Below are 53,094 nucleotides of genomic sequence, written 5' to 3'. Positions count from 1 at the left end.
GCGCCGTCGCGGCCGAGTCCGGGTGGTCCAGCGGGTCGCTGCGCCACTACTTCCCGACACAGGACGCCTTGCTGGGGTTCGCGATGGAGCTCGCGTACCGGCGGTTCATCGCGCGGCTGGAGAAGATCGACACCTCGGCCGGGAACCGGGAGGTGCTGCGGTCCTTCGCGCACGAGATGCTGGCGATGGACGACGATCGCCGGGTCGAGGCGGCGGTGCTGTTGTCGTTCCTGCCGCGGGCGATGGTGGAGCCGTCGTTGCACGAGCTGGAACGCCTCGGCACGCGCGAGTTGTACGCCGGGATCGCGCGCGTTCTCGTTGCCTCGCAGGAAGCCGGTGAGCTGCGGGACGGCGTCGTGCCGATGAAGGCCGCGCGGCGGTTCATCGTGCTGATCGACGGGCTCAACATCCACCACGGGCTCGGGCCCGACGAGCTCACGGTCGAGGACATGATCGAGGCCGTCGACGAGCAGCTGGACCGGCTGTTCGTTTAGCTTGGGGCATGTCCTGTTTGTTCTGCCGGATCGTCGCCGGTGAGATTCCCGCGACGATCGTGCACGAGACCAAGACGACGCTGGCGTTCCGCGACATCCAGCCCAAGGCGCCTGTGCACGTGCTGCTGATTCCGCGCGAGCACGTGCCGAACGCCGTCGACCTGGACGGCGAGCAGCTCGGCGACCTCTTCGCCGCGGCGCGAGAGGTCGCCGACGCCGAGGGCGTGGCCGAGAGCGGGTACCGGCTGCTGTTCAACACCGGGCCGGACAGCGGGCAGGAGGTCTTCCACGCCCATCTGCACTTGTTGGGCGGCAAGCGTCTTTAGCCGAGGGCCTGCAGCAGCGGCGCGTGGTAGCGGGTGCGGTCGCCGGGCAGGGTTTCGGCTCCCCGGACCATCCAGGCGGCCTCGCCCCACGACTCCATGCCGTGGTCACGGACGTACGCGATCACGTCCGGGTCGTGCACGTCCACGCGGACACGGCCGTTTGCGACGGCCGAGTCGGCGATGAGCGCGCAAGCGTCGGTGGGGGAGTCCGCGATGACCGGGCCGATCAGGAGCAGGTCGTCGCGCACGCGCCACGACCCGGCGATGCCGTGGTCGGAGACCCTGACGGATCCCCTGGTGAGCAACGACTCCCACAGGAACGGCCGCGTGAGACCGGTGACCTTGATGTCGAGTGCGACGAGGTCGTCGAGGTCAGCGTGCGTGGCGATATGCGATATATCAGCTGCCGGGCCCGTGAACTGGCCTGTGTGGATGTCGGTGAAACCCACGGCGTGGAAGCCGAGCTGTTCGTAGAGCGGGAGGCCCATCGCCGTCGCGAACAACGTCGAGACACCGGTATCCAACACATGGGACACCAGTCGGCGGGCGTGGCCCTGGCGCGCGGCGCGTTCGGCCACCAGCACCATGCTGATCGACGCCAGTTCCGGATAGCGCGTCACGATCGTCGTGCCGACGAGGCCGTGCTCGTCGAACAGGCCCCAGCCCTCGCCGTGCGTGAGCAGGAACTCCCACTTGGTCTCGTCGCGCGACCACGACCGGCTCTCGGCCAGGTCGGAGCACGCGGGGAGGTCGTTCAGTTCGAGTCGTCGCAGTTCCACGGATTCCTCAGTCATCCCAGCGCGAGTGACGCGGGCGCGAAGTAGCGCGCACGATCGCCGCCGACGTCGTCCACGCCGTGCACCATCAGCGCACAGCTCCCGCGCACCTCGTAACCCTTGCTCAGCAGGAACGCCGCCACGTCCGGGTCGCTGACGTCGACGCGGGACGGCCCGGCGCCGGCGACCACGTCAACGATGATCTCGCACGCCGCCGCCGCGTTCGGTGCCACCAACGGCCCGATGACCAACGTCTCACCCATGCGCCGCGTGCAGACGAAGCCGTCCCGCGCGATGTGGGGCGTGTACACCGACGACGGACCGAACACGTGCGTCCAGAACGCCTCGCGCGTGAATCCACTTGCCGCCTGGTCGAGCGCCACCACCGCGGGCAGATCGGCGTGCGTCGCCTTTCGCGTCACACCGGTCGCGGCGCCACCGAGTTCGCCGTGGTGCGCCGCGGCTTGCCCGACCGAGTGAAAGCCGAGCCGCCGGTACAGCGGCTCACCCATCGCCGTCGCGTGCAGAACGGAAGGTCCCGCATCCAACACATTGGACATCAGTGCGCCCGCGATGCCCCTGCGTTCGGCCCACGAGCCGACCAGCACGCCGCTGATCGCCTGCATCTCGGGATACGGCGTGACCACGGTCGTGCCGAGCAGCCCCGTCTCGTCGAAGGCGCCGAAGCCCGGACCGAGCGACAGCAACATCTCCCACTGCGCGGGCGTCCACGCCCAACCCCGGTCCGTGATCAGCTTCATGCACTCGGGTATGTCGTCGACGCCAAGCCTGCGGATCTCCACAGCTCCCGAGCACACACCGTGAGCAATGCGCTAGCCACCCATTTTCGGCCGGACTAGCATCGACGGCACCAGATCCGAGCGACAGGAAGCAGGCCGGGGCCACGTGGCCGACGAAACACAGCAGAGCAACAAGGAAGGTCAGTCCCGGTTCGCCGTGCCGGAAGGTGCGGTGCTCACGCTGCTCGGGTCGCGCGACGAGAACCTCCGGCTCGCGGAGGAACTGCTCGACGCCGACGTGCACGTGCGCGGGAACGAGATCACCTTGTCCGGCGATCCCGCCGACGTGGCCTTCGCCGAGCGCGTCTTCTCCGAGCTCATCACCCTCGCGGGCCGTGGCCAGCCCATCGACCAGAACGCCGTCCGCCGCATCGTCGCGATGCTCAGCGCGAACGACGTCGAGTCGCCCGCCGAGGTGCTGAGCCTCGACATCGTGAGCCGCCGCGGCCGCACGATCAGGCCGAAGACGCTGAACCAGAAGCACTACGTCGACGCGATCGACAAGAACACCATCGTGTTCGGCATCGGCCCCGCCGGCACCGGCAAGACCTACCTCGCCATGGCCAAGGCCGTGCAGGCGCTGCAGGCCAAGCAGGTCAACCGGATCATCCTCACCCGCCCGGCCGTCGAGGCGGGCGAGCGCCTGGGCTACCTGCCCGGCACGCTCTACGAGAAGATCGATCCGTACCTGCGCCCGCTCTACGACGCGCTGCACGACATGGTCGACCCGGAGTCGATCCCGCGCCTCACGCAGGCCGGCACGATCGAGGTCGCACCGCTCGCGTTCATGCGCGGCCGGTCGCTGAACGACGCGTTCATCATCCTGGACGAGGCGCAGAACACGACGCCCGAGCAGATGAAGATGTTCCTCACCCGCCTGGGCTTCGGCTCGAAGGTGGTCGTCACGGGTGACATCACCCAGGTCGACCTCCCCGGCGGCCAGCGCAGCGGCCTGCGGGTCGTCAAGGACATCCTCGAAGGCGTCGACGACGTGCACTTCTCGACGTTGACCAGCCAGGACGTGGTGCGCCACCGCCTGGTCGGCGACATCGTGGACGCGTACGACAAGTGGCAGGTCCAGCAGGACCTCGTCGACCAGAACGGGCAACACCACGGACCCGGTGCACGCCGGGGGAACCAGCGCCGGGGACGATAGGCGCCGTGAGCATCGAGATCGCCAACGAGTCGGGTGTCGGAGTCGACGAAGGGTCCATCGTCTCCGCCGCCCGCTTCGCGCTGGACCGCATGGGCGTGAGCCCGCTGGCCGAGTTGTCCGTCCTGCTCGTGGAGCTGGACGTGATGGCAGACCTGCACGAGCGCTGGATGGACCTGCCGGGTCCGACGGACGTCATGGCCTTCCCCATGGACGAGCTGGACTCCGCGCGCCGCCCCGACGCCGCGGGCCTCGGCCCCGCGCTGCTCGGGGACATCGTGCTGTGCCCCGCGTTCGCCAAGGACCAGGCCAAGAAGGCGGGCCACGGCCTGCTGGACGAGCTGCACCTGCTGACCGTGCACGGCGTGCTGCACCTGCTCGGCTACGACCACGCCGAGCCCGCGGAGGAACGTGAGATGTTCACGTTGCAGAACCGCATCCTCGGCGACTTCCGCACCGCGCGGGACGAGGCAGAGCGGGCCGCTCACCAGCGCAGCACCGACGACAAGGTGCTCGGCGCGGTCGGCCTGGACGAGAAGAACGAAGAAGCCTGACGCGATGACCGCGAACCCTGCCAGTGTGATCGTGCTGGCCGTTCTGCTCGTGCTCGCCGCCGGACTGTTCGCGTGTGTGGATGCCGCTCTCGGCACCGTGTCACGCGCACGAGTGGAGGCCCTGCAACGGCAGGGTCGCTGGGGCACCGGGCAGTTGCTGCACGTCCTCAACGACCGGCCGCGGCACGTCAACCTCTTGTTGCTGCTGCGCCTGGCCTGCGAGATGTCGGCGGCCGTGCTGACCACGACGGTGTTCCTCGACTTCGTGGAACAGGACGGGCTCGCTGTCCTGTACGCCTGCCTGAGCATGCTCATCGTGTCGTACGTGCTCGTCGGCGTCGGACCGCGCACCCTCGGCCGTCAACACCCGTACGCCGTGAGCCTGCTCGCCGCCGGCACCGTCCGGCAGCTCGGGCGCGTGCTCGGGCCGCTGTCCAAGCTCCTGATCCTCATCGGTAACGCCATCACTCCCGGCAAGGGCTTCCGCGAGGGTCCGTTCAGCTCCGAGGTCGAGCTGCGCGAGCTGGTCGACATGGCGCAGGAACGCGGCGTCGTGGACGAGGGCGAGCGCGAGATGATCCACTCGGTGTTCGAGCTGGGCGACACCATCACGCGCGAGATCATGGTGCCGCGCACCGAGATCGTGTGGATCGAGCAGTCCAAGTCGCTGCGGCAGGCGCTCGCGCTGTCGTTGCGCACCGGCTACACCCGCGTCCCGGTGATCGGCGAGAGCGTCGACGACGTGCTCGGCGTGGTGAACCTCAAGGACCTGATGCGGGCCACGCTCGCCGAGGGCGAGGACCCGAAGTGCGTGTCCGAGCTGATGCGCCCGATGAGCTTCATCCCGGACTCGAAGCCCATCGCCGACCTGCTGCGCGAGATGCAGGTGTCGCGCAGGCACATGGCGATCGTCGTGGACGAGTACGGCGGCACCGCGGGCCTGCTGACCATCGAGGACATCCTCGAGGAGATCGTCGGCGAGATCACCGACGAGTCCGACACCGACGACCGCCCGCCGATCGAGCACCTGGAGGACGGCGCGGTGCGGGTCAGCGCGCGCCTGCCGGTGGACGACCTGGACGCGTTGTTCGGCACCGAGCTCGACGACCACGAGGTCGAGACCGTCGGCGGTCTGCTCGCGCAACGGCTCGGGCGCGTGCCGCTGCCCGGCACCGAGGCGGAGATCGCCGGCCTGCGCATGCGGGCCGAGGGCGGCAAGGACGAACGCGGCCGCATCCGGGTCACGACGGTGCTCGTACGCCCCGCGCAGAAGGAGAACGAAGATGACTGACGTAGATCCGGAGAACGCCAAGCTCGTGACGCTCGCGCGGTCCGTCCGCGCACGCAACGGCGCCGCGGAAGGCGCGGCGGTGCGGGACCTCGACGGCCGCACCTACAACGCCTCCACGGTCTCGTTGCCGTCGCTGAAGCTGACCGCGCTGCAGGCGGCCGTCTCGGCAGCCGTGTCGAGTGGCGCGCAGGGGCTGGAGGCGGCGGCGGTCGTCACCGAGGCGTCCCAGGTGGACGAGGCGTCGCTGGCGGCGGTGCGCGACCTCACCCAGTCCGGGCCGGTGCTCCTCGCGAGCGTTTCCGGTGAGGTGCGCGACCAGTTCTAGGTGGCCGGAAGGCCCCGCGAACGGCCATAACCAGCAAGAGGGACAATGGACGGATGGATGGTTACCGCTCCGGGTTCGCGTGCTTCGTCGGCCGCCCGAACGCAGGGAAGTCGACGCTGACGAACGCGCTGGTGGGCACGAAGGTCGCCATCACGTCCAGCAAGCCGCAGACCACCCGCCACACGATCCGCGGCATCGTGCACCGCGAGGACGGCCAGCTCGTGCTGGTCGACACCCCCGGTCTGCACCGGCCGCGCACACTGCTCGGCCAGCGGCTCAACGACCTGGTGCGCGAGACGTGGTCGGAGGTCGACGTCGTCGGCTTCTGCGTGCCCGCGGACCAGAAGGTCGGCCCCGGTGACAAGTTCATCGCCGCCGAACTGGAGAAGGTCGCCAAGCGCACGCCCGTGCTGGGCATCGTCACCAAGACGGACCTGGTGTCGCAGCAGCAGGTGATGGAGCAGCTGCTCGCGCTGCAGAAGATCATGGAGTTCGCTGAGATCATCCCGGTGTCCGCGGTGGACGGCTTCCAGGTCGACACGCTGAGCGACCTGCTGCTGAAGAAGCTGCCCGAGGGCCCGCAGCTGTTCCCGGACGGCGATCTGACCGACGAGCCCGAGCAGACCCTCGTCGCCGAGCTGATCCGCGAGGCCGCACTGGAGGGCGTGCGCGACGAGCTGCCGCACTCCATCGCCGTCGTGGTGGAGGAGATGGAGCCGCGCGAGGGTCGCAACGACCTGATCGACATCCACGCGTTCGTGTTCGTGGAGCGGTCGTCGCAGAAGGCGATCATCCTGGGTCACCGGGGTGAGCGGCTCAAGCAGGTCGGCATGGAGGCTCGCAAGCAGATCGAGCGTCTGCTGGGCAGCCGGGTGTACCTGAACCTGCACATCAAGATCGCCAAGGACTGGCAGCGGGACCCGAAGCAGTTGCGCCGCCTGGGGTTCTGATGGCACATCTGTACGGCGACACCGGGATCGTGCTGCGCGTGCAGAAGCTCGGTGAAGCGGACCGGATCATCACGTTCCTGACCCAGAAGCACGGCAAGCTCCGCGCCGTGGCCAAGGGCGTGCGCCGCACGTCGTCGAAGTTCGGCGCGCGGCTGGAGCCGTTCTGCCACGTCGACGTGCAGTTCCACCCCGGCCGGACGCTCGACATCATCACGCAGGTGCAGACGCTGGACGCGTTCGGCGTCGGCATCGTCACGGACTACCAGCGCTACACGGCCGCGTGCGCGATCCTCGAGACCGCTGATCGCCTCACTGCCGAAGAGGGCGAACCGGTCCTGCGGCTCTACATGCTCGTGGCCGGGGCGTTGAGGGCGTTGTCGAACGGGGAGCGCGATCCGTCGCTGCTGCTGGACGCGTTCCTCATGCGTGCGATGGCGTTCGCGGGATGGGCGCCCGCGGTGAACGAGTGCGCGAAGTGCGGCAATCCCGGTCCGCACCGGGCGTTCAGCATCCAGGCGGGCGGCTCGTGCTGCCCGAACTGCCGCCCGGCCGGCTCCTCGTCGCCCTCCCAGGACACGCTGGCGCTGCTCTCGGCGCTGCTGCACGGCCAGTGGAACGTGGTCGACGAGATCCCGCACCTGGCCCGCCGCGACGCGAGTGGCCTGGTCGCGGCGCACCTGCAGTGGCACCTCGAACGGCAGTTGCGGTCGTTGCCTCTGGTCGAGCGAAAGGCGCAGCCGGCGGACGGCTAATGTGGCTGCTACCGACAACGGTTTTCGCTCGAAAGGTATCTGGTTCATGCTGCGTCGCCGCCGCTCTGAGCGTGAGAAGCGCGTTCCGCGCCCGCCGGAGCCGCACGAGTCCGGTGCGACGCCTCCGGACATCCCGGCCGATCTGGTGCCCAAGCACATCGCGATCGTGATGGATGGCAACGGCCGTTGGGCGAACCAGCGCGGACTGTCGCGGGTGGAGGGGCACAAGCGCGGTGAGCAGGTCGTGCTCGACGTCGCGAAGGGCTCCATCGAGCTGGGCGTGAAGTGGCTTTCGCTGTACGCCTTCTCCACCGAGAACTGGAAGCGCAGCCCCGAAGAGGTCCGCTTCCTGATGAACTTCAACCGCGACGTGATCGCGCGCCGCACCGACGAGCTGGACGAGATGGGTGTCCGCATCCACTGGGCCGGCCGCTCGCCGAAGCTGTGGGGCAGCGTCATCAAGCAGCTGCAGGAGGCCGAGGTCCGCACGGCCGAGAACACCGTGCTGAACCTCGTCATGTGCGTGAACTACGGCGGCCGCGCGGAGATCGGCGACGCCGCCCGCGAGGTCGCGCGCCTGGTCGCCGCCGGGAAGATCAACCCGGACAAGGTCGACGAGCGCACCCTCGCGAAGTACCTGTACAAGCCGGAGATGCCGGACGTCGACCTGTTCATCAGGCCGTCCGGTGAGCAGCGCATCTCGAACTTCCTGCTGTGGCAGTCCGCGTACGCCGAGATGGTCTACCAGGACATCCTCTGGCCCGATTTCGACCGCCGCGACCTGTGGCGCGCCTGCGAGAAGTTCGCGGACCGCGACCGTCGCTTCGGCGGTGCCGTCGACAAGCCCGGTGAGGAGGTGGCGTCGTCGTGAACGCGAGCGGTGAGGCCCTGGAGGCCGCACGCAAGGCGTTGGAGCTGTTCCACGACGTCTCCGTGGACGACGACGGCGCGCTGAGTTTCCGTCACGGCGACGTGCCGTGCGCGGTGCAGGGCATGGAACTGGCCGAAGGGCTGACTGTTCTCTCGCTGACGGTCGTCGTCGCGTGGGACCTGCCGGCCGAGGCGGCCGGGTGGGTCGCTGAACGCGCTGGTCAAGGCCTGTTCGGCACGCTCGGCGTGATTCATTCCGAACGCGGCACGGACGTGATGCTGCGCTACGCGTTCCCGGCGGACGGCCTCAAGCCGGAACCTCTGAGCACGCTCCTCATGTTGGTCGTCTCGACCGCGTCGCAGGTGCGCGGCGAGCTCCTCTCCCGCTTTTCTTGAGAAAGGACCCTTCGATGGGTGGCGTGATCATTTACGAGCCGGAAGAGGACTCGGACGTCAACGAGTTCCCGTGGACCGTCACGTTCGAGCCCTCGGGCGGCGACGACTGGGACTCGTTCATCTGCGGCCCGTACGAGCGTGACCACGCCGTCGCGCTGGCCGAGGCGGTGGCGCTCGACGACGCCGAGGGCGGCGTGCTGGCCATCGTGAAGCCGATGCTGCCCGCGCTGTCGGCAGGGGACGTCTCCGCCACGATCGACGAACTCCGCGAGGCCGCTCTCGAAGAAGAGGCCGACGCCGAGGAGACCGTCAACGGCACGCCCGTCGACTTCGACGACGACGATCTCGAAGAGGAGGAGGCGGAGTTCGACGAGCCGCCCTCGCCCGAGGAGATCCGCGAGGGCATGGCGCGCCAGTACCGCCGCCTGCTCGACCTGGACGCGGACGCGGAATGACGATCACCGGCGAGATCCGCTCGTCGAAGCGGCGCTCAGGGCCGCCTCGGCTGAAGATCACGTCGTTGGAGGTGCTGTGCGGGATCCTCGTTCTCGCACTGCTCTTCCAGTCCAGGCTCGTCGATCTGCTCGACGTGCCGAAGCTGCGCACGGCCTCGACCGTGTTCGTGGCGATCTGCGTGCAGGCGATGCCGTTCCTCGTGCTGGGCGTGCTGATCTCGGGCGCCATCGCGGCGTTCGTGCCGGCTTCGGCGTTGCGTCGGTTGCTGCCTTCGAAGACGGCGCTGGCCGTGCCCGTGGCCGGTGTCGCGGGCATCGCCCTGCCGGGCTGTGAGTGCGCTTCGGTGCCGGTCGCCAAGAGGCTCATGCAGCAGGGGGTCGCCCCGGCAGTGGCGCTGACGTTCCTGCTGGCCGCGCCCGCGGTGAACCCGATCGTGCTGGTGTCGACCGCCGTGGCGTTCAACGACACCCCGATGATGGTCGTGGCTCGGTTCGTCGGCTCGTTGCTGACCGCGATGGTCATGGGCTGGCTGTGGGTGCGCTTCGGCAAGATGGAGTGGATCGCCGAACGCGCGCTGGCGCGGCTGGGGGACCACTCGGGGCAGAACAAGTGGGCCGTCTTCGCCGAGAGCGCGCGGCACGACCTCGTGGACGCCGGCGGATTCCTGGTCCTGGGCGGACTGTTCGCTGCCGCGTTCAAGACGTTCGTGCCGGTCGCGTGGATGCAGACGCTGGGCGGCCAGATCGTGCTCGGCGTGATCGTGATGGCCTTCCTGGCCGTCATCCTGGCGCTGTGCTCGGAGGCCGACGCGTTCGTGGCCGTCGCGTTCTCCGCGCTGCCGCTGCTGCCGCGCCTGGTGTTCCTCGTCGTCGGCCCGGCCGTCGACGTGAAGCTGATCGCGCTGCAGGCAGGTGCGTTCGGCAAGTCCTTCGCCTTCCGCTTCGCACCCGCCACGTTCGTGGTGGCGGTCTTTTGCGCCGTCGTGACAGGAGTGGTGCTGCTGTGAGGCGGGAAACCCAGAACATCCTGCTGGTCCTGCTCGGCGGCGCGCTGCTGAAGATCAGCTTCTCCGGGCTCTACCTCAGGTACGTGCAGAAGAGCCTGCTGCCGCTGCTGATCGCGGCCGGCGTGACCATGATCGGTCTCGCGCTGTTCGCGATCATCCGGGACATCCGCCGCGGCAAGGCCGTCGACGACGGCCACGAGCACTCGCACTCGTCGCGCTCGACGTGGCTGATGCTGCTGCCGGTGCTGGCGGTGTTCCTGATCTCGCCCCCGGCCCTGGGCGGCGACGTCGTCAACTCGGCCGCCGACACGAACCAGACGCAGCGCTCCCGCAACCTGCTCGGCGAGCTGCCGTCCGGCGACGTGATCCCGTTGTCCATGACGGAGTTCGTCACGCGCACGGCGTGGGACGAGTCCGGCACCCTGGACGGCCGCCGGGTGAAGCTGACCGGGTTCCTGCTGCGCGCGGACGGCGCCACCTACGTCGCGCGGCTCGCGATCTCGTGCTGCGCCGCCGACGCCCGCCCGTTGAAGGTGCGCGTGACCGGGGACGTGCCCGCGCTGCCGGACGAGCAGTGGGTCGAGGTGACCGGGCAGGTCGTGCCGAAGTCGGCGAACGAGAAGAACTCCTGGGTGCCCAGCTTCACCGTCGAGTCGTTCACGGCCGTGGCCGAGCCGGTCGAGCCCTACGAGTCCTAGGCCGGCGACTCGCTCGTCACCGATATATCAGTTGCGGGGATCCCTGCTTGCCCGGCCTTTGCAACGAGTCTTTTGCGGACGAAGTCCAAAGACCTGTTGCAAAGGTGCGGGTGCGGGTTGCGTGCGGGTCGTCGCGTTGCAGCGGGGTTGGTCGCGTTCCTGACGTTCGGTCGCCTTGCGAGGGTGGTCCATCAGGTCGTGACGAAGTGCGGGGTTGCGATTGGGGCTTGACCTTGAGCCTCTGGCGGGATGCTTGACGGCCGGAAAAGGCCGGGCTGAAAAGCGCCCGGCCGTGCCCATGAGGGGAGCATCCCGCCCACTCAAGGTCAAGCCCCAATCGCCATGAGCGGGGTGCACCGCTACCCGGCGCTCTAGGTTCAGACGGCTCGCTTCGCATCGCCACGCCAGGCTTCGTACGTGGTTGCTTTTGCGTGGGCCGCGCCTGATGGCACCGCGCGGGGCGGGGTGCGTTGGCGGGCGCCGGTTGGCATTGCGCGGGGCGGGGTGCGTTGGCTGGTGCCGGTTCCAGCGACCCCATGTCGCCGCGCCGCTCCCGCGTCAGGGTCCTACTTGAGGCCCTTCGCCGTGCACTCCGCGCACGTGCCGAAGATCTCGACGGTGTGGCTGACCTCGGAGAAGCCGTTCTCGGCCGCCACCCGGTCCGCCCACTTCTCCACGGCGGGGCCCTCCACCTCGACCGTGCGGCCGCAGTGGCGGCACACGAGGTGATGGTGGTGGTGCGCCGAGCAACGGCGGTAGATCGCCTCGCCGGAGTCGGTGCGCAGGACGTCGACCTGGCCTGCGTCCGCGAGGGACTGGAGTGTGCGGTAGACCGTCGTCAGGCCGATGCCCTCGCCGCGGCGGCGCAGTTCCTCGTGCAGTTCCTGGGCGCTGCGGAAGTCGTCGAGCTGGTCGAGCAGGTTCGACACCGCGGTGCGCTGCTTGGTGGACCTCAGTCCGGTCACAACTTCTCCTCGACGTGCGTCACAGCGTCCACCACGATGTGCGCCAGGTGTTCGTCCACCAGTCGGTACACGACCTCGCGGCCGTGTCTTTCGCCGTGCACCACGCCCGCCGACTTCAGCACGCGCAGGTGCTGGCTGATCAGCGGCTGGGCCACTCCCAGTGCCTCGACCAGTTCGTGCACGCAGCGGTCGTGTTCCCGCAGTTGCAGCACGATGGCGATGCGGACCGGGGCGGCCAGCGCGCGCAGCAGGTCGCCGGCCTCGGCGAGGGTGTGCGCGGAACGGGGTGGCGCGGGCGCGGGGGCCGCGCGTTCGGGGGAGTGCTCGCCGTGCAACTGGACGGTCATGGCGGCGCACCTCACCTGGTAGGGATTTTCACAACCAATTCTACGGTGATGATGAGCAGTACGAGCAGGACCACCACGCGCAATGTGCGCTGAGCTGGGGAAAGAACCTTCCAGGTGGCTGCCAGCAGTGCGCCGGCGCCCACGATCAGCACACCGAGCAGCACCGCGCCGAGGGTGCCGCCCACCAGCACGCCGGTGAGGAACAGACCGAGCACGAGCACGAACGCCACGACGGGGCGGACGCGCGCGAGTGGGCCGTCGCCGGGCAGGAGAGGGCGCTTGGAGGTCACCGTGCCATCCTTGCACCGTGCTGCTGGTGTGCCGCTTTCGCGTATCCGATCCCGAGTCGTTCACCTCGCGCGTCGAGCAGGCGTTGAAGCTGCTGACGGCTCAGCCGGGGTGCCGCAGGGGCACGCTGGCGCGGTCGACCGACGAGGACGACCGCTGGGTGCTGACGGTCGAGTTCGAGTCCGTGGTGGCCTACCGGCGCGCGATGTCGCCGTTCCCCGTGCGCGAACACGTCATCCCGCTGCTGTCCGAGGCGCTGACCGACGAGCCCGCCATGTACGAGCCGAAGCTGACCAGTACCGGCGGTGAGGTCGAGACGCACACGAGCGTGCTCGCCGAGGACGCGTTCACGGTGCGGCTCGGCGAGGCGGCGGGCCCGGCTACTCCTCGCTAGCGATCTTCGTCATCTCCGCGAGGAACTCCTCGTCGGAGCCGTCCGGCAGCAGCTCCAGCGCCCTGCGCGCGGCCTGCGCGGCTTCGGCGGTGCGACCGAGGATGTGCAGCGTCTTGGCCTTGCCGTACGCCGCGTACGGAGCGGGGGTCTGGTCGAACGCCGTCAGGGCGTCCTCGTAGCGCTCGTGCTCGAAGTAGTACCAGCCGAGGTTGTTGTGGAGCGGTCCGAGCCAGTGCGTCAGGTTCGGGTGCTCCGCGATCACGTCGAGCCCGACCTGCGTCCACTTCTCCGGGTCGTCGACCAGGGCCACCATGTGCGCGGCGTCCGCGGCGAACCACAGGTCGCCGCGCTTCTTCGCCAGGACGAACGCCGCCACGAACAACGGTTGCGCCGCCTCCGGATCACCGCCGGAACGGTGCAGCCTGCCGCGTTCCAGCAACGCGCGCACGCGGCCCGTCGAGTCGGGGGACACGAGCGTCTCAGCCTCGTCGATCAACGCGTGACCTGCGGCGAAGTTGTCGCGCAGACCCTCGACGCGGGCCAGCTGGGTCAGCACCTCCGCGCGCCCGTCGTCGGTCGCCTCGTCGTTCAGCGCCGCGCGGAGTCGCGCCTCGGTGCCGCCCAGGTCGGCGAAGTCCCACAGCTCTCGCAGCCGGTCTTCCATCCGTGCAGGGTAAGGCTCCGGTCGCCCGTTCGGGGCGTGACGTGACGGGCTAGGCTTGAGCCCCCGATTCTCATTCGCCCGATGGAGTTCCCCTTGCCCGCCGATCGCATCGAGACCGTTGTCAGCCTCTGCAAGCGCAGGGGGTTCGTCTACCCGTGCGGGGAGATCTACGGCGGTACCCGCTCGGCATGGGACTACGGACCTCTCGGCGTCGAGCTCAAGGACAACATCAAGCGTCAGTGGTGGAACTTCATGGTCCGCGGCCGCGAGGACGTCGTGGGCCTGGACTCGTCGGTGATCCTGCCGCGTGACGTGTGGGTCGCCTCCGGTCACGTCGAGGCGTTCGTCGACCCGCTCGTCGAGTGCGAGTCGTGCCACAAGCGGTTCCGCGCCGACACGCTGTCCGAGGAGTACGCGGAGCGCACCGGCAAGGAGGTCGCCGAAGGCGACGTCTCCGACGTGCCGTGCCCCAACTGCGGCGTGCGCGGCACCTACACCGAGCCGAAGATGTTCAACGGGCTCCTGAAGACGCACCTCGGTCCGATCGAGACCGAAGAGGGCCTGCACTACCTGCGCCCCGAGACCGCGCAGGGCATCTTCACGAACTTCCTGAACGTGCAGACGACGTCGCGCAAGAAGCCGCCGTTCGGCATCGGTCAGATCGGCAAGTCGTTCCGCAACGAGATCACGCCGGGCAACTTCATCTTCCGCACCCGCGAGTTCGAGCAGATGGAGATGGAGTTCTTCGTCGAGCCGGGCACGGACGAGGAGTGGCACCAGTACTGGATCGACGAGCGCACCCGCTGGTACACGGACCTGGGCATCTCCAAGGAGAACCTGCGTCACTACGAGCACCCGAAGGAAAAGCTGTCGCACTACTCGAAGCGGACGGTCGACGTCGAGTACCGCTTCCAGTTCGGCGGCCAGGAGTGGGGTGAGCTCGAAGGCATCGCGAACCGCACCGACTTCGACCTGACGACGCACTCGAACCACTCGGGCGTCGACCTGTCGTACTTCGACCAGGCCACGAACTCGCGCTTCAAGCCGTTCGTCATCGAACCCGCCGCCGGTGTCGGCCGCCCGATGATGGCGTTCCTGCTGGAGGCCTACTCCGAGGACGAGGCCCCGAACGCCAAGGGCGGCGTGGACAAGCGCGTCGTGCTGAAGCTCGACCGCCGTCTCGCGCCGGTCAAGGTCGCCGTGCTCCCGTTGTCGCGCAACGCCGACCTGTCGCCGAAGGCCCGCGACCTCGCGACGGCCCTGCGCCGCAACTGGAACGTCGACTTCGACGACGCCGGCGCCATCGGCCGCCGCTACCGCCGTCAGGACGAGATCGGCACGCCGTTCTGCGTGACGGTCGACTTCGACACGCTCACCGACCTCGCCGTGACGGTGCGGGAGCGCGACACGATGTCGCAGGAGCGCGTGGCGATGGACCAGCTGGAGTCGTACCTCGCCGCACGCCTGATCGGCTGCTAGTCCGACTACTCCGTTCGGCCGCACCCGCTGCTACGCTGTGAAGTCACTTCGTCACAGCGTGCAGGGGGCGAGTAGTGGTCGAGGACAACCGCAGGTGGGGCTTCGAGGAAGCCGAGGACTGGGAGTACGAGGCAGGGCGGCGTGCCACACCGCCGCCCGCCGGCCCACAACCGGACGACGCTGACGGCTGCGTCGGCACCGACGCGAGCGGCGCCGTCTCGGTGGTCGCCGAGCCCGACGGGCGGGTGCGCGCCGTCCGGCTCATCGAGCAGTGGCGCGACAGCATCGACCAGCGTGCGTTGGACGCTGCCGTGCTCGCCGCGGCCAACAACGCGACCATGCGGGCGTTGTCGCGTTCGGTGGAGGCGCAGGGAGACCTGACGGCCGTTGATCCGGTCCCGGTGAGCGCTGAGGTGGACGAGACGCCGTTCACCCGCGCGGACGCGGAACGGTTGTTCGCCGCCGTGAACGCCGAGCTCGCCGTGTTCACCTCCGGCCTCGACCAGACGGTGAACGTGCCCGTGCGCGCCGAGAGTCGCGGTGGGCACGTCCGCGGTGTCGCGCAGTCCGGTCAGGTCGTCCGCTTCGAGATCGACGACCGGTGGGCGCACGCGGCCCCCAACCCCGAGATCGAGGGCGAACTCGCCGAGGTCCTGCGCGCGTTGCACGACCGGGGCACTCCCGCTTCACAGCCGTCCGGATCCGCCATCGCGGAGCTCCAGGCACTGGCGAGTGATCCAGCGAGGCTGCTGCGGAAGGTGGGGCTGGCATGAGCGATCTGAAAGTCGCGCTGGAGGCGATGCGCGCGGACGCTGGGCTGTGGTCGGCGGCCGCGGACACCGTGCAGGCGCCTCAGAGCGCCATCGGCGGACTGACGCTGACCGGCCACGACGTGTCGATGTGGGCGGTCGACCGCGGCCTCGACCGCACGTACGAGAACGGCCGGGTCGTGCTGGAAGACCTGCTGCGCCAGGCGATGACGGCGTTCAGCGGTCTCGGTGACAGTCTGCGGGCCGCCGCCGACACCTACGAGCGCGAAGAAGACGCGAACCTCCACGACATGAACCGGCTCACGGGGGAGCTCAAGTGACCAATCCACTGGTGATGCAGGCCAAGGAGAAGGTCGAGGACGTCGACCGCAACATCAAGCGGTTCTTCGACGTCGTGAACGCCACGCTGAGCTGGGTGCCCCCTCCGCTGCAGTGGGTCATCGACAAGGTGCAGGACGGCATCCGGTGGCTCAACGAGAAGATCTCCGAGTTCTGGAGCCGGGTGAACCAGCTGTTCGACCAGCCCGGCGACTCCGATCGGCTGCGGCAGGTCGGCACAGGGTGGGTCGAGCAGGTCGGCAACGAGCTCGGTGACGTCGCGGGCACGATCACGCTCGACAAGATGCGCACGAACGTCGAGTGGGAGGGCCGGGCGGCTCGCGCCTACTCGGCGACGGTGCCGCCGCAGTCGCAAGGCCTGAACGCCGTGAAGGACGTCGCCAACCAGATGCGCGCCTCGCTGAACAGCCTGGCGAACTCGATCGACGCGTTCTGGATCGCCATGGGCGTCGCGTTCGCCACGTTCGTCGTGTCGGCCATCGGTGCGATCGCCGCGGCCTGCACGGTGGTCGGCACGCCCGCCGCGGTCGCCGCCATCGCGGGCGGGCTCACCGCCGCGATCGGCATCGTCGGCGCGACGATCATGGCACTGGAGTCGCACACCAACACGATCGAGACCGAGCAGAACGCGATCATGCAGAAGATCCACGACATCGGCCGCGAGTGGACCATGCCGAACACCGGGGACATGGGCGACGCCAGCGTCACCGACGGCGACGGTTCGGACTGGAAAGTCGACAATTGATGATCATCGGCCAGGGGCCGGCACCGCAGTGGGTGTGGGTGCCCGCCACGCGGGTCGACCGGATCAGGACGCGGCTGGCGCTGACGGGGCTGCCCCTCATCGGTATGGCGCTCGTGTTCGGAATCGTGCTCGTCGCGGTCGGCCTGAACCTGCCGACCGCCCACAACCCGATCAACGTGATCGGCGTGATGGCGGCCGGGATCGGCGCGTTCTGGGGGATCTTGTCCGGCGTGAGTCTCGCGACGGCACGGTCGTGCGCGCGAGGTGAGTACGTCGACGTGAACGGGGCCCGGCTGGTCCGGCGGTTGCTCGGAGTCTGGTGGCTCGGGGCGATCGTGTGCGCGATGGCGGCTTGGTTCTGCGAGGTCATGACGTTGAACAGCGATGCTCGGCCGGTGCCGTTCACCGTCGGATCCGCGGTGTACCTCGCGGTGCTGGGCCTGCTCGTCGTGCTGGGCGGCGTCGCGTTCTTCACCGCGCGCAAGGTGTTGCGGGTCGGCTGAGGCAACAATCCCGGCCGTTCTCGCGTGTAAGAGGCGTGACGGGGGAGCAGATCAGAAGGCGCGGCCTCGTGCAGGCCGTGGCGGGTGTGGTGCTGGCGGCCCTGGTGGTGGTCGTCTCGTCGATGGCCGATGCCGGGAACCCGCAGGTGCTCGTGGCCGCGGCGGTGAGCGGTGGGCTGGTGTGCCTGTGCGCGGCGGCCAGCGGGCTGGTGGCGGTACGGATCACCGACCCCTCGTCGGCGGCTCGGCTGCGGCACGTCTTCGTGGTGCTGGAAGGCGCTGCGGCGGTGATCTTCTTCCCGTTCTACTGGCTCGCGTCCAGCGTCGAGTCGGCGGGCAGGCCTGGCGACTTCGCGGTGGGGGTCGCGCTGGCGCTCCTGGTGCCGGTGGCGGTCGCGCTGGTGCTCGTCCTGTTGGGCAGTGTCGCCGTGCACAAGATCGTGGTGAGCGAGTTCGGGCCGCTCGTCCCGGCCTCCGACGCACCCGAATCGGTGCAACGGATCAGAGTGCTCGGCACCGTGCTCGTCGTCGCGGGAACCGCGTTGTCGGTCGCCGTGGTGGCGCTTGCGTTCATCATGCCGACGAGGTTGTTGCTCCTGGAGGCGTACGGCCTGCTGGTGGCGCTCATGCCGGTGGTGCTCGGCTTGGCGCTGATGCGGGAGAAGAACGTCCACACGGCGCGGCGACGGACCATCGTCGGGTACATCGTCGTCCCCGCCGCCGTCGGGTGGGCCGCCGCCAAGGTCGCGTCCATCGGCGGTGCCGCCGGGATGTTGTTCAGCGCGTTGGTGTTCGCGGCGATCGTGCTCCTGGTGATCGCGATCCTCGTGGTGCGGGACTTCAGCGCGGTGTGGCCCCGGCCGTCGCGGCGCCGGCAGGTCAGCCCTTGACGCCGAGTTTCGCCAGCACGGCCGTGGTGACGGCGTTGATCGACTGCCGCGCTGTCGTCCAGGAACCGGTCGGGTTCGTGGTCAGCACGGCGACGGCGTAGCGGTCGTCGAGCACGCCCGCGCTGTGCAGGTAGACCTCGCTCGGCAGGTAGTACATCCAGCCCTGCTTGGCGTAGGCGCCGGTGACGCCGAGCAGCCCGAACGCCTGGTCGAAGCCGTCGGCGGCGGTGGCGGGCGCCTTCGACAGCGCGCCGACGATCGCGTCGCGCTCCGGTGAGGCGAGGATGTGCTGGTAGAGCCGCACCATGTCGTTCGCGGTGATGACGACCTCTCCCCACTGCGACGGGTCGTCCGGCGCGTGCGTGCCGGTAAGGCCCGCTTCGGCGGCGACGCGGCCGATGGCGTCCATGCCGTCGAACCTCGTCCACAGCACGTCCATCGCGTTGTCGTCGCTCGCGCTCAGCGCCCGGTCGACGAGGTCGGTGTCGTCGGCCGACAGCTGCTGGTGCAGCGCGTCGAACGCGAGGATGAGCTTCGCCAGCGAGGCCGAGTAGAACGGCTTGTCGCCCTGCTCCGCGACGACCTGGTTCGTCTGGAGGTCCAGCACCGCGATACCGACGTCGGACGAGCCACCCGCGGCCGCGATGTCCGACATGTCAGCGGCTGATACATCGGATATCGCCGACGGCGATGAGCCCGTATCCGATGTACCCGTATCCGATATATCGGCGTCGCCGGGATCCAGCGAGCCGTCGCCGGTGTCCAACACATCGGGACCGCGCGATATATCAGCCGACGGCTTCCCGTGCGCGTGGCACGGCGCCGCCTCCGGGACGACGAACACGGCCGCCACGAGGAAGAGGATCAGAGCCCAGCGCACACTTCCAAGGTCCGTCTCACAGGAGCCTGGTGTCGAGCTTTTCCTCCTGTGCGGTTGCTGAAGAATCCTCCCTGACCACCACGTATGCGCCGGAACCCTGACGTTCCGTCACCGCCTCGACGAGCTCGGTGCCCCGGTAGAGCAGGCCGACGCCGTCGTCGGTGCAGTAGGTCGTCGGCAGCACTCCGGCCGCCACCGCATCGTGGATCTTCGGACGGCGCTGCTCCTCGGAGTCGTAGTGCACGCCGTTGCCGTAGGGCAGGAAGCCCAGGCCGTTCGTGACGATCCGGAGGTCCGGGCCGAACGAGTCCGTCGCGCCGCCCGTGTGCCAGCAGATCGAGCCCGCCGACACGCCGCTGAGCACGACGCCGGCCTCCCACGCCTTGCGGAAGACCGCGCCGAGGCCGTGCACCTCCCACACCGCGAGCAGGTTCGCCACCGAACCGCCGCCCACCCAGACGACGTCGTGGGACAGCACGTAGTCCTCGAGGTCGTCGGTCGGCGGCATCGTGAAGAGGTTCAGGATCGACACGTCGACGCCCGCGACCTTGCCCGCCTCGGCCATGTTCGCGTTCATGTGCCGCTGGTCGCCGCCCGCGGTCCCGACGTGGCACAGGCGCGGTGTGCGGCCGTCCACACCGGAGAGGTCCAGGGCGAAGTGGATCAGCTTGTTGAACTCGACGAAGGTCCGGCGCCCTGAGCGCAAACCTCCGGAGGTCGCGAGGATGGTGGGCTGCTCAGCAGGCATGACGATGATCCTCGCAGGGGCGTCAACGCGGCACCCGCCCGGTCTGGGAGCATGCAGGGTGTGCGGACCACGCCCCTCAAGCCCCTCGCCCGGATTCGCCGGATCGTGTTGCGCCTCGTCTTCGGAGCGCTGGTCATCGGCGTGCTCGTGGGCGGCGGCACGGCGTTCCGCGTCTGGCAGGTCGCCCGAGTCGACGACTGGACGAAGGCCGACATGGCGATCGTCCTCGGCGCCGCGCAGTACAACGGCGTCCCGTCCGACGTGCTCGCGGCACGGCTGGAGCACGCGCTCGGCCTCTACCAGGAGGGCGTCGTCGGCTACATCGCCACGACCGGTGGCCGGCAGCCCGGCGACAACTTCACCGAGGGCCAGGTCGGTAAGTTGTGGCTGGTCAAGCGCGGTGTGCCGGAGGACAGGGTGCTGCAGGTCGGCGAGGGCGCGGACACGCTCGGGTCGTTGCGGGCCGTCGCGTCCGTCGCCAAGGAACGCGACCTGAAGACCGCCGTGATCGTCAGCGACCCGTGGCACTCGCTGCGCGCCCGCACGATGGCGGAGGACGCCGGTCTGCACGCCTGGACGTCACCGACGCGCAGCGGTCCGAACGTGCAGACGCGCGAGACGCAGTGGTTCTACATCAAGCGCGAGACCGGAGCGTTGCTGTACTACCGCCTGATGAAGGCTCACGCGGGCGTGTTCGACGAGCTCAAGCTCCCTAAAATCGGCTGATGGGATACACCGGCCACGACGCGGAGCGCCTGCTCTCCGAAGACCCCAAGAGCGCCGCGCTGCCGGGCGCCCGCACCGACACCCGCACGCCGTTCTCCCGTGACCGAGCCCGCGTGCTGCACTCCGCGGCGTTGCGCAGGCTCGCCGGCAAGACCCAGGTCGTCGGCCCCGGTGAGGGCTCCGAGGTCACCGGTGTGCCGCGCACGCGCCTGACGCACTCGCTGGAGGTCGCGCAGATCGGCCGCGGCATCGGTGAGGAACTGGGCTGCGATCCCGACATCGTCGACACGGCCGGCCTCGCACACGACATCGGGCATCCGCCGTTCGGACACAACGGCGAGAGGGCGTTGAACGAACTCGCGGGCCCGTGCGGCGGGTTCGAGGGCAACGCGCAAACGTTCCGCATCCTCGCGCGCCTCGAACCCAAGACCGCGCACGGACTGAACCTCACACGTGCCGTGCTCGACGCGTCGACGAAGTACCCGTGGACGCGCACGCCGGGCATCGTGAAGTTCGGCGTGTACGACGACGACCTCGAAGTGTTCGAGTGGATGCGTGCGGGCGCACCGGACCGTGAGCGGTGCATCGAGGCGCAGGTGATGGACTGGTCCGACGACGTGGCGTACTCGGTGCACGACGTCGAGGACGGCGTGCTGGCCCACCGGATCAGCCTCGGCGCGCTCGCCCGTCCCGACGAACGGGCCGCCATCGCGTCGCTCGCCGCGAAGACGTTCTCCGACGAGTCCGTGACCACGCTCGAAGCCACCGCCGAGGAACTGCTGACGCTGCCGGTGATCGCGTACTGGACCGACCGCGAGTACGACGGCTCGCTCGGCGCGCAGGTGGCGTTGAAGAACCTCACCAGCGAACTGGTCGGCCGCTTCGCCTCCGCCGCCGTCACCGCGACCAGGGCCGTGCACGGCGACGGGGCGCTGACGAGGTACAACGCCGCGCTGGAGGTCCCGAAGCAGGTCGCGGCGGAGGTGGCGCTGCTCAAGGCGATGGCCGTCCGGTACGTGATGAGCGACCCGGCGCGCCTGGCCATGCAGGCGAAGCAGCGCGACCTGATCACCGATCTCGTCGCCCGCCTGATGGAACGCCCGACGCTGCTCGACCCGGCGTTCCGCCCGGTCTTCGCGGCCGCTTCCTCTTACGCCGCAAGGCTTCGCGTCGTCATCGACCAGGTCGCGCTGCTCACCGACGCGCAGGCCGTGGCCTGGCACCGCGCATCGGCGTAGGTTCGAGGAGGTCCGTGCCGAAGTCCGATCCTCGGGGAGAATCTGTGACCGACCAGGCCGACTTCGCCCTCAACCTGCACCGCGTCGCCGTACCCGATCCGGCCTCGAACGCGTGCTGGTCGCCGTTCTCGGTGGCCAGCGCCCTCGCACTGGCCCGTGAGGCCGCCCGCGGCGAGACCCGCGCCGAACTCGACGGGCTGCTGCGGGACTTCGACGCCTCGGACGCCGTGGACGTCCCCGAACTGGCCGTCGCGAACACGTTGTGGGCCGACGACGACCTGACGATCGACCCCGGCTTCTCGCTGGCCGGTTCGGTGCGGCGCACGGCGTTCTCCGACCCCGCCACGGTCCGCAAGCTCGTCAACACCGACGTCGCCGAGACCACCCGCGGCCTGATCCCCGAACTGCTGACGGACGCGCCGCCCGCGGACGCCGCCGCGATCATCGTGAACGCCCTGTACCTCAAGGTCGGCTGGCTGAACCCTTTCTCCGACTGGGAGACCGCCGCGAAACCGTTCCACGCGCCCGGCGGCGACGTGGACGTGCCGACGATGAAGGTGACCGAGAAGTTCCGCTACGCCCGCCACGACGGCTGGCAGACGATCGTGCTGCCTGCCGACTCGGGCGTCGAGACGCTGATCCTGCTGCCGGACGAGTCGCTGGACCAGCCGCTGAGCCCGTCCGTGCTCGCCGCGCAGAACTTCACCCGGCTCGAACTCTCACTGCCCAAAGTGGACGTACGGGCGAGGTTCAACCTCAAGAACACGTTGCGGCAGCTGGGGGTCGAGCGCATGTTCACGCGCGACGCCGACTTCTCCGGCCTCTCACCGGACGAGCGGATGTTCGTCGACGACGTGGTGCACGAGGCCGTGCTGCGCCTGGACGAGCAGGGCCTCGAAGGCGCGGCGGCCACCGCCGTCACGTTCCGGACGGTGTCGATCGAGATCCCGGTGGATCCGATCGTGGTGAAGGTCGACCGGCCGTTCCTGGTCGCGGTGCGGCACGCGCGGTCCGGAGCGATCTACTTCCTCGCGCAGGTCGCCCGTCCGTGACCGATCAGACCACCTTCGCGCTGGACCTCCACCGCGTCGCCGTGCCCGATCCCGATGCCAACGCGTGCTGGTCGCCGTTCTCCGTCGCCAGTGCGCTCGCACTGGTCCGGGAGGCCGCTCGCGGCAAGACCCGGCAAGAACTCGACCTGCTGGTCGGCGGGTTCGTCTCCGAGGACGCGCTCGACGTCGAGGACCTGGCGGTCGCGAACACGTTGTGGGCCGACGACACCCTCGCGCTGAACCCCGATTTCTCGCTGGCGTCCTCGGTGCGGCAGGCGCACTTCGCCGATGCCAAGACCGTGCGCAAGCGGGTGAACGCCGATGTCGCCGAGTCGACCCGCAACCTGATCCCGGAGCTGCTGCCGCCTCCGAGCCGCCCGTACGACGGGGCGATCATCGTCAACGCCCTCTACCTCAAGGCCGGGTGGAAGACCGCGTTCAGGGCGGGCAAGACGAAGCCGAGGTTGTTCCACGCCCCTGGCGGCGACGTCGAGGTGCCGACGATGAAGGTGACGGCCTTCCTCGGCTACTCCAGGACCGAGGGCTGGCAGACGATCGCGTTGCCCGCCCGTTCGGGAGTGGAGGCGCTGGTGCTGCTGCCGGACGAGTCGTTGGAGCAGCCGCTGCACGCCTCCGCGTTCGAGGTGCGGGAGAGCACCGCTATCGCGCTGTCACTGCCCAAAGTGGATGTTCGGGAGAAGTTCGAGCTGCGGGAGACGTTGGAACAGCTCGGCGTGGGCACGATGTTCTCGCCGGACGCCGACCTCGGTGGACTCTCGCCCGACCCGCTGTTCGTGAGTGCCGTGATCCACGAGGCCGTGCTGCGCCTCGACGAACGGGGCCTGGAGGGTGCGGCCGCGACCGCCGTGGTGAAGAGCAGGGGTGCGTCACCGAGAAAACCGGTGGACCCGATCGCCGTGCAGGTGGACCGGCCGTTCCTCCTCGCCGTCCGGCACACCCACTCGAAAGCGATCTACTTCCTTGCTCAGGTCGCCCGTCCGTGACCACTTTCGGGGTCCATTCGCCCTGATGGCGAGCGTTTCGCGCGGCGAGATCATGATCATGCCTTTACCGTTCCAGCATGACCCAGCACGGTGCCGGCGAGCAGCTCGTCGTGCTCGCCGCGGCGGGCGCCACGCAAATCACCTGCTTCAGCGGCGTCACCATTCCCGTCCTGCTCAGAACCGAGTGCTACGCGAAGGCGCTGGCCGGGGCGCTGGGCCTCGCGCCGACGCCGGAGCTGCAGCGCGACGGCGTGTTACCGCGGTGCGTGTTCTTCATCCACGAGTACGCGCTGCAGACCGTGGTCGGCGGCAACCGGTTGATGGAGGACCAGGTCCTGCACCTGCTGTTCCACGCGCCGTCGATCCGGATCGTGCCGGCCAGCGCGGGCGGTGCGGCGGCGGTCGGGCTCGACTACGCGCTCATCCAGTACGAGCACGAGCCGCCGCTGGTCTACCTCGCGAACTGGACGCTCGCCAGTGACGCCGCGACCGTGGAACGGGCCGTGGCCATCTTTCAGCGCATGCACGCCGTCGCTCTCGACAACGAGCGGTCGCGTGACGTGCTGATGGAGTACGTGGCCGTCTACGACCGCTAAGGGGTGTTGCGGCGCAGGAACAGCCGCATACCGTCCTCGCCCGGAAGCGCGCACAGCAGCAGCTTGACGTTCTGGTGCCGCACCGGAACCGCGCACGAGTCGCCTGCCAGCAATGTTCCCGCGAGCAGGCCGGCCGACTCGTGGTCGATGTCCAGCACGAAGTCGTTGCTCATGGATGGACCCTATGAGCTGGCCGCCTCGCAACCCAGTCACCCAAAGGTGTTGTCACGTTCCGGCGAGCTGTCTCGTCCACAGGTCATGACGAGGATCAAGGGAATCACGAAGAAGGACGCCGGCCCGCTGCTCAAGGCCGTGTACTGGTTCGCGCGGCGTGAGTTCGGCGCGGTGCCGGAGCCCGTCACGGTGATGGCGCACCACCCGAAACTGCTGATGGCGAGCGGTCGCCACGAGCTGGCGGTCAAGAAGGCGATCCACGGGCCGTTGTTCGAGCTGTGCGTCTACCGGACCGCGGTGAAGCTCGGCTGCTCGTGGTGCGTGGACTTCGGCGCCATGCTGATGAAGCACGGCGGCCTCGACATCGAACGCCTCAAGCACATCGACGAGTACGCCACCTCACCGCTGTTCACCGACCTCGAACGCAAGGCGCTCGCCTACGCCGACGCGATGACCGACACGCCTGTCGCCGTCACCGACGAGCAGGTGGCGGAGTTGGAGAACCTGCTGGGGCGCAAGGAACTCATCGCGCTGACCTACCAGATCGCGCTGGAGAACCAGCGGGCCAGGTTCAACAGCGCGTTCGACATCAAGGACCAGGGCTTCACCAGTGGTGATGCCTGCCGCGTACCGACAAACTAGAGCGGTGGAGAAGATCGCCCTGACGGGTGCGCAGGAGACCATGCTCGCCACGCTGTACGGCCGGGCGCTCGACAGCGAGCGCCCCGAGTCCGTGCTGCACGACGACGAGGCCAAACGCGCCGTCGACCGCATCGACTACGACTTCGGCAAGACCGGGATGAACACGACGTCGGCGGTGGGCGTCGCCATCCGGGGGCGGGTGCTCGACGACTGGACCCGCGAGTTCCTGCAGCGCACTCCGTCCTGCACGGTGCTGCATCTGGCCTGTGGGCTGGACACTCGCGCGCATCGGATCGAACGGCCGGACACCGTGCGGTGGATCGACGTCGACATGCCGGACGTCGTCGCGTTGCGGCACAAGCTCTTGCCCACGCCCCAAGGCGACTACCGGCTGGTGGCGTCGTCGGTCACCGAGGACGCGTGGCTCGCCGAGGTGCCCGCCGACCGCCCGGTCGTCGCGGTGTTCGAGGGCCTCTCGATGTACCTCACGCAGGCGGAGGGCCATGCGCTGATCAGCAGGATCACCGGCCGGTTCCCCAGCGGTGAGCTGCTGTTCGACGTCTACGGCTCGTGGGGCATCAAGCTGCAGAAGCTCGTGCCGGCCGTGCGCAACGCCGGCGCGGTGTTGCACTGGGGCGTCGACGATCCGCGGGAGATCGAGGCGCTGCGTCCCGGACTGACCACAGTGGACGCCTGGCGCAGCGTGGACCTGCCGCACCTGGACGCGTTGCCCAGGTCCGGCAGGATCCAGATGAAGGTCGTCAGCGCGATCCCGAAGCTCCGCGACGTCGGGAAGCTGCTGCGACTGCGGTGGTAGGGCTCAGTTGTCGATGACGAAGTCGAACTTGGCGGTGTAGCGGTTGCCGACGAGCGGGCCGAGCTCGACCTCGCACTCGCGGTCGAGGTAGGCGTCGCGCCGGTTCAGGTAGGGCATGTTCATCCCGTACGCCCTGAGGTTGTCCGGGAAGAACAGCTGCGTGGTGAGGATCGGGCCGCCCCGTGCCTGCACCTTGACGTGGATGTGCGGGGTGCGGCCCGGGTAGTCCTTCGGCACGATCGTCTCCAGCACGTACGCGCCGGAGGCGTTGCTGAACTGGTGGCCGCGCATCTTGAACGTGGTGTTGTCGTACACACCCCGGTCGTCCGCCTGCCAGAAGTCCAGCAGCGCGTTGGGAATCGGCGCGCACTTCATCGTGTAGACGAACCCGGTGATGCTGAGCACGATCCCGGTGACGCCGGGCGTGCGCAGGTTCGTGCGCTGCGGGGAGTTCCGCTTGAAGTAGGGACCCTCGATGTTCGACGGGGTGTCGTCGTCATCGACGCAGGTCGGGGTCAGGGGGAGAGGCGCGCTGCGCGCCGTGGTGGTGCCGGCGGCGGTCAGTGCGACCACAGCGGCCGCACCGGTCGCCAGGAACGCCCGGCGTGAGGGGTTGTCTTGTTCGGGCATGTTCGAACTCCGGTGGTTGCAACCCGCGGCAGGGGGCTTGGGCTGGACCAGCGGACAGGACGTTAGCGACGAAACGATCCCGGCTCCAGTTACGGTCCAGACCAAAACCGGTCAGAACGCGACGTGGGTGAGCTTGTCCGGGTTCGCGATGTCGTAGACGGCCACGACCTTGCCCTCGTGCACGGTGAACAACGTCACGCGCGCCGTCACGTCGCCGTACGCCGGCATGGTGAAGCCGAGTTCGCCGTTGACGAACACCGGCCGGTGCTCCTCCGGGAAGCCGTACTTGCGGATGAGGCCGAGGAAGAAGCGCGCCACCTTGTCCGCGCCGGTGACCGTCTGGACCGCGGTGCGCACCTTGCCGCCGCCGTCGCCGATCATCACGGCGTCCGGGTGCAGCAGGGAGAGCACGGCGTCGAGGTCCCCGTTCGCCATGGCCCGCAGGAACTTCTCCAGCACCTCCTGCTGCTCGGCCAGCGCCGCGCGAGGCGGCGGTTCGGCGTCCGCGACTGCCTTGCGGGCACGGGACGCGTGCTGGCGCGCGGAGGCCTCCGAGACTTGCAGCACCTCGGCGATCTCGGTGAACGGCAACGAGAACGCGTCGTGCAGCACGAACGCCACGCGCTGATCCGGGGTGAGCCGGTCGAGCACCACCAGCGCCGCCATCCGCACGCCGTCGGAGCGCACCACGCTCTCCAGCGGGTCGTCCTTCTCGCCGGTCGTGAGCAACGGCTCCGGCAGCCACGAGCCGACGTACGTCTCGCGGCGCACGGCCGCGGAGCGCAACCGGTCGAGGCAGATGCGGCTCACCACGGTCGTGAGCCAGCCGCGGGCGTCCTGCACGCCCTCGGCCTTCGCGAACCGGGGCCACGCCTCCTGCACGGCGTCCTCGGCGTCGGCGAGGCTGCCGGTCAGCCGGTAGGCGACGCCGATGAGGTGCGTCCGATGGAGTCCGAAGACGTCAGCGGTGGTCACGGTCAGCAGTTTGCCAGGGGATTAGACTTGAAGACGTGGCAGGACGCATCAGGGAAAGCGACATCGCATTGGTGCGTGAGCGCAGCCGGATCGACGAGGTAGTCGGTGACCAGGTTTCGCTCAAGAGGGCAGGCGGGGGCGCGCTCAAGGGGTTGTGCCCCTTCCACGACGAGAAGACGCCGTCGTTCAACGTGCGCCCGTCGCACGGCACGTTCCACTGCTTCGGCTGCGGCGAGGGCGGCGACGTGATCGCCTTCGTGATGAAGGTCGAGCACCTGTCGTTCGTGGAGTCCGTCGAGCGGCTCGCGGACCGTGCGGGCATCCACCTCACCTACGAGGGCGGCGGCGCGACGATCCAGCGCGACCGGGGCACGCGCGGCAGGCTCATCGAGGCGCACAAGGTGGCCGCCGAGTACTACGCGGAGCAGCTCGCGACGCCCGAGGCGCAGCAGGCGCGGGAGTTCCTGGCCGAGCGCGGGTTCGACGAGGCCGCCGCCCGCCAGTTCGGCTGCGGCTTCGCGCCCGGCGGCTGGGACAAGCTCACGAAACACCTGCTGGGGCGTGGTTTCGAGCTCCAGGAGCTGATCAAGTCGCAGCTCGTCAAGGAGGGCAAGCAGGGGCCGATCGACCGGTTCCACCGGCGGCTGCTGTGGCCCATCAAGGAGATCAGCGGTGACGTCGTCGGGTTCGGCGCGCGGCGGATCTTCGACGACGACCCGATCCAGGCGAAGTACCTCAACACCAGCGAGTCGATGATCTACAAGAAGTCGCAGGTGCTGTTCGGGCTCGACCAGGCCAAGCGCGAGATCGCCAAGCGCAAGCAGGCGGTCATCGTCGAGGGCTACACCGACGTGATGGCGATGCACCTGGCCGGCGTGCCGACGGCGGTCGCCTCCTGCGGCACGGCGTTCGGCACGGACCACATGAACGTGCTGCGCAGGCTGCTGATCGACGACGACGTGAACGGCGAGGTCATCTTCACCTTCGACGGCGACGAGGCGGGCCAGAAGGCCGCGCTGAAGGCGTTCGACGGGGAGCAGCACTTCTCCGCGCAGACCTACATCGCGGTCGCGCCGGACGGCATGGACCCGTGCGAGCTGCGGCAGACCAAGGGCGACGTGGCGGTGCGCGACCTGGTGGCGCGGCGCACGCCGTTGATCGAGTTCGCGATCAAGGCGCAGCTGCGGGCGTACGACCTCGACTCGGTGGACGGTCGCGTCGAGGCGCTCAAGAAGATGGTGCCTTTCGTCGCGCAGATCAAGGACCGGGCCAAGCGCGACGGGTACGCGACGAGGCTCGCCTGGTGGGTGGGCTGGGACGACGAGGCGATGGTCGTGCGCCGCGTGCGTCAGGTCTCCGGCGGCAAGACGCCGGTCGCCACCGCCGCGCGCGTCGACCCGAACCAGATCGCGCTGGGCGTGGAGGTCGACGGCCCGTCCCGGCCGAACCCGCGCGACCCGCGGCTGGTGCCCGAACGCGAGGTGCTCAAGGTCGCGCTGCGGCTGCCCGAGTACGCGGGGCCCTTGTACGACTCCCTGCCGGACGAGGCCTTCACCGACCCCGCGTACGTGGCGCTGCACCGGGCGATCCGGGCGGCGGGAGGCGCGGCCTGCGGGCTCGCGGGCTCGGCGTACCTGGAGGCGATCTCGCAGGAGTGCTCGCACGCGTCGGTGCGGTCGGTGCTGACCGAGCTCGCGGTGGAACCGTTGGCCGTCAAGCAGAACGACGAGTTCCGCTACGTGTCGATGGTGATCGCGCGACTGCAGGAGGTGCAGGTCGGCAAGCAGGTCGAGGACGTGAAGTCGCGCCTGCGGCGGCTGTCCCCGATCAAGGACGCCGACGAGTACCGGGCGTTGTGGGGAGACCTGGTGGCGCTGGAGGAGTACCGCAAGGCGCTCCTGCAGCAGAGTGCTGGAGCGCTGTAGTGGGGTTGTTCCGACGGGTGTTCGGCGATGGCGCGCCGGACGGGTTCACCGGTGAGCTGGAGCGCGACGAGACCGTGATCGCGTACGCGCCCGTGCAGACCGGCGGTCATCTGGTGGCGACGTCGCTCGGGCTGTGGGTGCCGGGCGAGTCGCCTCGGCGGATCGGCTGGCACCTGATCAGCAAGGTGAAGTGGGAGGGCGCGCTGCGGGTGGTCGAGGCCGTCGAGGCCTCCACCGAGGGCGCCGTGGTGTTGCTGGAAGACCTTCCCGCGCAACGGTTCGCGCTGGACGACCCGCGCCGGGTGCTGCGGGCGATCAGTCAGCGCGTCGAGGGGTCGATCCGGGTGCGGGAACGCGTCGAGTCGCCCGGCGTGTGGATTCTGCAGCGCAAGATCCCCGGCCGTGACGGCGTTGTGTGGCAGGCGCGCGGGGACGCGGGCGTGGACCTCGCTGACGTGCGCTCGGCCGTGGCGGTGTTCTCCGAGCGGCTGGCGCGCTAGCAGTACGCGTGTACTGTTAGCCGTATGTGGGATCCGGCGCAGTATCTGGCCTTCGCCGATCACCGTGCGAGGCCGTTCTACGAACTTGTGGCGCGCGTGCGGGCTTCGGAGCCTCGCCGCGTGGTGGACGTGGGCTGCGGGCCCGGCAATCTGACCGTGTCGCTGTCCTCGCGGTGGCCCTCGGCCGTGGTCGAGGCGTTCGACTCGTCGCCGGAGATGGTCGAGGCGGCGCGGGCGGCCGGCGTCGATGCCCGTGTGGACGACGTGACGACGTGGGAACCGTTGCCCGACACCGATGTCGTGGTGTCCAACGCGGTCCTGCAGTGGGTCGCGTCACATCCCACGATCGTGTCCAAATGGGCGGAGGCCTTGCGGCCCGGCGCGTGGCTCGCGTTCCAGGTCCCAGGCAACTACGCGGACCCTTCGCACCGCCTGATCCGTGAGGTGGCGGGGGAGTCGCTGGCGCACGTTTTCCGTGCGGAGAAACCGGTTCTGGACCCGGTGGAGTACGCGGACCTGCTCGGCGACTGTGTCGTTGCGGACGTCTGGGAGACCACGTACGTGCAGCGGCTCACCGGTCCGGACCCGGTACTCGAATGGGTGACTGGCACGGCTTTGCGGCCGGTGCGTGCGGCACTGTCCTCAACGGACTGGGAGGCCTATGTGGCGGAACTGGCGCCGCGGCTGCGTGAGGCGTACCCCCAGCGAGCCGACGGCGCCACTTGGTTCCCGTTCAGGCGGATCTTCGCGGTCGCGCAGGTGTGAGGCCTGTCACGTTCGCGGCGTCACCGGAGGCGTGTACGCCTTGCCGTTGGTCTCCTCCTCGTGGTGGCGCCACGGAGCCTTCTCCGCTGCCTTTCCGGCGGCGTCCGCGGCCAGATCCTTGGCCTGAACTGCGGCTTCGAACGCCTTGTCCTTCGCCTGTGCCGCCGTCTTGCGCACCGTCGGGTTCGCGGTGAAGCGGTGCCAGAGGCGCACGATCTGGTCGTAACGCTCTCGTCCGGCCTTCGCGCCGAGCACGTAGCCGATCGCCGCGCCGACCAAGATGCCCTTCATGTGACGTCTCCTCTCGCATCGTGCCTGGTCAGAGTCTGTGTTGCGGCCAAGTGGGGGGTGCCTGCAAAACCCCTTTCCAGGCTCATGTAGAGTTACCCACTGTCAGGAGGAACCAAGCCTGACAAGCTAGAACAACCGAACATTCCCCCATAGCTCAATTGGCAGAGCATGCGACTGTTAATCGCAGGGTTACTGGTTCGAGTCCAGTTGGGGGAGCCATCGCCTAGACCCTAGTCCACCGACTGGGGTCTTTCGCTTTGTGCGGGTTTGCTTCAGCTTGGGGTGCATGGCCCGCTACGCGAATCTTCGTCGCATCTCCTCACTGGACCCGGTCGCGGACCACGAGGAGATCATGCGGATCTCGGCCGGCCTGGAGTTCCCGTGGGACTACCAGAAGTCGCTGGAGATGGCGCTCTTCCGCACGTACTGCGTCCCGACGATCTCGGGCCTGCTGGAACGCACCGGCGAGTTCGAACGGCGGCCGCAGAAGCGCTACGACGACACCGCGATCCTGATGGCCGAACTCGTGGAGCACGGCTACGACTCCCCGCGCGGACGTGAGGCGCTGCGCGTGGTCAACCGCCAGCACGGCCGTTACGACATCTCGAACGACGACATGCGCTACGTGCTGGCGACGTTCGTCTACGACCCGATCGACTGGCTCCAGCGCTACGGCTGGCGCCCGCTGACGGACAACGAACGGCTGGCGGGCTTCCACTTCTACCGAGCGGTCGGCGCCCGCATGGGAATCCGGGACATCCCGGCCGGCTACGACGAGTTCCTGGCGTTCAAGACGGCCTACGAGCAGAAGCACTTCGTGTTCGCGCCGTCGAACCGCCGCATCGGCCAGTACACGCTCGACCTGTTCTGCTCGTGGTACCCGTCCGTGGTGCGCCCTGTGGTCGCACGGGCCGTGGTCGCGATGCTGGACCCGGCGATGGTGCGCGCGTTCGGCTTCACCGCCCCGCCAGCGTGGGTCGGCGCCGTGGGACGGCAGGCGTTGCGCCTGAGGGCATTTGTGGTGCGTCAGATGCCGGTGCGGAAGAGTTTCAAGCTCACGAGCACCCCCAACCGCACCTATCCGGGCTACCCGCGCGGCTACCGGCCGTCGGACCTGGGCGCGATCTCCAGCACCGCCCGCTGACCGTTGAGCACGAAGCCCATCGCCTTCAGGAACTCGTTACCGGGCTTGAAGTCGTCGAGCCGGACGTGCACGCGCGTGACTTCGGGAAAGCGTTCGGTGAGCGCCCGTGCCATCTCTCGTCCGATGCCCCACCGGCGCAGGTCCTTCGGCACCAGGAAGAACCCGATGCTCGCGTGGCCGGGCGCGGGGTGGCCCACCACGAGGTCCACGAACCCGATCATGCCCTGAGCCTGCGCGACCAGCAGGTGCTTCTGCTCGAACGCGGCCCCCTCCGGCAACGCGTAGAAGAGACTTTGCACATCGCCGGGCCCGGAAGGGTGGCCCGTGGCAGCCTGAAACCAGTCGTCGCAGTCGGCGAACAGCGCCAGCACCCCGGGCTCGTCCGCCGGGGTGAAGTCGCGGAGGGTCAAACGCACGTGTCCAGCCTATGTGTCGCTCGCCACGGGGGTGCGCAAGGGCCGTTCGGCGTGATCGGTATCCTCCACGACGCAGCGTGAGCGGGGGGAAGTAGCTCAGTTGGTCAGAGCAGCGGACTCATAATCCGTCAGGTCGTGGGTTCGAGCCCCACCTTCCCCACAAAACCACTGTTCAGTGGGGGTGACCCTGTCGCTACGCAAGATCACCCCCACGCTTTACCCTCACTTTATTGCGCGGACCACCTAACTTCGTCCAGCGCGTCAGCCGCCCGGCGACTGGTCACCCGACGCCCCATGTAGATGTCCTGGGTGGTCGAGACCTTCGAGTGGCCGAGCTGTTCGGCGATCTGCCGAGCCGACAGGCCGGCGTCGTCCAAGATCGTGGCGACTGACCGCCTGAACGTCCGGAAGGTCACCCACGAATACCCCGCACGCTGGCGAAACTCCCGCCAACTCGTCAATGTGTTGTGCTTATCGCGAAGCGTGCCGAGCGAGTTCGGGAAGACCGGCCCTTCCAACTCGTCCTCCGCGACGTTGAACCTCTCCGCGAGGCGAGTTCGCCGCTCTCGCAGCATCGTCACCAACCACGACGGGAGCGCCAAAGCTCGCTTGGAGACCTCGGTCTTGCCCTCGTTGATCTTCTGCCCTTCACCCTTGACCCGGATGACGCTGCCGGCCCAGTCCACGGTCCCGGCGTCGAGGTCGAGATGCGGCCAGTGGACCGCCAGACCTTCACCGGTTCGTTCACCCGTGCCCGCGTACCAGCGAGCAAGATCAGGCAGGTCGTGACGGACTGCGACCTCGTCAGCGTCGAGCTTCGCCAACAGGTCCACCATCTCGTCCTCGGTCAGTGCTCGTGACGGCGTCTTGCGGCCTTCCAGATTGGCGACATCTCGCACAGGGTTGGCTCGTAGCGCACCATGCCGCACCGCAAGGGCACACACCCCGGATATGACCGTGCGCACGGTCTTGGCGCTCGCAGCGCTCTTGCGGGTCTGCACTGTCGTCAGCAGTTTGCCGATACGTGCCACGGTCAGCTCACGCATCCGCAGTTCGCCGACAGCGGGCAGGATGATTCCGTTCAGCCGGCCCTCGTAGGTCTCAAGCGAGGTGGGGGAACGAGCGCCGACAGCGACAGCGGCGCGGAACTCTGTCAGCCACGCCTCGGCAGCCTCACGGAATCGACTCTCTGTAGTGATCATTCCTTCCTCACCGGGCGCCGTGCGATCTCGGAGGGCCTCCTTCAACGCCCTCTCAGCGGCTGTCTTGGTCTTGCCGGAACGTTCCACCGGTCGGGTGATTCCGTCGTAGTCACGGAAGTTCGTCGTAGCCCGCCACCCGGTCGAGGTCGAGTAGAAGCGGATCTTGCCGTACGTACCGACGTCCAGAGGCCTCCGTCCCATCAGCTCACCCCGTTCGGCTGGGCGTCGAACCAGGTCTTGACCTCATCCGGGATGTACCGGACGTATTTGCCGATTCGGCGGCCAGGTGGGCCGTACTTCCTTGTGCGCCACTGGTAGAGGGTTTGAACGGGGATGCCGAGGAAGTCGGCGACGTCGTTGATCGTCCACAGCTTGCTCATTGGTGTGTCTCCTGTTCGTACTTGCGTCGTCGGTTGTCGCGGATGCGGCCGGCCAGTGCGGCGGCGAGTTCGCGTTCCGCGTCGGTGTCGTAGCCGTTGCCCTGGTAGGCCCAGTCGTTGATGACCAGGACCGAGTCGGCTTCGAGGCCGAGGCGTTCGAGGGTTTCGGTGTGGCGGAAGGCGCGGCGTTCGTCGCGAATGGACTTGAACGTCGTGCTGTAGTGCTTGGACTTGCTCAGGAAGTGGCCGCGGAAGCCGAGCATGTGTGCCCAGCGGCGCAGCTTGAGGTCCTCGTACTGCGGCAGGCCGCCGAGGTCCCAGGCGGTTTGGATGATGCGGCGGTGGTGGTCGCTGACCTTGGCGTGGTCGATGCACAGTTGCGAGCGGATCGGCCGGTCGGTGCCATCGGTCTTGCCCGTGGTCTTCGTGGCGTACTTGGCGACGTAGGCGGCCAGGCGGGTCTCACTGATCGAGCCGTTGTCGTCTTCGACCTCGTGAGCCTGATTGGCGCGGATCGGGCGTACGTCGACCTGTGAGCCCCACCGCAGGTCCAGCGCCACGCCGTCCGGGCGGGGAACGGTGAGCTTCACCGAGGCCGTAGCGGCTTTGATGCAGGTGTCGAGGAGTTCGCTGGTGACCCATGCAGGGGTGCGGTCTGTGGGGCCGTCAGGGCCGTCTACGCGCACCACGGCGTGGAAGTGCACGAGGCCGCGTCGCTGGTACTCGGCGACCTTGGCGTATGACAGCCGGGCGTGCTGTGCGAACTCGCGGACCTTGAGCCCTGCCGCGTTCGCGAGTTCGCGGTTGAGGGCGATGCGGAAGCGGTGCCACAGCGCGCCGGCGTTGGCCTGCCAGAGCACCGAGCCCTCGTAGTCGTAGGTGCCGGGGTCGACGGCGGCACCGACGCGCGGGTCGGCCTGGTGGTGGTACTCGCCGCAGCCGGTACACGGCCTGATCTTGCCGTTGTCCGTGGTGAAGCGGTTGTGCACCGGGCCGAAGGACGGGGCGGTGAGGGTGGCGAACGCCCGCGGCTTGTCCGTCACGGTCGTCGGGACGCCCTTGGAGCCACCGGCGAGACCGGCGTGCATGAGGTGGTAGGCGTCGGCGGCGTAGCGGTCCGAGCAGGACGGACACACGGCCGAGCGCCTGTTGCCACAGGGCACCATGATCTCGCCGCCGTGGTGAGCGAGCACCTTGCGGGTGGTGGCGTCGTGCAGCTGCCACGCGCCGAACAAGCGGACGGGAACAGCACAGCCGTTGGTGGCGGTGACCTTGGCGCGCCATTCGCGGTAGCCGGGTGAGGCGACCTTGCGGGCGATGCGGTCTTCCAGGGTGGTGTGAGGGTCTCCGGACAGCATGGGTGCACCTCCTTTCGTTGCAGGGCTTGAAAAACGAGAAGGGCGGGACACGACTGGGGGTCTGTCGTGTCCCGCCCTCATGGGGAGCAGGCGAGGGGTGGCCCGCTCGTGGCTTAGGCGGCGAGCTGGTCGGCGACGCGGGCAGCGAAGTCCGCGGGCAGCCGCAGCAGCTCGGAGACCTCGGGGGCAGTGAGGGGCCGTCCGAGTTCATCCATGCGGGCGGTGAGCGTGGCGCACATCGGCGGTGGGAGCCGCAGGCCCGCGAACGGGTCGAGGCTGCTCACCGTCGGCGTAGGGGCCGTGGTCGCGGGCGGCGTTTCGCGGGCGGCTTCGGTTCGAGCCGCGTCACGCCGGGTTGCTTCACGCAGAGCAGCGTCTCGAACGGCGACGCAGCGCTGTTGGACGATCGGCATGACCTCTGCGAGCAGGAACACCACGACGGGGATGACGACGTGGAGGAACACGTTGCCCGCGCTCACCGGGCCTTTCGAGGGTGAGACGGCGGACCACACGTTGGTGACCAGCGTCGCGGCCAGGAGCAGCCGCTTGAGCTTGACCACAGGACCGTCGTCGACGTGCTGACCGCGGGCGAGCATCTCCGACTCCCACCGCAGCACGGTGATCAGGATTCCGGCGAGTGCGGGTTCGACCAGCCAGGCTCCCCACCACAGTGGATCGGTGACGGGGAGGTCTCCGGCGAGGAAGTCGTGCACGCCCGTGGTGGTGAACCCGAGGCCGATCGCGAGGAACCACCACAGCGAACGGCTGATCGAGACCCGCAACCGGTCTGCGTTGACCACGGCCAGCAGCGGATCATCCGCCAGAGCGTGCACGTCATGTGCCTCATCGAGCTGATGCCGCAGACGCCGCACGGCCCGAGTGGGTTCCGGCCGGTCCTCATCCGCTTTCTTGTTGTGCTGGAACGGTTTCACGGGTTCACCTCCCTGGCAGCCTGACGTGGACACGAGCTACTGGCCGTTGGCCGCACGCAGCAGCAGCCGGCCGAGCACGAACAGCTCGACGACCAGGACGATGGCTCCGATCCAGCCGACTGCAAGCCACATCACGGCGAGGCAGACGAGCACCGTCAAGGCGAGGCCGATGGCGCGGGCGGGAGTCGAGCGGGTGACGGGGATGACGAGTTGGACGTTCATGATCAGGCGACTTCCTTCCGGGTGGTGGTGCGCGGGTAGTAGGACTGGTTGCGTTCGGATCCGGTGGTGCCGGCGACGACGCCAGAGGAGTAGAAGCGGCGGGAGCGGGTGCGGCTCTCCCACTCGAAGTGATCGGCGCGGCACTGCGCGATGACCGGGCAGTCGGAGCACACGTCCAGGGCATGAGCCGTGGTGTTGGTGGTGAAGAACAGTTCGGTGTCCTTGCCCGCGCACGCGGCGTCAGCGCGCCAGGCGGGCGGGGTGCCGGAGGGGCCGAACAGGGCGAGCATCAGGGCGCGCGTGCCGACGTAGCCGAGGTGGTCGGTGGGGTTCACGCAGCCACCTCCGCAGCGACCGGAGTGACCGAGCGGGCCGACGCCACGAGGGTGGCGAGTTCGTCGAACGAAGCGAGGTCCGTACGGGCTTCAGCGAGGGTGGGCAGGCCGGGCAGGGTGGCGAAGCGGTGCGTCCAGCCGTTGAAGCCGTCGTGTTCCTCAACGGTGCCGCCCAGCTCGAACACCGAGCCCGAGCAGGCCAGGCCGATTCCGATGCCCGCACCGGTTCGGCCGGTCGCGGCCAGGCGGATCTCGTCACGAGCGCCGTAGGTCAGGCCGAACTCGGTGCCGTGCAGGGTGGCCGTCCACAGCAGCACGGCCGCGAACCGGTCGACCGCCGTACCGGAGGCGAACTCGGCGTGCACCGAGCGGGACCGGGTGGAGATGACCAGCCGGTCCGGGCGGGGCAGGTTGTAGGTGCGGATGTGTCCGCGGACCGTCCTCAGGATGCGGTCGAGTGAGCGGTTTTCGTTGGCGGGCATGGCGAGTAGACCTCCCATGAGGTTCGAAGTGGACAGTGGCGAGTGCTTAAGAGACGGCGCGGAGCGTGGTCGGCGACTTGACGAACGACACCAGCTCGGAGCACTGCGCGTCGTCGGTGTAGGCGATGCGGATTCGGCGCGGCTGGCGGGTCTTGGGTGCGCGGGCGAAGCCGATGCCGGCGTACTCCTCACCCTGGGGAAGTTCGTCGGCGACAGCGCCGCGTGCCCGCATGCCGTCACCCAGGACCATGTCGGGGTGGCTGGAGCTGGAGACCCGCAGGCATACGCGGTGAGGCAGCAGTTCGCGGACCGGCACGGTGTCCTTGGTGGGCTCCTGCACCAACGCCTCGATCACGTCGTGGGTGGTGCGGCCGGTCGAGGCCACGATCGCCGTCTGACCGCAGATCGCGTGCGCGAAGTCGGGTTGGTAGGCCATCGTGTAGCCGATCTCGTCGAAGATCAGCCAGTCGATCGGGAACTCGGGGCTCAACGGAGCCTTACGCAGCTTGGCGCGTTGCATGCGCTTCTGCTTGCGCTCCATGTTCGCCACGAAGTCGTTCAGCAGCTCCAGACCGTCACCGGGGTTGTCGGCGTAACGGCCGTCAAGGATCGGCTTGAGCCAGCTCCACTCCATCATCTTCGGGTCGATCACCCACGGACGGACCAGACCGGCCCGGATCAGCGGAGCAGCGGCCCGCAGGCGTTGTGCCGGCAACGAGTTCTTACCCGAGCCGGTCTCACCCGCCCTGAGGAAGTGCGTGCCGTACAGCGGTTCGCGGTACTCGTGGCCGAACTCGTCCTCACCCACGTAGAGCGACATCGGGTCGACGTCGGCCACGTCCTCCGCGAGTTCCGGTGAGGGGATGATGTGGGCGAACGGCTCGTCACGCTGGACGATCAGCACCACCTCACCGGGTGCCGCGCGTTCGACCGCGACCCTTTCGGCTTTGAGGGTGTCAGCCAGGTCATCGGTAGCGTCCACGAATGCTTTGAACGACATGCCGTGCACCAGCCGCACCCGCACCGTGTCCACCGAGGACGACCACGACCGCACCCGGATCACCCGAGGCACCAGGATTTGCCCGGTACGGGGGTGTGTTCGCGTCAGGTTGCACGAGCCCATCAGGTCTGACCAGCTGCGACCGGTGTATGCGCCGGCCCAGCGACGACGCCACGACCGCAGCACCGGGGCCGCGTAGGTGTCGAAGGTGTCCGGGTGAGCCCGGTACCAGGCACCCAGACCCACGGCAGCACCGCCGAGAACCGCGCCGGTCGTGGTGGAGCCGAGCTGGGACAGCGACGCCAGCAGCGCGGAGGGAGCGACGACCGAACCGGGGTGACGTGCCGCCCACACCACCGCCGCGAACTCGACGCCCTGCGAACGATCAGACTTACCGCGGGAACGCTTGGACATTGGAACCTCCGAAAGTGTTGTGAGAGAACAGCAACGGCCGATCAACCCGTGTGGGGTGATCGGCCGTTGCGTGGAGAACAGGTGACGAACTGGACTTCACTTGCGGCGACGCTTGCGCCGTGCCGCAGCCTCTTCATCGAGCAGCACGCGGGCGTAGGACATGTGGGTGGTCAACGTGGCCACCGACCGCGCGAACTCGTCGTGGTGGGCCTTGAACCCCTCGCGGCGGACCGGGATGCCACGGATCGAGACCCGCAGTGCGGACATCGCCTTATTCATGCCCTCCAGGGCGTTGTTGAGCTGGTTGGACATCAGACCCTCCACTCACGAGACTTCAGCTCGATTTCGTACTTGACCGCGTGTGCCTTCAACTGCTCCAGGTCCTTACGGGCCTTGGACAACTGCGCCCGCAACTCGTCGACCTTGGGAACCCGCCACTCACCGGGCAGAGCGTTACCCGGCTTCATCCGGTTGATCAGCGCCTCCAGCGGACCGAGCTGCTCGGTAGCGAAGTTGATGCAATCGACGAACATGGCGTACCGCCTGATCGCGATCGCGTTATACGTCTGACTGACCATGCGTCATGCACCTTTCTTCTCAGATGACATCGAATTGCCGAGCGGCTTGAGCGCGTTCCACCGCGACAACATCAACCTTGTCGGTTTCGGCACCAACACCGAGCGGACCGGTTGACGCACCGCGCCGCAGCGCAACAGGTGAGTGCCGCCAATCGTGAGTTGACCGTTGTCGACCAGCTGCACAACCGCGTTCGACTCCCATGCCGGCACCCGAGAAATCTTCTCCTTATCGACGCGGCGAAACACGGTGCGCGATGTGCTCGCGACCATGTAGCCGCAGTCGCTCACTGCGCGATTGAGTACCTCGGTCACCGTCCTCAGGTCGTTGACCGCAGGCCGGGCAGCGACCGTCGACGTGGCAGCGGGCTCGACCTCGTTCCCGAACAGGTCAGTGCTCACCGCACGTCACCGCCTCTTGTTGAAGCTAGAACCGGGCTTCACCTCGACGTCGATCCGTCGTGGTGCTACGAGACCGACCACGCGGTTCGTGTGCCCGTCACAGGTCAGGTTGAGGATCTTCGAGTCACGCTCGAACTCGCCCGTCTCCAGCAGATGGGCCACTAACCGAGCCTCCCAAATCGGCAAACCTTCCATTTCCGTTGATGAAATTCGTCGGTACATCCGGCGAAAGTCCGTCGCGATCACGTAGGGCTGACCGCCACGAGCACGGTCAATCACCAAAACGATTCCGTTCGTCTTTGCCATGAACCCAAACCTCTCTGCTCACGGAATGCACGGCAGATGTCAGGAACGTTGTGCACGGCCCTGACACCGCCGAACAAACCGGCGCGTTTTTGGCATGGCTCAACACACTGTGGAGTTCTCAAAGGACGTAATCGCGCGTTTCTATGCCCGACTCGAACGGGCTGCAGGCCAGTCCCCTGGCAAAACGTGGATTTCCGCACCCTGGCCCGACTCGAAACGGGCGACCGGCCAAAACCGGGCAGGGCAACCGAGCACAGTGGACGATCAGGCCACGGAGCGCACCGCAGCGGCAGGGACGATGCCCTCAGCCTTGAACGACAGGCCCGCGCCCATGTCGTTCTGCCACATCGAGACCGTGGGCGAGATCAACGAGACGTACATGCCCTCAGTGATGTCGTCGCCGGGGTCAACCGACATCGTGACCTTGAGCTCTTCGCCCTTGCCCTGGTAGCCCTCATCGTTCGGGAGTGGCTTGGCGAATACCGACACCTGGAACTGCTGGACGCCCCTGAAATCGGTCGCCGGGACGAACTCGCCCGTCTTCTCGTCCTTGCGCATCTTGATCGTCGGCGCCTCAGTGACCAGCAGTCGGTAAGCCTCGAACACGACGGGGATGTTGCGCAGTGCCATTAGTAGCTCCTTGTGTAGGGGGCCTAAACTTCTCGGTCGCCCTCGATCTGGAAGTTGAGGGGGTCTAAACACAAGCTACGCCCGACGACGGCAGGTGTCAAGGGGGACTAAACTACGACCATGACGACGTCGGGTGCCGATGAGTTCGACGCTGTACGCGCAGATCCGGACCCCATCAGGCGAGGTCAGCGCGCGAGCGAGCTGATCACGCTCTACCAGCAGCGCGCCACTGAGCTTGCTCGGCTACGTCGAGCTGCCATCGAGGAAGCTCATCGGCATCTCGACATGAGCTATACGGACATCGCGTCAAAGCTGGGCATCACCAAAGGGCGCGTCACTCAGATCCGCAGCTCCGCGCCTGGGCCGGAGCGTGCCTTCTTCGGAGTCGGACCGATCTCTCTAGCCCTCCCCGGTCGGATCATCCGCGAGCGAGAAGACCTCGTGATCGCAGGTCCAGACGATGCAACAGGCGCGCACCTCACAGGCGAGTTGGAGAAGCTCTCTTTCGTGATCAACGAGCGCGTAGTGATCGATCCTCGTGAGGAGTGGGAGCCTGCCGGCGATGCTGTGGTGATCTGTGGACCCGCTTCCGCTCACATCGGGCACAAGCTCATGTCCGCCGACCCTGTGTTGCGCATGTCGATCGGTGACAACGTCCAGTGGTACATCACCGACGAGGTAACGGGTGAGAAGTTCCTGTCTCCGATGGACGCGGCTAACCCTCGCAAAGCCGACCACGCCTACATAGCCCGCCGCAAGCTGGGTAACCACGTCATCGTGCATATCGCTGGCCTTCACGCCGCTGGCTCGATCGGCGCGGCGCACTACGTCACCAAGAACCTCTCCGAGCTGTTCGCCGAATTCGGAGACAGTGAGTTCAGCATGGCCGTCACAACCGAGTTCGATGGACTCACCCCGACGAGTATCGATGTCCTTGTGCCGCCGAGGAAGTGGGCATGATGCCTTTCCGTGGAGCGATGCTTCCCGGAGGCTCCGGACGGGGGCAGGATCGTTGGGACGCCACGAGAACGGCTGCGATCGTCCTAGATGGAGCTTCCAGCTTCACGCCTGGCACGGCTGATGCATCCAGGTACGTCGACTTCCTGTTGCGCGAGATTGCTTCTCGGATTGCTGAGGGCGGAGACCTTCGCACCGTGCTTGGGACAGCAATCCGAGTGGTATCTGATGAGCTCGACCTCCGCCCTGGAGCTAGTCCATCATCCACAGTGCTGCTGGCCCGCGAACAGGCAGAGCGGCTGGAAGTGCTAGCACTAGGCGACAGCACCGCAGTCGTGAAGACCAACGATGGCACCACACACCGGATCTCAGATGATCGACTCTCCCGCACCGCAACCGAAATCAGGCACCGCTATCGGGAACGTCTGCAGAACGGATCGGGGTATGACGACGAGCATCGTTCGCTGCTCGGAGAGCTACAGCACCACGAACGTCGCCATAGGAACATCCCTGACGGTTACTGGATTGCAGAGACTGACCCGGAGGCTGCACAGCAGGCAGTCTGTTGTCAGTTCGAGACGAGCGAAGTTGCTTGGTGCGTTCTCGCGACAGATGGAGCGCAGAGAGTCATAGACCATCTAGGTCTGCGGTGGGAATCTGTTGCTCACATGCAAGATCATGAGCTTGCGGAGCTACTACAGCGGCTCCACGACTGGGAGCAGTTCGAGGATCCTACGGCGAAGTTTTTGCCCCGAGCCAAGCAGCACGACGACAAGGTTCTTGTGACCTGGACCCGGCAGTAGCTCGATCGTCTACGTGTTCAGAGTTTCTTTTCTTCATCAAGGCGGCCCCCTGCGGGGGCCGCTGGCCGTTGGTGCCCATCCGACAACGGCAGACCTACGCGCCTCTTTCTCCGCCGCGCCCAAGGCCGCCTCCGGCGTCCGAGCGCGGCGGGCGAGGCATGCGCGCAGGTCGACCGTTGTCGGACAGGAACGGCCAGCGACCCCCACAGGGAACCGCGGAGACTTCAAAGCATGTCCTCGCCGGACGGGCAGGTCTCCAAAATGGTGCGGGGGAGTGCCGGCACCATTGCGTTCCAGCGTGGATCGGGTCTCGCACCATCCCGTATGACCTCCCCGAGGGCAACCACACGCGTCAAGGGGGCCGTCCCAGCGCGTGCTCTCGCCTTTGCGGCAGGTGCCCCCTTGACGCGCGTGGTTGGGGCGAGCCAGGTCATACGGGATGGTGCGAGACCCCTTAGCTAGGTAGTCGACTGCCGATACCTCAGCCTGTAACATCAGCCGATGCCAGCGGGCCAGAAACGCTTGATACGACGCGATCATCCGTGTTGTGCAGGGTTCTTAGATGAGACCGGCGCCATCTCTCGTGACCAGTATTTTGCGGTGGGATTGCTCAAGTCGACCGAGCCGTCACGCGTGCTTAGGCGAATTCAAAAGCTCCGCGACCGCAAGCACTGGTACAAGGAAATTAAGTTCACCGATACCACAAAAGGCATGCTGGACCTCTATAAAACCGTAGCAGATGAATGTCTTAGTCACGGAGATGTAGAGTTCTTTTGCTTTGTGGCGGACCGTCACGTTGCTGACCCTGTGGCCCGATTCGGGTCTACGTGGGATGCATATTCGAAGCTTGCAGAGCAGCTGGTTGTGGCCTCCCTGCATCCGCAGGAAATCATGTCGCTAATGGCCGATAACTACTCGACCCCTGATTCGATCCTCTTCGAGGAAGATCTTCGCCTCAGGGTAAATAAGCGCGTACGAGGTCTAGGTCTGGTTTCCGTTGTTCGATTGGACTCAAAGTCTTCCGACGGACTGCAGCTTGTTGATCTTTTGACGTCAGCTGTAGCGTTTGAGTTTCGCGCGAGCGCAGGTCTCGCATCCCCGACAAGCCCTAAGGGGCAACTTGCTGCGCATGTACGCCAAGCGATGGGCACGACGTCATGCCTTGGCGGTTGGCGTAACGCAAGTCACAGCGTTGCTATCTATAGTCATGGCGGCGTTGGTCCCAGTGCAGGTCAGGGCGTTGCAGTGCCGGGCATGACCTCTGGTTGACACTCGCAGACGCAGCCGCTGGTTGACGCTTGAAGATGTCAGTCAGCGGTTGACACCCACTGGATGACAACCGCCAGTTGACACCCACAGCTGCTGTGGGTACTGTCTGTTACGTCGGGTGTGGGCCTCTGGCCTATAGCCCGTTTGCTTCGGATGGCCCGGTCTTCTGATCGGGCCATCTGTCTTTCCTTCGCTAGAGTGGCATCATCTGCGTCCGATCGCCAAGCGGCAGTGCATGCCAGGCTGGAGCGGGCCGCGCCTTGATGTCAGCAGCGCTTAGTGAGTGCTCAGATCCTTAGCTCAAGCTGTCCCGAGTTGTGGTGATAGTCGGTACGAGCGCCAAAGGGTAGCTTGTTCCGGTGGCCAGGGCGCTCGGCTGCCGCGCCTATGGACAGCTCGATGCCTTGGGGGCATCGACCAGCCCACAGGCTTGCCCTCGATGTCGCGTGGTTGCGAGCGCGTGATCATCTCCACGCTTTTCCCTCACGTAATGACGGAAAACATCCACTGCCAGCGGTTCGGAACAGCAACCGTGAGGCCGGATCGCCGCAGGTAAACCTAGGTATCGGCAGGGGACGGCAGGCGTCCGCAGAGGTCACGTCTTATCCGTCAGGTCGTGGGTTCGAGCCCCACCTTCCCCACTAGAACTACCAGCACAACGGGGCTCCTCGAAGATCCAGGCTTGATCGTCTGTCCATGTCGCCGTCCGGCCGCACTGGCGCCAACCCGGCCCACGGCACCCCGCAAGAACTACGGCGTGCGCAGGCCGTCGACGTAGATCGACAGGAAGCGGCGCCACTCGCCGGGGGAATCGCGGATCACCTGGGCCATGGCCCTGGTCAGCGTGGCCATGTCCGTGATCGAGAAATCAGGACGCAGGCCGCCGCCGGCGATGGCGCGCGTGATCAGGATCTCGGAGTGGCCCGCGCCGCGATGGCAGGCTGAGACGACTTCCGGGGCGTTCGGGAGGTCGCGGGCGAGGATGTCGTTGAGTCCGCGGTCTTCTGCCTGTAGTGCGTAGAGGTCTTCGAGGTAGCCGACGAACGCGTGCCACGGGTCCTGGTCCGCCAGGGCCTTCTCGCCGATCACGTCGAGGGCGGCGAGGCGCTCCGGGAAGATCGCCGACACCAGGTCCTGGCGGGTCGGGAAGTGCTTGTAGAGCGTGCCGATGCTGACTTCCGCGCGGCGTGCGATGTGTTCCATGGGGACGTCGAGGCCGCGTTCCGCGAACAGCTGGGTGGCGGCTGCCAGCAGCTTCTCCCGGTTGCGTGCCGCGTCCGCACGCAGGGGCTTCGACGCGGTGACCATGGGCGGGATCCTACTCGTGGGTTAAGTCGAGGGTGCCCTCAAGTTTTGTGGTAGCGTCGGTCCGGTAAGTCGAGGGTTGCCTCGAATTAGCGTTCGGAAGGACGAAACCCATGTCTCCCACCGCAGTTGTGCTCGGGGTCGGTCCCGGGCTCGGCATGTCCATCGCGCATCGGTTCGGTCGCGAGGGCTACGACGTGGTGCTGGTCTCGCGCAGCGCCCAGCGGCACGAGGGCTACCTGGCCTCGCTTGCCGAGGCGGGGGTGAAAGCGCGGGCGTTCGCGGCCGACGTGCGTGATCGTGCCCAGCTTTCATCCGCTTTGGACTCGATCGGGCCGGTCGACGTCGCCTACTACGGGCCGGGTGCCACCGACCTGAACGACATGCCCGGTGAGATCACGGCGACCACGTCCGACGAGGCGCGTGCTGCCATGGACTGGCTCTACCCGGCGATCGACGTCACGCAGCACGTGCTGCCGTCCGTGGTCGAGCGCGGAGGCGGGCTGCTGTTCGCCGGCGGGCTGAGCTCGGTGGTGCCACTGCCGATTCTCGGCGCTCTCGCGTTGTCGTCGGCCGCGCTGCGGAACTACGCGCTGACGCTCAACGCGGCCCTGGCGGACAAGGGCGCCTACGCGGGCACGCTCACCATCGGCGGCGTCGTCGAACGGGGTGACATCCACAAGATGGTCGAGTCCAGGCCCGAGCAGTTCGGGGGTCTGGCCGGGCACACCCTCGACCCGGACGACATCGCCGAGACCGCGTGGCAGATGTTCGTGAAGCGGGACCGCGCGGAGGAGGTGTTCAACGTTCTCTAGAGGTACGAACCGGGGGTGTGGCCGAGCGAGCGGCGGAAGACGTCGATGAACGCGCTCGCGGCCGCGAATCCGCATCGCAGGGCCACAGCGGTGACGGGCTGACCCTCGGCGAGCAGGCGCAATGCGTGGTAGAGCCGCAGTTGTGTGCGCCACTGGGGGAAGGTCATGCCCATCTCCTCGCGGAACAGCCTGGTGAGCGTCCTGCCGCTGGCGCCGGCCTCCCGTCCTAGCGCTTCGAGACCGCGTGAGTCCGAGGGGTCGGTCTCGAGCGTCGCGCAGACCGCCGCGAGTCTGGGGTCGTGGGCGGCGGGGACACGCACGGGTTGTTCGGTCGCGGTGGCGAGTTGGTCGAGCAGCACCGAGCGCATTCGTTTGCCCGCAGGGGTTTCTCGGTCGGTGAGCTCTGTGTAGGTGATCAGCAGTTCTCTGAGCAGTGGTGAGACTGCGAGAGCTGTCGGCTCGTGGAGCTTCAACGGGTTCTGCGTGAGTCCGAGGAAGTGCAGCCGTGTGACGCCGTACGCGCGGTGCGAGTGCACGGCGCCGGACGGGATCCACAACGCACGGTGTGCGGGCGCGATCCATCTCGACGTCTCGGTGTGCACGGCCACGACGCCGCGGCTGGCGTAGACGATCTGGTGTTCGTCGTGCCAGTGCGCGCTGACACCACTGGCGGCTGCCAGGTCGCGGCTCGTGGTCGGCGCCGCCGGCAGATGGCGAGAATTCGACATACATCGGCAGAATATCGGAATCGCGAACGTACCGGACGGGGCCACGATCGGTGCGTGAACAACTCTCGCCGACGGATGGCGGTCCTCGTCGCCGGTCACGCGGTGGACGACCTCTACCAGGGCGCCGTGCCGGCCGTCGTGCCGTTCTTCGTGCTCGAACGCGGGTACAGCTACCTCGCGGCGGCCGGCATCACGGTCGCCGCGACGCTGTTGTCGTCGGTCGTGCAGCCGTTGTTCGGGGTGCTGACCGACCGGCGGCCCATGCCGTGGCTGGTTCCCGTGGGCATGGCGCTGGCGGGCGTGGGCATCGGGTTGTCCGGGCTGAGCGACTCGTACGTCCTCACGTGGCTCGCGATCGCGTTGTCCGGTCTCGGCGTCGCCGCGTACCACCCGGAGGCTGCTCGTCTCGCGCGCCGCGTCGCGCAGGACAGTCACGTCGGCATGAGTTGGTTCGCGGTGGGCGGCAACGTCGGGTTCGCGCTGGGACCGGTGCTCGTCACGCCGGTGTTGGCGTTCGGCGGGCTCGCGTGGAGCCCGTTGCTCGCCGTTCCCGCACTGGTGGGAGGCGTGCTGACGTTCGCGGCACTGCGCGGCGTGCACGGCGCTTCGGCCGCGGTCCCGGTGGCGGCGGGCCGGGACGACTGGGGTCAGTTCGGCCGGTTGACGGCGGTGATCGTCGCGCGGTCGATGGTGACGTTCGGGCTCGGCACGTTCCTCGCGATCTGGGTGACGCAACGGGTCGGCGGTGGTCCGGCGGCCGGTGCGGCGGCGTTGGTCGTGCTGTTCGGGGCCGGTGCCGCCAGCACGTTGCTCGGCGGCGTGCTGGCCGGGCGGTTCGGGCGCGTCCGGGTTCTGCGGGTGTCCTACGCGGCCGCGATACCTGCCGTCGCGGGTGTCGCGTTGGTGCCCGGTCCACTTGTCTACGTGATGGTCGCGCTCACGGCCGTGGCGTTGTACGTGCCGTTCTCGCTGCACGTCACCCTCGGCCAGGACTACCTGCCCAACCGTCTCGGCACCGCCAGCGGCGTCACGCTAGGTCTCGCGGTCAGCGTCGGCGGGCTGGGATCGCCGGTGGTCGGTGTGGTTGCGAGCGCCACCAACCTCCAGTGGGGTCTACTGTCTCTCGTCGTGCTGCCCATCGTCGCGTGGGTGGCCGCACGCGGTTTGCGATCACCTGTGCGCGTGTAGCTCGATGCGGGCTCTAGCCGCGATGACTACCGTGGAGCGCGTGCGAGTGGCGACCTGGAACGTGAACTCCGTCAAGCAACGCGTGCCCCGCCTGCTGCCGTGGCTCGACCAGCGACAGCCGGACGTCGTGTGCCTGCAGGAGACGAAGCTGGCCGACGACGCCTTCACCGCCCTGCTCGGAGACGCCCTGAAGGAACGCGGCTACGAGGTGGCGCTGTTCGGCGAAACCCAGTGGAACGGCGTGGCCCTCCTCTCCCGCGTGGGCCTGGAGGACGTAGCGGTAGGCGTAGCCGGCGCACCGGGTTTCCCGCACGTCGAGGCCCGCGCCGTAGCTGCGACGTGCGGCGGCGTGCGCGTCCACTCGCTGTACGTGCCGAACGGCCGTGAGCCCGAGTCGGACCACTACAAGTACAAGCTCGAATGGCTCGCCGCACTGCGCGACGTGCTGGAGGCAGGCCCCGCTGACGCGCTGGTGTGCGGCGACATCAACATCGCGCCGGCCGACGCCGACCTGTTCGACCCCGAGGCCTACATCGGCCAGACCCACGTCACCGAACCCGAACGCGCCGCCTTGCAGGCCATCGAAGCGTTGGGGTTCCACGACGTCGTGCGCGACCGGTGGCCGTCGGAGCGGATCTTCAGCTACTGGGACTACCGGGCCGGCATGTTCCACCGCGACCTCGGCATGCGAATCGACCTGATCCTCGCGTCCAGCTCCGTCGCGCCGCGGGCCAAGGCCGCCTGGATCGACCGGCACGCCCGCAAGGGGACCGGGCCGAGCGACCACGCGCCGGTGATCGTGGACCTGGACGAGGCACCGGACGGGGACATCGGGCCCGTGGTGCCGCCGCCGTCCTCGCCGGGTTCGAAGAAGAAGGTCAAGCTGCCGCAGGCGAAGTAGGCCGCATCTGTTCCCAGTGCCTGCGCAGCCACTCGCGCTGTCCCTCGGTCGGCGTCGGGTGCAGGGGCTTGTCGTGGAACCTGGCGTACTCGGGGTAGCCCGCCAGGTTCGGATGCACGTCGATGTGCAGGGTGTTCGGATGCACCGCCAGCAGGCCTTCGTCGAAGAGCCGGTGGATGTCGCGACGCATCAGGAACCCGCCGTCCGCGTGGTGGACACCGGTTTCGGCGTAGCTGTAGAGGTGCGCCGCCTCCAGCGCCGCGGGCGGGGCGCTCCCGGTGAACGCGCACTCGTTGCCGTACCTGAGCAACAGGTCGCCGCGGAACGCCTCCTGGCCGACGCGCACCCGCACATAGGCCTTCCGGTGACCGCTGGTCAGGTACTTCGCCGCAGCCTCGATCCGGTTCAGGGTGGTCGGTGCGGGGACCGAGTCGATCGCAGCGCGGAAGCGGTCGTAGTCGAGCTCGCGGATGCTGTGCTGGGACTTCGGTCGCAGGGAGAGCTCGCGGAGCTGCTTGCTGCTCATCCGGTCGTACAGGTCCATCCAGTCCACGTCGTGCTTGGTGCGGTAGGTGACGACGTCGACCACGATGGGCGGCAGCTGGTCGAACTCCGCGCCGCACCCCTTGCTGTAGCACTTGATCGGAGGAAGCACGGTGGCGCGTGGCTCGACCTTGGAGCTGCCGCACTTCCCGCAGCGATAGGTGGCCTTCTCGCCCGTGCCCTCCGCGATCGACTCGATGACCGAGGCGCCGAGAAGTCGGTGCTTGTCCCGCAGCACGATCACATGGCCGGGCTGTGGACCCGCGTGGTTCGGGACCTTGTCGTCCCAGCTGTAGTGAGACGACGGGAAGTCGTCGTAACCGTCGTTGCTCGCCCGTGAGCGGTCATCGCCTGCCGCCAACACCAGCCAAGCGGTCGTGTCCCCCATGGTGGACTGATCGCAACATCAACCGATCGTGTTAGCGGGCGGTGGCAGCGTCACAGTGAAGGCCGCCCCGCCCTCCGCGGCGGGCCCGGCCGTGATCGTTCCACCCATCCGCGTCACCAGCCCGTGCACCAGCGCGAGCCCGACACCGGTCCCAACAGGCCGAGAGTCCTGGTACCGCGCGTGCAGCACCCCGCGATCGAACGCCACGGCGTAGTCCTCGGCGGCCAAGCCAGGGCCGCCGTCCCGCACCTCCAGCACGGACGACAACGCGAGCACGACGGGACGTCCGGCTGGGGTGACGCGCAGGGCGTTCTCCATCAGGCCGTCGATGACCTGACGCAGGCGCCGTGCATCGGCCTGCACGACCGGCGAGGCGGACACCTCAAGAGAGAAGTTCACGCCTCGGGCGTGACAGCGGGCGTGCCACACCTCGGCTGCCGTGCGGACGACGGGTTCCAGGGACACGGTCGCCATGTCCAGCCGGAAGTCGTCTGCGCCCAGTCGGGCGAGGTCGAGCAGGTCGGTGACCAGGCGGTCCAGGCGGCGGGACTCTTCCAGGATCACGGTGCCCACCGGGGCTACCTGGGCGCCGGAGACGACGCCGTCCGCCAGGGATTCCGCGAAGCCCGTCACGGCGGTGAGCGGGGTGCGGAGTTCATGGGAGACGGAGAGCAGGAAGTCGCGTTGGCGGGATTCGCTGCGTTGCAACGCATCCGCGAGCGAGTTGACGGCCGTGCTGACCTCGGCCAGTTCGTGGGTGCCGGCCACGGGGACTCGGAGGTCGCGGCGGCCCGCGCTCATCGCGTGGGCCACGGAGGCGACTCGGCGTAGCGGGCGGGCCAGGAACGTGCCCAGGGCGAGGCCCGCGAGGCAGGCCACGGCCAGGCCTATGCCCAGGGCGCCGAGGACGTTGCGGACCAGTTTGCGGTAGGTGCCGGTGGTCTCGGTCTCCTGGACCAGGGCGAAGCCGCCCGCCCCCGACGGACGGGCTTCCACGTTCAGACGGCCGCTCACCCCGGACACAGGAGAACCTGACAGCACCTCGCGGTAGTCGACGGCGCGGACCGCGCGGACCGCGGCGCGATCGGCGCCCGTGACGTCGCCGGCGGCGGTGATCCGGACGATCGCGATGTCCTGGCCCTCCAGGATCTGTTCCACGCGGTTGTTCGAGATCTGGCCCGCCACCACGTCGGCCTGGGAGCGCAGGAACTCGCGGCTCACCTGTTGCGAGGTCGAGAGCACCAGGCGCAGCGACACGAAACCGGCGACGGCCACGGCCACGAACGCGACTCCCAGGCACAGCAACGCGATCCGGCCGGCGAGGTTCACGACGCGTCCGCCGAGTAGCCGACGCCGCGCACTGTCCGAATTGGACTTGACGAACCGAACTTGGCTCGTAGCTGGGCTATGTGGACGTCGACGGTTCGGGTGCCGGCCACGGACGAGTAGCCCCACACGGCGGACAGGAGCTGCTCGCGTGAGAACACCTGACGTGGATTCTTCATCAGGTACGAAAGCAGCCCGAACTCCGTCGACGTCAACGACACCTCGTCAGCACCGGCGAACGCTCGCCGTTCGCCGATGTCGAGCCGTACGGAACCCACCTGCACAACGTCCGGCGCTGGGCCGGACGAGCGACGCAGGACCGTGCGCACGCGCAGAGCCAGTTCGCGTGGACTGAAGGGCTTGGTGATGTAGTCGTCGGCGCCCAGTTCCAACCCGAGCAAGCGGTCCACCTCGTCGTCTCGGGCCGTCACGAACAGCACCGGCGTCCAGTCACCGGCGGCGCGCATGGCCCGGCAGACCTCGATGCCGTTCAGCACGGGCAGGCCGACGTCGAGCACGACCGCCACGGGCGACAGCGACCGGACCGCGGCCAGTGCCGCGTCCCCCGCGGACTCCAGGTGCACGCCGAAGCCGTCGCGTCTCAGGTACAGCGCGACGAGTTCGGCGATCGCCGGTTCGTCCTCCACGACGAGCACCAGGCCACGTTCCACGCGTTCACCCCGGCTGGTTGATGTCCGACTCGATGCTGTTCAGCGTTGATTCCACATCATCGAGGTCCGACACCGGCGCCTCACCCCGGCACGCCGTCAGGGACACCAGCAGAACCAGAGCCGCCACCCACCTCACTTGGACCCGCAGTGCTCGGACTTGAACTTGGCGACGCGCTCGCCGGCCTTCGCCAGCTTCACGAGCTGCGCGTCCCGCAGCTTCAGCCGCGCGTCGAGGACGTCCGCGCGGGCCGTGTTACCGGCCTTGCGGGCGTCGGCGGCCTTCTGCTCGATCCACTTCTTCGAGCCCAGGGTCTCCGGACTGCCGTTGATCTTGTCGGTCAGCGCCTTGACCTTGGCCTCGACGCGAGGCACGCGGTTCGAGCAGATCTGCTGCACCTTCTCCGGGCTGATCGTGATCGGTTCCTGCGCCGACGCGGTCCCCGCGCCCAGCAGCAGCATCCCGAGCACGAGCCCACCGATTCGCGAAATGTTCATGGCACAGAACGATGACCGCTCACGATCAGAGCACGGTCCGCCGAATGTTCGGGTTCTGCAAAGATCACCCCGGCAACGTGAGCCCGGCGACGTCAACGCAGGGAGATCCCGCGCGTTGCCGCCGCCTGCGCCATCGGCCGCAACCGGTCCCACACCCGTTCCGACCGCAGTTCCTCCGCCGCGCTCACCGCCCGCAGCCCCACGGCCTGCCCCTCGTCGAGGTCGCCGTCGAGGAAGTGGCACGAGGCCAGCGTGATCAGGCAGAACGTCCTGCTGCGCGTCATCGCCGGCCCGAACCCCTCGATCGCCGACGACAACGCCGGAATCGCCAGCCGGGTGTCACCGAGCTCGGCGTGGATCGTGCCGGTCATCGCGGTCAGGTCCGTCTCGTCGTGGAACCGCACCCAGTCCGGCGCGCGAGCAGGGTCCGCGGACGCGAACGAGTCGTGCGCCTTGCCCAGCGCGCGCAACGCCTCGGCGGAACGGCTTTGGCGCGCGTACGCCCAGGCCTCGTTCAAATACATGACGCTCGACGCCAACGGCGCGAAAGCACCCCTCTGGAAGTAAGCCAGCGCATCGCCCGGTGCGCCGTGATGCAGATGCACGCGTCCACGCCGGTAAACGATGTTGGTCGTCAGGTCTTCGTCGTGACGCGCCAAATCCAGCGCACGGTCGAAATGGTGGTAGGCGGCCCCGACCTGACCGCAGTCGAA

General features: G+C 67.9%; 71 protein-coding genes and 2 tRNA genes (2 of these 73 running past the window's edge). 39 read left to right on the top strand and 34 right to left on the bottom strand.

From position 1 onward, the window contains the following. Together SK854_RS30915 and SK854_RS30910 are read left to right on the top strand one after the other, a co-directional pair. A protein-coding gene (locus SK854_RS30915) for a TetR/AcrR family transcriptional regulator (RefSeq protein ID WP_319978629.1) crosses the window boundary here: on the top strand, positions 1–494 show its 3' portion. 97 nt of this gene lie to the left of the window's left edge; only the last 494 of its 591 coding nucleotides appear in the window; its start codon lies beyond the left edge, outside the window; the stop codon is at positions 492–494. 8 nt (positions 495–502) lie between these two features. Continuing rightward, positions 503–820, top strand: a complete 318-nt coding sequence (locus SK854_RS30910; protein ID WP_319978628.1) for a histidine triad nucleotide-binding protein — start codon at positions 503–505, stop codon at positions 818–820. Here SK854_RS30910 and SK854_RS30905 read toward each other — a convergent pair. After that, positions 817–1,614: a GNAT family N-acetyltransferase gene (locus SK854_RS30905; RefSeq protein WP_319978627.1), complete on the bottom strand. Its 798-nt coding sequence runs from the start codon at positions 1,612–1,614 to the stop codon at positions 817–819. The two genes, SK854_RS30910 and SK854_RS30905, sit on opposite strands and share 4 nt — an antisense overlap. Beyond that, on the bottom strand, positions 1,611–2,357 hold the full coding sequence (locus tag SK854_RS30900; protein WP_319978626.1) for a GNAT family N-acetyltransferase: 747 nt from the start codon (positions 2,355–2,357) through the stop codon (positions 1,611–1,613). Before SK854_RS30900 ends, SK854_RS30905 begins: the two co-directional genes overlap by 4 nt. A 145-nt stretch (positions 2,358–2,502) precedes the next feature. On the opposite strand from SK854_RS30900, the gene SK854_RS30895 reads away from it, so the two are divergent. The 11 genes from SK854_RS30895 to SK854_RS30845 are packed head-to-tail and all read left to right on the top strand — an operon-like array spanning position 2,503 to position 10,847. Continuing rightward, entirely contained in the window at positions 2,503–3,552 is a 1,050-nt protein-coding gene (locus SK854_RS30895; protein WP_319978625.1) for a PhoH family protein, read from the top strand. A 5-nt stretch (positions 3,553–3,557) separates the two neighbouring features. After that, positions 3,558–4,103 (top strand): rRNA maturation RNase YbeY, encoded by a 546-nt coding sequence (ybeY, locus tag SK854_RS30890; protein WP_030474423.1) that lies wholly within the window; start codon positions 3,558–3,560, stop codon positions 4,101–4,103. 4 nt (positions 4,104–4,107) lie between these two features. Next, entirely contained in the window at positions 4,108–5,394 is a 1,287-nt protein-coding gene (locus tag SK854_RS30885; RefSeq protein WP_319978624.1) for a hemolysin family protein, read from the top strand. Further along, positions 5,387–5,719 carry a cytidine deaminase gene (locus tag SK854_RS30880; protein WP_319978623.1) on the top strand — a complete coding sequence of 111 codons (333 nt, stop codon included), beginning with the start codon at positions 5,387–5,389 and terminating at the stop codon, positions 5,717–5,719. The genes SK854_RS30885 and SK854_RS30880 overlap by 8 nt, the downstream gene beginning before the upstream one ends. 53 nt (positions 5,720–5,772) lie before the next feature. Beyond that, positions 5,773–6,669 (top strand): GTPase Era, encoded by an 897-nt coding sequence (gene era, locus SK854_RS30875; protein WP_090006121.1) that lies wholly within the window; start codon positions 5,773–5,775, stop codon positions 6,667–6,669. Continuing rightward, a complete protein-coding gene (gene recO, locus SK854_RS30870) occupies positions 6,669–7,421 on the top strand; it encodes a DNA repair protein RecO (protein ID WP_319978622.1) in 753 nt (250 codons plus the stop codon). The genes era and recO overlap by 1 nt, the downstream gene beginning before the upstream one ends. Before the next feature lie 46 nt (positions 7,422–7,467). Further along, positions 7,468–8,292, top strand: coding sequence for an isoprenyl transferase (locus SK854_RS30865; protein WP_319978621.1), 825 nt, complete (start codon positions 7,468–7,470; stop codon positions 8,290–8,292). Then, positions 8,289–8,687: a YbjN domain-containing protein gene (locus SK854_RS30860; protein WP_189159908.1), complete on the top strand. Its 399-nt coding sequence runs from the start codon at positions 8,289–8,291 to the stop codon at positions 8,685–8,687. The genes SK854_RS30865 and SK854_RS30860 overlap by 4 nt, the downstream gene beginning before the upstream one ends. Positions 8,688–8,710: 23 nt before the next feature. Continuing rightward, positions 8,711–9,142, top strand: a complete 432-nt coding sequence (locus SK854_RS30855) for a hypothetical protein (RefSeq protein WP_319978620.1) — start codon at positions 8,711–8,713, stop codon at positions 9,140–9,142. Continuing rightward, a complete protein-coding gene (locus tag SK854_RS30850) occupies positions 9,139–10,149 on the top strand; it encodes a permease (protein WP_319978619.1) in 1,011 nt (336 codons plus the stop codon). The genes SK854_RS30855 and SK854_RS30850 overlap by 4 nt, the downstream gene beginning before the upstream one ends. Then, positions 10,146–10,847 (top strand): TIGR03943 family putative permease subunit, encoded by a 702-nt coding sequence (locus tag SK854_RS30845; RefSeq protein WP_319978618.1) that lies wholly within the window; start codon positions 10,146–10,148, stop codon positions 10,845–10,847. Before SK854_RS30850 ends, SK854_RS30845 begins: the two co-directional genes overlap by 4 nt. A gap of 566 nt (positions 10,848–11,413) precedes the next feature. Here SK854_RS30845 and SK854_RS30840 read toward each other — a convergent pair. The 3 genes from SK854_RS30840 to SK854_RS30830 are packed head-to-tail and all read right to left on the bottom strand — an operon-like array spanning position 11,414 to position 12,449. Continuing rightward, a complete protein-coding gene (locus SK854_RS30840; RefSeq protein ID WP_090100492.1) occupies positions 11,414–11,812 on the bottom strand; it encodes a Fur family transcriptional regulator in 399 nt (132 codons plus the stop codon). Continuing rightward, positions 11,809–12,159, bottom strand: coding sequence for an ArsR/SmtB family transcription factor (locus tag SK854_RS30835; protein WP_089950753.1), 351 nt, complete (start codon positions 12,157–12,159; stop codon positions 11,809–11,811). The genes SK854_RS30840 and SK854_RS30835 overlap by 4 nt, the downstream gene beginning before the upstream one ends. A gap of 11 nt (positions 12,160–12,170) precedes the next feature. Further along, positions 12,171–12,449 carry a hypothetical protein gene (locus SK854_RS30830; RefSeq protein WP_319978617.1) on the bottom strand — a complete coding sequence of 93 codons (279 nt, stop codon included), beginning with the start codon at positions 12,447–12,449 and terminating at the stop codon, positions 12,171–12,173. Positions 12,450–12,466: 17 nt separating this feature from the next. On the opposite strand from SK854_RS30830, the gene SK854_RS30825 reads away from it, so the two are divergent. Next, positions 12,467–12,841: an antibiotic biosynthesis monooxygenase family protein gene (locus tag SK854_RS30825; protein WP_319978616.1), complete on the top strand. Its 375-nt coding sequence runs from the start codon at positions 12,467–12,469 to the stop codon at positions 12,839–12,841. On the opposite strand, the gene SK854_RS30820 is transcribed toward SK854_RS30825, so the two are convergent. Then, entirely contained in the window at positions 12,828–13,505 is a 678-nt protein-coding gene (locus tag SK854_RS30820; RefSeq protein WP_319978615.1) for a hypothetical protein, read from the bottom strand. The genes SK854_RS30825 and SK854_RS30820 overlap by 14 nt on opposite strands. A gap of 93 nt (positions 13,506–13,598) precedes the next feature. On the opposite strand from SK854_RS30820, the gene SK854_RS30815 reads away from it, so the two are divergent. The 6 genes from SK854_RS30815 (at position 13,599) to SK854_RS30790 (ending at position 18,231) form a co-directional block, all read left to right on the top strand. Continuing rightward, the gene (locus tag SK854_RS30815) at positions 13,599–14,984 is read left to right on the top strand and encodes a glycine--tRNA ligase (RefSeq protein ID WP_319978690.1); all 1,386 of its coding nucleotides are present in this window, start codon (positions 13,599–13,601) and stop codon (positions 14,982–14,984) included. Between the two features lie 74 nt (positions 14,985–15,058). After that, on the top strand, positions 15,059–15,757 hold the full coding sequence (locus tag SK854_RS30810; protein WP_319978614.1) for a hypothetical protein: 699 nt from the start codon (positions 15,059–15,061) through the stop codon (positions 15,755–15,757). After that, the gene (locus SK854_RS30805; protein WP_319978613.1) at positions 15,754–16,074 is read left to right on the top strand and encodes a hypothetical protein; all 321 of its coding nucleotides are present in this window, start codon (positions 15,754–15,756) and stop codon (positions 16,072–16,074) included. The genes SK854_RS30810 and SK854_RS30805 overlap by 4 nt, the downstream gene beginning before the upstream one ends. Next, positions 16,071–16,838, top strand: coding sequence for a hypothetical protein (locus SK854_RS30800; protein ID WP_319978612.1), 768 nt, complete (start codon positions 16,071–16,073; stop codon positions 16,836–16,838). The genes SK854_RS30805 and SK854_RS30800 overlap by 4 nt, the downstream gene beginning before the upstream one ends. Beyond that, complete coding sequence (locus SK854_RS30795; protein WP_319978610.1) at positions 16,838–17,341, top strand: hypothetical protein; 504 nt, start codon at positions 16,838–16,840, stop codon at positions 17,339–17,341. Before SK854_RS30800 ends, SK854_RS30795 begins: the two co-directional genes overlap by 1 nt. A gap of 35 nt (positions 17,342–17,376) precedes the next feature. Then, entirely contained in the window at positions 17,377–18,231 is an 855-nt protein-coding gene (locus SK854_RS30790; protein WP_319978609.1) for a hypothetical protein, read from the top strand. Here SK854_RS30790 and SK854_RS30785 read toward each other — a convergent pair. After that, entirely contained in the window at positions 18,221–19,111 is an 891-nt protein-coding gene (locus tag SK854_RS30785) for a serine hydrolase (RefSeq protein WP_319978608.1), read from the bottom strand. The genes SK854_RS30790 and SK854_RS30785 overlap by 11 nt on opposite strands. A gap of 16 nt (positions 19,112–19,127) precedes the next feature. Next, entirely contained in the window at positions 19,128–19,859 is a 732-nt protein-coding gene (locus SK854_RS30780; protein ID WP_319978607.1) for a Type 1 glutamine amidotransferase-like domain-containing protein, read from the bottom strand. Between the two features lie 60 nt (positions 19,860–19,919). Here SK854_RS30780 and SK854_RS30775 point away from each other — a divergent pair, with 60 nt between their 5' ends. The 5 genes from SK854_RS30775 to SK854_RS30755 all read left to right on the top strand — a co-directional run bounded on the left by SK854_RS30775 (position 19,920) and on the right by SK854_RS30755 (position 24,475). Next, on the top strand, positions 19,920–20,585 hold the full coding sequence (locus SK854_RS30775) for a YdcF family protein (RefSeq protein WP_319978606.1): 666 nt from the start codon (positions 19,920–19,922) through the stop codon (positions 20,583–20,585). Further along, positions 20,585–21,823, top strand: coding sequence for a deoxyguanosinetriphosphate triphosphohydrolase (locus SK854_RS30770; RefSeq protein WP_319978605.1), 1,239 nt, complete (start codon positions 20,585–20,587; stop codon positions 21,821–21,823). The genes SK854_RS30775 and SK854_RS30770 overlap by 1 nt, the downstream gene beginning before the upstream one ends. A gap of 44 nt (positions 21,824–21,867) precedes the next feature. Then, positions 21,868–22,875: a serpin family protein gene (locus tag SK854_RS30765; RefSeq protein ID WP_319978604.1), complete on the top strand. Its 1,008-nt coding sequence runs from the start codon at positions 21,868–21,870 to the stop codon at positions 22,873–22,875. Further along, positions 22,872–23,879: a serpin family protein gene (locus tag SK854_RS30760; protein WP_319978603.1), complete on the top strand. Its 1,008-nt coding sequence runs from the start codon at positions 22,872–22,874 to the stop codon at positions 23,877–23,879. The genes SK854_RS30765 and SK854_RS30760 overlap by 4 nt, the downstream gene beginning before the upstream one ends. Positions 23,880–23,956: 77 nt before the next feature. Further along, complete coding sequence (locus SK854_RS30755) at positions 23,957–24,475, top strand: Scr1 family TA system antitoxin-like transcriptional regulator (protein WP_319978602.1); 519 nt, start codon at positions 23,957–23,959, stop codon at positions 24,473–24,475. On the opposite strand, the gene SK854_RS30750 is transcribed toward SK854_RS30755, so the two are convergent. Further along, positions 24,472–24,648, bottom strand: a complete 177-nt coding sequence (locus SK854_RS30750) for a hypothetical protein (protein WP_157512840.1) — start codon at positions 24,646–24,648, stop codon at positions 24,472–24,474. The two genes, SK854_RS30755 and SK854_RS30750, sit on opposite strands and share 4 nt — an antisense overlap. Positions 24,649–24,733: 85 nt before the next feature. On the opposite strand from SK854_RS30750, the gene SK854_RS30745 reads away from it, so the two are divergent. Both SK854_RS30745 and SK854_RS30740 read left to right on the top strand, forming a co-directional pair. After that, positions 24,734–25,291: a carboxymuconolactone decarboxylase family protein gene (locus SK854_RS30745; RefSeq protein WP_319978601.1), complete on the top strand. Its 558-nt coding sequence runs from the start codon at positions 24,734–24,736 to the stop codon at positions 25,289–25,291. A 4-nt stretch (positions 25,292–25,295) separates the two neighbouring features. Further along, the gene (locus SK854_RS30740) at positions 25,296–26,108 is read left to right on the top strand and encodes a class I SAM-dependent methyltransferase (protein ID WP_319978600.1); all 813 of its coding nucleotides are present in this window, start codon (positions 25,296–25,298) and stop codon (positions 26,106–26,108) included. A 3-nt stretch (positions 26,109–26,111) separates the two neighbouring features. Here SK854_RS30740 and SK854_RS30735 read toward each other — a convergent pair whose 3' ends face one another. Together SK854_RS30735 and SK854_RS30730 are read right to left on the bottom strand one after the other, a co-directional pair. Beyond that, entirely contained in the window at positions 26,112–26,738 is a 627-nt protein-coding gene (locus SK854_RS30735) for a dioxygenase family protein (RefSeq protein WP_319978599.1), read from the bottom strand. Between the two features lie 111 nt (positions 26,739–26,849). Further along, positions 26,850–27,722 carry a sigma-70 family RNA polymerase sigma factor gene (locus tag SK854_RS30730; RefSeq protein WP_406601847.1) on the bottom strand — a complete coding sequence of 291 codons (873 nt, stop codon included), beginning with the start codon at positions 27,720–27,722 and terminating at the stop codon, positions 26,850–26,852. 26 nt (positions 27,723–27,748) lie between these two features. Here SK854_RS30730 and dnaG point away from each other — a divergent pair, with 26 nt between their 5' ends. The 3 genes from dnaG to SK854_RS30715 are packed head-to-tail and all read left to right on the top strand — an operon-like array spanning position 27,749 to position 30,903. Further along, positions 27,749–29,638: a DNA primase gene (gene dnaG, locus SK854_RS30725; protein ID WP_319978597.1), complete on the top strand. Its 1,890-nt coding sequence runs from the start codon at positions 27,749–27,751 to the stop codon at positions 29,636–29,638. Then, the gene (locus SK854_RS30720) at positions 29,638–30,138 is read left to right on the top strand and encodes a hypothetical protein (protein WP_319978596.1); all 501 of its coding nucleotides are present in this window, start codon (positions 29,638–29,640) and stop codon (positions 30,136–30,138) included. Before dnaG ends, SK854_RS30720 begins: the two co-directional genes overlap by 1 nt. Before the next feature lie 24 nt (positions 30,139–30,162). Then, complete coding sequence (locus tag SK854_RS30715; RefSeq protein ID WP_319978595.1) at positions 30,163–30,903, top strand: trans-aconitate 2-methyltransferase; 741 nt, start codon at positions 30,163–30,165, stop codon at positions 30,901–30,903. 6 nt (positions 30,904–30,909) lie between these two features. Here the strand turns inward: SK854_RS30715 and SK854_RS30710 are convergent, their stop codons facing one another. Continuing rightward, positions 30,910–31,194, bottom strand: coding sequence for a hypothetical protein (locus SK854_RS30710; protein ID WP_319978594.1), 285 nt, complete (start codon positions 31,192–31,194; stop codon positions 30,910–30,912). Positions 31,195–31,337: 143 nt separating this feature from the next. On the opposite strand from SK854_RS30710, the gene SK854_RS30705 reads away from it, so the two are divergent. Together SK854_RS30705 and SK854_RS30700 are read left to right on the top strand one after the other, a co-directional pair. Continuing rightward, positions 31,338–31,413: transfer RNA gene (locus SK854_RS30705), tRNA-Asn, on the top strand. A 67-nt stretch (positions 31,414–31,480) separates the two neighbouring features. Next, positions 31,481–32,338 carry an oxygenase MpaB family protein gene (locus SK854_RS30700; RefSeq protein ID WP_319978593.1) on the top strand — a complete coding sequence of 286 codons (858 nt, stop codon included), beginning with the start codon at positions 31,481–31,483 and terminating at the stop codon, positions 32,336–32,338. Here the strand turns inward: SK854_RS30700 and SK854_RS30695 are convergent. Continuing rightward, positions 32,293–32,754, bottom strand: coding sequence for a GNAT family N-acetyltransferase (locus SK854_RS30695; protein WP_319978592.1), 462 nt, complete (start codon positions 32,752–32,754; stop codon positions 32,293–32,295). The genes SK854_RS30700 and SK854_RS30695 overlap by 46 nt on opposite strands. 85 nt (positions 32,755–32,839) lie before the next feature. Between SK854_RS30695 and SK854_RS30690 the strand changes: the two genes are divergently transcribed. Next, a tRNA-Ile gene (locus SK854_RS30690) sits at positions 32,840–32,914 on the top strand. A gap of 67 nt (positions 32,915–32,981) precedes the next feature. Here the strand turns inward: SK854_RS30690 and SK854_RS30685 are convergent. From SK854_RS30685 to SK854_RS30625, 13 genes are all read right to left on the bottom strand, one after another. Further along, on the bottom strand, positions 32,982–34,043 hold the full coding sequence (locus SK854_RS30685) for a site-specific integrase (RefSeq protein WP_319978591.1): 1,062 nt from the start codon (positions 34,041–34,043) through the stop codon (positions 32,982–32,984). A gap of 113 nt (positions 34,044–34,156) precedes the next feature. Then, a complete protein-coding gene (locus SK854_RS30680) occupies positions 34,157–34,336 on the bottom strand; it encodes a helix-turn-helix transcriptional regulator (protein ID WP_319978590.1) in 180 nt (59 codons plus the stop codon). Continuing rightward, positions 34,333–35,694: a replication initiator gene (locus tag SK854_RS30675; RefSeq protein WP_319978589.1), complete on the bottom strand. Its 1,362-nt coding sequence runs from the start codon at positions 35,692–35,694 to the stop codon at positions 34,333–34,335. Before SK854_RS30675 ends, SK854_RS30680 begins: the two co-directional genes overlap by 4 nt. A 113-nt stretch (positions 35,695–35,807) precedes the next feature. Continuing rightward, positions 35,808–36,626: a hypothetical protein gene (locus SK854_RS30670; protein ID WP_319978588.1), complete on the bottom strand. Its 819-nt coding sequence runs from the start codon at positions 36,624–36,626 to the stop codon at positions 35,808–35,810. 36 nt (positions 36,627–36,662) lie between these two features. Further along, positions 36,663–36,848: a hypothetical protein gene (locus tag SK854_RS30665; RefSeq protein ID WP_319978587.1), complete on the bottom strand. Its 186-nt coding sequence runs from the start codon at positions 36,846–36,848 to the stop codon at positions 36,663–36,665. Positions 36,849–36,850: 2 nt separating this feature from the next. Beyond that, positions 36,851–37,183: a WhiB family transcriptional regulator gene (locus SK854_RS30660; RefSeq protein WP_319978586.1), complete on the bottom strand. Its 333-nt coding sequence runs from the start codon at positions 37,181–37,183 to the stop codon at positions 36,851–36,853. Beyond that, a complete protein-coding gene (locus tag SK854_RS30655) occupies positions 37,180–37,665 on the bottom strand; it encodes a hypothetical protein (protein ID WP_319978585.1) in 486 nt (161 codons plus the stop codon). The genes SK854_RS30660 and SK854_RS30655 overlap by 4 nt, the downstream gene beginning before the upstream one ends. Positions 37,666–37,711: 46 nt before the next feature. Then, complete coding sequence (locus tag SK854_RS30650) at positions 37,712–39,079, bottom strand: FtsK/SpoIIIE domain-containing protein (protein ID WP_319978584.1); 1,368 nt, start codon at positions 39,077–39,079, stop codon at positions 37,712–37,714. A gap of 96 nt (positions 39,080–39,175) precedes the next feature. Then, the gene (locus tag SK854_RS30645) at positions 39,176–39,391 is read right to left on the bottom strand and encodes a hypothetical protein (protein WP_319978583.1); all 216 of its coding nucleotides are present in this window, start codon (positions 39,389–39,391) and stop codon (positions 39,176–39,178) included. Next, entirely contained in the window at positions 39,391–39,657 is a 267-nt protein-coding gene (locus tag SK854_RS30640) for a hypothetical protein (RefSeq protein WP_319978582.1), read from the bottom strand. Before SK854_RS30640 ends, SK854_RS30645 begins: the two co-directional genes overlap by 1 nt. Before the next feature lie 3 nt (positions 39,658–39,660). Further along, positions 39,661–40,056 (bottom strand): hypothetical protein, encoded by a 396-nt coding sequence (locus tag SK854_RS30635; RefSeq protein ID WP_319978581.1) that lies wholly within the window; start codon positions 40,054–40,056, stop codon positions 39,661–39,663. 6 nt (positions 40,057–40,062) lie between these two features. Continuing rightward, a complete protein-coding gene (locus SK854_RS30630; RefSeq protein ID WP_319978580.1) occupies positions 40,063–40,362 on the bottom strand; it encodes a hypothetical protein in 300 nt (99 codons plus the stop codon). A 264-nt stretch (positions 40,363–40,626) separates the two neighbouring features. Continuing rightward, positions 40,627–40,992 carry a hypothetical protein gene (locus SK854_RS30625; protein WP_319978579.1) on the bottom strand — a complete coding sequence of 122 codons (366 nt, stop codon included), beginning with the start codon at positions 40,990–40,992 and terminating at the stop codon, positions 40,627–40,629. Positions 40,993–41,112: 120 nt separating this feature from the next. Here SK854_RS30625 and SK854_RS30620 point away from each other — a divergent pair, with 120 nt between their 5' ends. From SK854_RS30620 to SK854_RS30610, 3 genes are all read left to right on the top strand, one after another. Next, positions 41,113–41,952, top strand: coding sequence for a sigma-70 RNA polymerase sigma factor region 4 domain-containing protein (locus SK854_RS30620; protein WP_319978578.1), 840 nt, complete (start codon positions 41,113–41,115; stop codon positions 41,950–41,952). After that, on the top strand, positions 41,949–42,752 hold the full coding sequence (locus SK854_RS30615) for a protein phosphatase 2C domain-containing protein (protein ID WP_319978577.1): 804 nt from the start codon (positions 41,949–41,951) through the stop codon (positions 42,750–42,752). The genes SK854_RS30620 and SK854_RS30615 overlap by 4 nt, the downstream gene beginning before the upstream one ends. 501 nt (positions 42,753–43,253) lie before the next feature. Beyond that, positions 43,254–44,021 (top strand): DUF3800 domain-containing protein, encoded by a 768-nt coding sequence (locus tag SK854_RS30610; protein ID WP_319978576.1) that lies wholly within the window; start codon positions 43,254–43,256, stop codon positions 44,019–44,021. A 750-nt stretch (positions 44,022–44,771) separates the two neighbouring features. On the opposite strand, the gene SK854_RS30605 is transcribed toward SK854_RS30610, so the two are convergent. Continuing rightward, entirely contained in the window at positions 44,772–45,329 is a 558-nt protein-coding gene (locus tag SK854_RS30605) for a TetR/AcrR family transcriptional regulator (protein ID WP_319978575.1), read from the bottom strand. 110 nt (positions 45,330–45,439) lie between these two features. Between SK854_RS30605 and SK854_RS30600 the strand changes: the two genes are divergently transcribed. Beyond that, positions 45,440–46,141, top strand: coding sequence for an SDR family NAD(P)-dependent oxidoreductase (locus SK854_RS30600; protein WP_319978574.1), 702 nt, complete (start codon positions 45,440–45,442; stop codon positions 46,139–46,141). Here SK854_RS30600 and SK854_RS30595 read toward each other — a convergent pair. Continuing rightward, complete coding sequence (locus SK854_RS30595; protein WP_319978573.1) at positions 46,138–46,869, bottom strand: AraC family transcriptional regulator; 732 nt, start codon at positions 46,867–46,869, stop codon at positions 46,138–46,140. The genes SK854_RS30600 and SK854_RS30595 overlap by 4 nt on opposite strands. Before the next feature lie 75 nt (positions 46,870–46,944). Between SK854_RS30595 and SK854_RS30590 the strand changes: the two genes are divergently transcribed. Then, positions 46,945–48,057, top strand: coding sequence for an MFS transporter (locus tag SK854_RS30590; protein WP_406601846.1), 1,113 nt, complete (start codon positions 46,945–46,947; stop codon positions 48,055–48,057). A 31-nt stretch (positions 48,058–48,088) separates the two neighbouring features. Then, on the top strand, positions 48,089–48,958 hold the full coding sequence (locus SK854_RS30585; protein ID WP_319978689.1) for an exodeoxyribonuclease III: 870 nt from the start codon (positions 48,089–48,091) through the stop codon (positions 48,956–48,958). On the opposite strand, the gene SK854_RS30580 is transcribed toward SK854_RS30585, so the two are convergent. The 6 genes from SK854_RS30580 to SK854_RS30555 form a co-directional block, all read right to left on the bottom strand. Next, entirely contained in the window at positions 48,936–49,889 is a 954-nt protein-coding gene (locus SK854_RS30580; RefSeq protein ID WP_319978571.1) for an HNH endonuclease, read from the bottom strand. The genes SK854_RS30585 and SK854_RS30580 overlap by 23 nt on opposite strands. An 18-nt stretch (positions 49,890–49,907) precedes the next feature. After that, positions 49,908–51,218, bottom strand: coding sequence for a HAMP domain-containing sensor histidine kinase (locus SK854_RS30575; protein ID WP_319978570.1), 1,311 nt, complete (start codon positions 51,216–51,218; stop codon positions 49,908–49,910). Further along, positions 51,215–51,886 (bottom strand): response regulator transcription factor, encoded by a 672-nt coding sequence (locus SK854_RS30570; RefSeq protein ID WP_319978569.1) that lies wholly within the window; start codon positions 51,884–51,886, stop codon positions 51,215–51,217. Before SK854_RS30570 ends, SK854_RS30575 begins: the two co-directional genes overlap by 4 nt. A 4-nt stretch (positions 51,887–51,890) precedes the next feature. Continuing rightward, positions 51,891–52,013: a hypothetical protein gene (locus SK854_RS30565; protein ID WP_319978568.1), complete on the bottom strand. Its 123-nt coding sequence runs from the start codon at positions 52,011–52,013 to the stop codon at positions 51,891–51,893. Positions 52,014–52,018: 5 nt separating this feature from the next. Next, positions 52,019–52,381, bottom strand: coding sequence for a hypothetical protein (locus SK854_RS30560; protein ID WP_319978567.1), 363 nt, complete (start codon positions 52,379–52,381; stop codon positions 52,019–52,021). Positions 52,382–52,473: 92 nt separating this feature from the next. Then, positions 52,474–53,094, bottom strand: partial view of a hypothetical protein gene (locus SK854_RS30555; RefSeq protein ID WP_319978566.1) — the 3' portion only. It continues 252 nt past the right edge of the window; 621 of the gene's 873 nt are visible here — the last part of the coding sequence; the start codon falls outside the window, past its right edge; the stop codon is at positions 52,474–52,476.

The sequence above is a fragment of the Lentzea sokolovensis genome (assembly GCF_033949975.1).
Lineage (GTDB): Bacteria > Actinomycetota > Actinomycetes > Mycobacteriales > Pseudonocardiaceae > Lentzea > Lentzea sokolovensis.
This window is presented reverse-complemented; position numbering and strand designations above follow the sequence as displayed.

Bases quoted from the DNA above. Each gene is read 5' to 3' on its own strand.
- SK854_RS30910 (WP_319978628.1), top strand. From the start codon at position 503: ATGTCCTGTTTGTTCTGCCGGATCGTCGCCGGTGAGATTCCCGCGACG.
- SK854_RS30905 (WP_319978627.1), bottom strand. From the start codon at position 1,614: ATGACTGAGGAATCCGTGGAACTGCGACGACTCGAACTGAACGACCTC.
- SK854_RS30900 (WP_319978626.1), bottom strand. From the start codon at position 2,357: ATGAAGCTGATCACGGACCGGGGTTGGGCGTGGACGCCCGCGCAGTGG.
- SK854_RS30885 (WP_319978624.1), top strand. From the start codon at position 4,108: ATGACCGCGAACCCTGCCAGTGTGATCGTGCTGGCCGTTCTGCTCGTG.
- SK854_RS30880 (WP_319978623.1), top strand. From the start codon at position 5,387: ATGACTGACGTAGATCCGGAGAACGCCAAGCTCGTGACGCTCGCGCGG.
- era (WP_090006121.1), top strand. From the start codon at position 5,773: ATGGATGGTTACCGCTCCGGGTTCGCGTGCTTCGTCGGCCGCCCGAAC.
- recO (WP_319978622.1), top strand. From the start codon at position 6,669: ATGGCACATCTGTACGGCGACACCGGGATCGTGCTGCGCGTGCAGAAG.
- SK854_RS30865 (WP_319978621.1), top strand. From the start codon at position 7,468: ATGCTGCGTCGCCGCCGCTCTGAGCGTGAGAAGCGCGTTCCGCGCCCG.
- SK854_RS30850 (WP_319978619.1), top strand. From the start codon at position 9,139: ATGACGATCACCGGCGAGATCCGCTCGTCGAAGCGGCGCTCAGGGCCG.
- SK854_RS30835 (WP_089950753.1), bottom strand. From the start codon at position 12,159: ATGACCGTCCAGTTGCACGGCGAGCACTCCCCCGAACGCGCGGCCCCC.
- SK854_RS30820 (WP_319978615.1), bottom strand. From the start codon at position 13,505: ATGGAAGACCGGCTGCGAGAGCTGTGGGACTTCGCCGACCTGGGCGGC.
- SK854_RS30805 (WP_319978613.1), top strand. From the start codon at position 15,754: ATGAGCGATCTGAAAGTCGCGCTGGAGGCGATGCGCGCGGACGCTGGG.
- SK854_RS30795 (WP_319978610.1), top strand. From the start codon at position 16,838: ATGATCATCGGCCAGGGGCCGGCACCGCAGTGGGTGTGGGTGCCCGCC.
- SK854_RS30780 (WP_319978607.1), bottom strand. From the start codon at position 19,859: ATGCCTGCTGAGCAGCCCACCATCCTCGCGACCTCCGGAGGTTTGCGC.
- SK854_RS30770 (WP_319978605.1), top strand. From the start codon at position 20,585: ATGGGATACACCGGCCACGACGCGGAGCGCCTGCTCTCCGAAGACCCC.
- SK854_RS30755 (WP_319978602.1), top strand. From the start codon at position 23,957: ATGACCCAGCACGGTGCCGGCGAGCAGCTCGTCGTGCTCGCCGCGGCG.
- SK854_RS30750 (WP_157512840.1), bottom strand. From the start codon at position 24,648: ATGAGCAACGACTTCGTGCTGGACATCGACCACGAGTCGGCCGGCCTG.
- SK854_RS30745 (WP_319978601.1), top strand. From the start codon at position 24,734: ATGACGAGGATCAAGGGAATCACGAAGAAGGACGCCGGCCCGCTGCTC.
- SK854_RS30735 (WP_319978599.1), bottom strand. From the start codon at position 26,738: ATGCCCGAACAAGACAACCCCTCACGCCGGGCGTTCCTGGCGACCGGT.
- SK854_RS30715 (WP_319978595.1), top strand. From the start codon at position 30,163: ATGTGGGATCCGGCGCAGTATCTGGCCTTCGCCGATCACCGTGCGAGG.
- SK854_RS30710 (WP_319978594.1), bottom strand. From the start codon at position 31,194: ATGAAGGGCATCTTGGTCGGCGCGGCGATCGGCTACGTGCTCGGCGCG.
- SK854_RS30700 (WP_319978593.1), top strand. From the start codon at position 31,481: ATGGCCCGCTACGCGAATCTTCGTCGCATCTCCTCACTGGACCCGGTC.
- SK854_RS30680 (WP_319978590.1), bottom strand. From the start codon at position 34,336: ATGAGCAAGCTGTGGACGATCAACGACGTCGCCGACTTCCTCGGCATC.
- SK854_RS30675 (WP_319978589.1), bottom strand. From the start codon at position 35,694: ATGCTGTCCGGAGACCCTCACACCACCCTGGAAGACCGCATCGCCCGC.
- SK854_RS30665 (WP_319978587.1), bottom strand. From the start codon at position 36,848: ATGAACGTCCAACTCGTCATCCCCGTCACCCGCTCGACTCCCGCCCGC.
- SK854_RS30655 (WP_319978585.1), bottom strand. From the start codon at position 37,665: ATGCCCGCCAACGAAAACCGCTCACTCGACCGCATCCTGAGGACGGTC.
- SK854_RS30650 (WP_319978584.1), bottom strand. From the start codon at position 39,079: ATGTCCAAGCGTTCCCGCGGTAAGTCTGATCGTTCGCAGGGCGTCGAG.
- SK854_RS30645 (WP_319978583.1), bottom strand. From the start codon at position 39,391: ATGTCCAACCAGCTCAACAACGCCCTGGAGGGCATGAATAAGGCGATG.
- SK854_RS30640 (WP_319978582.1), bottom strand. From the start codon at position 39,657: ATGGTCAGTCAGACGTATAACGCGATCGCGATCAGGCGGTACGCCATG.
- SK854_RS30630 (WP_319978580.1), bottom strand. From the start codon at position 40,362: ATGGCAAAGACGAACGGAATCGTTTTGGTGATTGACCGTGCTCGTGGC.
- SK854_RS30625 (WP_319978579.1), bottom strand. From the start codon at position 40,992: ATGGCACTGCGCAACATCCCCGTCGTGTTCGAGGCTTACCGACTGCTG.
- SK854_RS30620 (WP_319978578.1), top strand. From the start codon at position 41,113: ATGACGACGTCGGGTGCCGATGAGTTCGACGCTGTACGCGCAGATCCG.
- SK854_RS30615 (WP_319978577.1), top strand. From the start codon at position 41,949: ATGATGCCTTTCCGTGGAGCGATGCTTCCCGGAGGCTCCGGACGGGGG.
- SK854_RS30610 (WP_319978576.1), top strand. From the start codon at position 43,254: ATGCCAGCGGGCCAGAAACGCTTGATACGACGCGATCATCCGTGTTGT.
- SK854_RS30605 (WP_319978575.1), bottom strand. From the start codon at position 45,329: ATGGTCACCGCGTCGAAGCCCCTGCGTGCGGACGCGGCACGCAACCGG.
- SK854_RS30600 (WP_319978574.1), top strand. From the start codon at position 45,440: ATGTCTCCCACCGCAGTTGTGCTCGGGGTCGGTCCCGGGCTCGGCATG.
- SK854_RS30595 (WP_319978573.1), bottom strand. From the start codon at position 46,869: ATGTCGAATTCTCGCCATCTGCCGGCGGCGCCGACCACGAGCCGCGAC.
- SK854_RS30590 (WP_406601846.1), top strand. From the start codon at position 46,945: ATGGCGGTCCTCGTCGCCGGTCACGCGGTGGACGACCTCTACCAGGGC.
- SK854_RS30580 (WP_319978571.1), bottom strand. From the start codon at position 49,889: ATGGGGGACACGACCGCTTGGCTGGTGTTGGCGGCAGGCGATGACCGC.
- SK854_RS30560 (WP_319978567.1), bottom strand. From the start codon at position 52,381: ATGAACATTTCGCGAATCGGTGGGCTCGTGCTCGGGATGCTGCTGCTG.